This window comes from Acinetobacter psychrotolerans, from assembly GCF_048552595.1.
Classification (GTDB): Bacteria; Pseudomonadota; Gammaproteobacteria; order Pseudomonadales; family Moraxellaceae; genus Acinetobacter.
The window spans coordinates 57,672-114,677 of sequence record NZ_JBIMDK010000007.1 but is presented as its reverse complement, the minus strand read 5'-3'; the positions used below and the strand labels follow the sequence as shown (position 1 = coordinate 114,677).

At 37.8% G+C, this 57,006-nt stretch carries 59 protein-coding genes and 4 tRNA genes (2 of these 63 running past the window's edge); 40 read left to right on the top strand and 23 right to left on the bottom strand.

Translation table 11 applies throughout. The features are described from left to right. The 3 genes in view from ACG94X_RS08640 to mnmC are tightly spaced (at most 54 nt apart) and all read left to right on the top strand, a layout consistent with a single transcriptional unit that may run on beyond the window. Positions 1-294, top strand: the 3' portion of a protein-coding gene (locus ACG94X_RS08640; RefSeq protein WP_419383316.1) for a YciI family protein. It extends 9 nt beyond the left edge of the window; 294 of the gene's 303 nt are visible here — the last part of the coding sequence; the start codon falls outside the window, past its left edge; it ends in the stop codon at positions 292-294. Positions 295-298: 4 nt separating this feature from the next. Continuing rightward, positions 299-832 (top strand): SH3 domain-containing protein, encoded by a 534-nt coding sequence (locus tag ACG94X_RS08635; RefSeq protein ID WP_419383315.1) that lies wholly within the window; start codon positions 299-301, stop codon positions 830-832. Positions 833-886: 54 nt separating this feature from the next. Beyond that, the gene (mnmC, locus tag ACG94X_RS08630; RefSeq protein WP_419383314.1) at positions 887-2,782 is read left to right on the top strand and encodes a bifunctional tRNA (5-methylaminomethyl-2-thiouridine)(34)-methyltransferase MnmC2/FAD-dependent 5-carboxymethylaminomethyl-2-thiouridine(34) oxidoreductase MnmC1; all 1,896 of its coding nucleotides are present in this window, start codon (positions 887-889) and stop codon (positions 2,780-2,782) included. 229 nt (positions 2,783-3,011) lie between these two features. Here the strand turns inward: mnmC and ACG94X_RS08625 are convergent, their stop codons facing one another. Next, entirely contained in the window at positions 3,012-3,326 is a 315-nt protein-coding gene (locus ACG94X_RS08625) for a rhodanese-like domain-containing protein (protein WP_419383313.1), read from the bottom strand. A gap of 91 nt (positions 3,327-3,417) precedes the next feature. Here ACG94X_RS08625 and ACG94X_RS08620 point away from each other — a divergent pair, with 91 nt between their 5' ends. The 3 genes from ACG94X_RS08620 (at position 3,418) to ACG94X_RS08610 (ending at position 5,108) form a co-directional block, all read left to right on the top strand. Then, positions 3,418-3,906: a YajQ family cyclic di-GMP-binding protein gene (locus ACG94X_RS08620; protein ID WP_419383312.1), complete on the top strand. Its 489-nt coding sequence runs from the start codon at positions 3,418-3,420 to the stop codon at positions 3,904-3,906. Positions 3,907-3,935: 29 nt separating this feature from the next. Continuing rightward, positions 3,936-4,439, top strand: a complete 504-nt coding sequence (locus ACG94X_RS08615; protein ID WP_419383311.1) for a DUF4442 domain-containing protein — start codon at positions 3,936-3,938, stop codon at positions 4,437-4,439. A gap of 165 nt (positions 4,440-4,604) precedes the next feature. After that, on the top strand, positions 4,605-5,108 hold the full coding sequence (locus ACG94X_RS08610) for a nuclear transport factor 2 family protein (protein ID WP_419383310.1): 504 nt from the start codon (positions 4,605-4,607) through the stop codon (positions 5,106-5,108). 69 nt (positions 5,109-5,177) lie between these two features. On the opposite strand, the gene ACG94X_RS08605 is transcribed toward ACG94X_RS08610, so the two are convergent. The 3 genes from ACG94X_RS08605 to ACG94X_RS08595 all read right to left on the bottom strand — a co-directional run bounded on the left by ACG94X_RS08605 (position 5,178) and on the right by ACG94X_RS08595 (position 6,950). Continuing rightward, positions 5,178-5,546, bottom strand: coding sequence for an acyl-CoA thioesterase (locus ACG94X_RS08605; protein ID WP_419383367.1), 369 nt, complete (start codon positions 5,544-5,546; stop codon positions 5,178-5,180). Positions 5,547-5,618: 72 nt separating this feature from the next. Next, on the bottom strand, positions 5,619-6,053 hold the full coding sequence (gene trxC / locus ACG94X_RS08600) for a thioredoxin TrxC (protein WP_419383309.1): 435 nt from the start codon (positions 6,051-6,053) through the stop codon (positions 5,619-5,621). Next, the gene (locus tag ACG94X_RS08595; protein WP_419383308.1) at positions 6,054-6,950 is read right to left on the bottom strand and encodes an alpha/beta hydrolase; all 897 of its coding nucleotides are present in this window, start codon (positions 6,948-6,950) and stop codon (positions 6,054-6,056) included. A 124-nt stretch (positions 6,951-7,074) separates the two neighbouring features. On the opposite strand from ACG94X_RS08595, the gene ACG94X_RS08590 reads away from it, so the two are divergent. Then, a complete protein-coding gene (locus ACG94X_RS08590) occupies positions 7,075-7,410 on the top strand; it encodes a protein tyrosine phosphatase family protein (protein WP_419383307.1) in 336 nt (111 codons plus the stop codon). Between the two features lie 307 nt (positions 7,411-7,717). Here ACG94X_RS08590 and ACG94X_RS08585 read toward each other — a convergent pair whose 3' ends face one another. After that, a complete protein-coding gene (locus ACG94X_RS08585) occupies positions 7,718-8,368 on the bottom strand; it encodes an HAD family hydrolase (RefSeq protein WP_419383306.1) in 651 nt (216 codons plus the stop codon). A 184-nt stretch (positions 8,369-8,552) separates the two neighbouring features. Between ACG94X_RS08585 and ACG94X_RS08580 the strand changes: the two genes are divergently transcribed. Beyond that, entirely contained in the window at positions 8,553-9,029 is a 477-nt protein-coding gene (locus ACG94X_RS08580) for an RNA pyrophosphohydrolase (RefSeq protein WP_419383305.1), read from the top strand. 106 nt (positions 9,030-9,135) lie between these two features. Continuing rightward, positions 9,136-11,430, top strand: a complete 2,295-nt coding sequence (ptsP, locus tag ACG94X_RS08575) for a phosphoenolpyruvate--protein phosphotransferase (protein ID WP_419383304.1) — start codon at positions 9,136-9,138, stop codon at positions 11,428-11,430. A 47-nt stretch (positions 11,431-11,477) separates the two neighbouring features. Here the strand turns inward: ptsP and ACG94X_RS08570 are convergent, their stop codons facing one another. The 3 genes from ACG94X_RS08570 to ACG94X_RS08560 form a co-directional block, all read right to left on the bottom strand. Further along, the gene (locus tag ACG94X_RS08570) at positions 11,478-11,666 is read right to left on the bottom strand and encodes a DUF7230 family protein (protein ID WP_419383303.1); all 189 of its coding nucleotides are present in this window, start codon (positions 11,664-11,666) and stop codon (positions 11,478-11,480) included. Positions 11,667-11,836: 170 nt separating this feature from the next. Next, positions 11,837-12,406, bottom strand: a complete 570-nt coding sequence (locus ACG94X_RS08565; protein WP_419383302.1) for a carbonic anhydrase — start codon at positions 12,404-12,406, stop codon at positions 11,837-11,839. A 289-nt stretch (positions 12,407-12,695) separates the two neighbouring features. Next, complete coding sequence (locus tag ACG94X_RS08560; RefSeq protein WP_419383301.1) at positions 12,696-14,363, bottom strand: acyl-CoA dehydrogenase family protein; 1,668 nt, start codon at positions 14,361-14,363, stop codon at positions 12,696-12,698. Between the two features lie 80 nt (positions 14,364-14,443). Between ACG94X_RS08560 and ACG94X_RS08555 the strand changes: the two genes are divergently transcribed. The 4 genes from ACG94X_RS08555 to ACG94X_RS08540 all read left to right on the top strand — a co-directional run bounded on the left by ACG94X_RS08555 (position 14,444) and on the right by ACG94X_RS08540 (position 18,030). Then, positions 14,444-15,070 (top strand): TetR/AcrR family transcriptional regulator, encoded by a 627-nt coding sequence (locus tag ACG94X_RS08555; protein WP_419383300.1) that lies wholly within the window; start codon positions 14,444-14,446, stop codon positions 15,068-15,070. Positions 15,071-15,575: 505 nt separating this feature from the next. Further along, positions 15,576-17,096 carry a catalase gene (locus tag ACG94X_RS08550; protein ID WP_004718136.1) on the top strand — a complete coding sequence of 507 codons (1,521 nt, stop codon included), beginning with the start codon at positions 15,576-15,578 and terminating at the stop codon, positions 17,094-17,096. 102 nt (positions 17,097-17,198) lie between these two features. Beyond that, on the top strand, positions 17,199-17,645 hold the full coding sequence (locus tag ACG94X_RS08545; protein WP_419383299.1) for a thiol-disulfide oxidoreductase DCC family protein: 447 nt from the start codon (positions 17,199-17,201) through the stop codon (positions 17,643-17,645). After that, complete coding sequence (locus ACG94X_RS08540; RefSeq protein ID WP_419302493.1) at positions 17,632-18,030, top strand: DoxX-like family protein; 399 nt, start codon at positions 17,632-17,634, stop codon at positions 18,028-18,030. The genes ACG94X_RS08545 and ACG94X_RS08540 overlap by 14 nt, the downstream gene beginning before the upstream one ends. A gap of 2 nt (positions 18,031-18,032) precedes the next feature. On the opposite strand, the gene ACG94X_RS08535 is transcribed toward ACG94X_RS08540, so the two are convergent. The 4 genes from ACG94X_RS08535 to ACG94X_RS08520 form a co-directional block, all read right to left on the bottom strand. Next, complete coding sequence (locus ACG94X_RS08535; protein ID WP_419383298.1) at positions 18,033-18,683, bottom strand: hypothetical protein; 651 nt, start codon at positions 18,681-18,683, stop codon at positions 18,033-18,035. Positions 18,684-18,747: 64 nt separating this feature from the next. Continuing rightward, the gene (locus tag ACG94X_RS08530) at positions 18,748-19,266 is read right to left on the bottom strand and encodes a hypothetical protein (protein WP_419383297.1); all 519 of its coding nucleotides are present in this window, start codon (positions 19,264-19,266) and stop codon (positions 18,748-18,750) included. 41 nt (positions 19,267-19,307) lie between these two features. Next, a complete protein-coding gene (locus tag ACG94X_RS08525) occupies positions 19,308-20,414 on the bottom strand; it encodes an MBL fold metallo-hydrolase (protein WP_419383296.1) in 1,107 nt (368 codons plus the stop codon). A gap of 2 nt (positions 20,415-20,416) precedes the next feature. Continuing rightward, on the bottom strand, positions 20,417-21,355 hold the full coding sequence (locus ACG94X_RS08520; RefSeq protein WP_419383295.1) for a cation diffusion facilitator family transporter: 939 nt from the start codon (positions 21,353-21,355) through the stop codon (positions 20,417-20,419). A gap of 141 nt (positions 21,356-21,496) precedes the next feature. On the opposite strand from ACG94X_RS08520, the gene ACG94X_RS08515 reads away from it, so the two are divergent. The 3 genes from ACG94X_RS08515 (at position 21,497) to ACG94X_RS08505 (ending at position 24,327) form a co-directional block, all read left to right on the top strand. Beyond that, positions 21,497-22,000 carry a GNAT family N-acetyltransferase gene (locus ACG94X_RS08515; protein ID WP_419383294.1) on the top strand — a complete coding sequence of 168 codons (504 nt, stop codon included), beginning with the start codon at positions 21,497-21,499 and terminating at the stop codon, positions 21,998-22,000. Between the two features lie 480 nt (positions 22,001-22,480). Further along, positions 22,481-23,386 (top strand): DNA-binding transcriptional regulator HcaR, encoded by a 906-nt coding sequence (hcaR, locus tag ACG94X_RS08510; RefSeq protein WP_419383293.1) that lies wholly within the window; start codon positions 22,481-22,483, stop codon positions 23,384-23,386. 263 nt (positions 23,387-23,649) lie between these two features. Then, positions 23,650-24,327: a DUF1345 domain-containing protein gene (locus tag ACG94X_RS08505; protein WP_419383292.1), complete on the top strand. Its 678-nt coding sequence runs from the start codon at positions 23,650-23,652 to the stop codon at positions 24,325-24,327. Between the two features lie 40 nt (positions 24,328-24,367). Here ACG94X_RS08505 and ACG94X_RS08500 read toward each other — a convergent pair whose 3' ends face one another. Beyond that, on the bottom strand, positions 24,368-25,036 hold the full coding sequence (locus ACG94X_RS08500) for an HAD-IA family hydrolase (protein WP_419383291.1): 669 nt from the start codon (positions 25,034-25,036) through the stop codon (positions 24,368-24,370). A 126-nt stretch (positions 25,037-25,162) separates the two neighbouring features. Further along, the gene (locus ACG94X_RS08495) at positions 25,163-26,104 is read right to left on the bottom strand and encodes an RluA family pseudouridine synthase (protein ID WP_419383290.1); all 942 of its coding nucleotides are present in this window, start codon (positions 26,102-26,104) and stop codon (positions 25,163-25,165) included. Positions 26,105-26,897: 793 nt separating this feature from the next. Here ACG94X_RS08495 and ACG94X_RS08490 point away from each other — a divergent pair. The 6 genes from ACG94X_RS08490 (at position 26,898) to ACG94X_RS08465 (ending at position 33,276) form a co-directional block, all read left to right on the top strand. Continuing rightward, positions 26,898-30,398 carry an Rne/Rng family ribonuclease gene (locus ACG94X_RS08490; protein WP_419383289.1) on the top strand — a complete coding sequence of 1,167 codons (3,501 nt, stop codon included), beginning with the start codon at positions 26,898-26,900 and terminating at the stop codon, positions 30,396-30,398. Positions 30,399-30,659: 261 nt separating this feature from the next. Continuing rightward, positions 30,660-32,501: a long-chain-acyl-CoA synthetase gene (locus ACG94X_RS08485; RefSeq protein WP_419383288.1), complete on the top strand. Its 1,842-nt coding sequence runs from the start codon at positions 30,660-30,662 to the stop codon at positions 32,499-32,501. Positions 32,502-32,689: 188 nt separating this feature from the next. Further along, a tRNA-Lys gene (locus ACG94X_RS08480) sits at positions 32,690-32,765 on the top strand. 20 nt (positions 32,766-32,785) lie between these two features. Then, positions 32,786-32,861: transfer RNA gene (locus ACG94X_RS08475), tRNA-Lys, on the top strand. Between the two features lie 104 nt (positions 32,862-32,965). After that, positions 32,966-33,041, top strand: a tRNA-Lys gene (locus tag ACG94X_RS08470). Between the two features lie 159 nt (positions 33,042-33,200). Next, a tRNA-Lys gene (locus tag ACG94X_RS08465) sits at positions 33,201-33,276 on the top strand. Between the two features lie 70 nt (positions 33,277-33,346). Here ACG94X_RS08465 and ACG94X_RS08460 read toward each other — a convergent pair. Beyond that, positions 33,347-33,994: a hypothetical protein gene (locus ACG94X_RS08460; protein WP_419383287.1), complete on the bottom strand. Its 648-nt coding sequence runs from the start codon at positions 33,992-33,994 to the stop codon at positions 33,347-33,349. A gap of 315 nt (positions 33,995-34,309) precedes the next feature. Between ACG94X_RS08460 and ACG94X_RS08455 the strand changes: the two genes are divergently transcribed. Next, positions 34,310-34,570 carry a PspC domain-containing protein gene (locus ACG94X_RS08455; RefSeq protein ID WP_419383286.1) on the top strand — a complete coding sequence of 87 codons (261 nt, stop codon included), beginning with the start codon at positions 34,310-34,312 and terminating at the stop codon, positions 34,568-34,570. 146 nt (positions 34,571-34,716) lie between these two features. Here the strand turns inward: ACG94X_RS08455 and ACG94X_RS08450 are convergent, their stop codons facing one another. Beyond that, the gene (locus tag ACG94X_RS08450) at positions 34,717-35,823 is read right to left on the bottom strand and encodes an HPP family protein (protein WP_419383285.1); all 1,107 of its coding nucleotides are present in this window, start codon (positions 35,821-35,823) and stop codon (positions 34,717-34,719) included. Between the two features lie 221 nt (positions 35,824-36,044). Further along, positions 36,045-36,458 (bottom strand): lysozyme inhibitor LprI family protein, encoded by a 414-nt coding sequence (locus ACG94X_RS08445; protein WP_419383284.1) that lies wholly within the window; start codon positions 36,456-36,458, stop codon positions 36,045-36,047. A 111-nt stretch (positions 36,459-36,569) separates the two neighbouring features. On the opposite strand from ACG94X_RS08445, the gene ACG94X_RS08440 reads away from it, so the two are divergent. From ACG94X_RS08440 to ACG94X_RS08405, 8 genes are all read left to right on the top strand, one after another. Then, on the top strand, positions 36,570-36,905 hold the full coding sequence (locus ACG94X_RS08440) for a hypothetical protein (RefSeq protein WP_419383283.1): 336 nt from the start codon (positions 36,570-36,572) through the stop codon (positions 36,903-36,905). 237 nt (positions 36,906-37,142) lie between these two features. Beyond that, on the top strand, positions 37,143-38,126 hold the full coding sequence (gene glyQ / locus ACG94X_RS08435) for a glycine--tRNA ligase subunit alpha (RefSeq protein ID WP_419383282.1): 984 nt from the start codon (positions 37,143-37,145) through the stop codon (positions 38,124-38,126). Next, positions 38,126-40,195, top strand: coding sequence for a glycine--tRNA ligase subunit beta (glyS, locus tag ACG94X_RS08430; RefSeq protein ID WP_419383281.1), 2,070 nt, complete (start codon positions 38,126-38,128; stop codon positions 40,193-40,195). The genes glyQ and glyS overlap by 1 nt, the downstream gene beginning before the upstream one ends. Positions 40,196-40,262: 67 nt before the next feature. Next, positions 40,263-40,982, top strand: a complete 720-nt coding sequence (locus tag ACG94X_RS08425) for an adenylate/guanylate cyclase domain-containing protein (protein WP_419383280.1) — start codon at positions 40,263-40,265, stop codon at positions 40,980-40,982. Beyond that, complete coding sequence (locus tag ACG94X_RS08420) at positions 40,975-41,571, top strand: hypothetical protein (RefSeq protein WP_419383279.1); 597 nt, start codon at positions 40,975-40,977, stop codon at positions 41,569-41,571. The genes ACG94X_RS08425 and ACG94X_RS08420 overlap by 8 nt, the downstream gene beginning before the upstream one ends. Before the next feature lie 96 nt (positions 41,572-41,667). After that, a complete protein-coding gene (locus ACG94X_RS08415) occupies positions 41,668-42,051 on the top strand; it encodes a hypothetical protein (RefSeq protein ID WP_419383278.1) in 384 nt (127 codons plus the stop codon). A gap of 369 nt (positions 42,052-42,420) precedes the next feature. Beyond that, a complete protein-coding gene (locus ACG94X_RS08410) occupies positions 42,421-43,047 on the top strand; it encodes a hypothetical protein (RefSeq protein WP_419383277.1) in 627 nt (208 codons plus the stop codon). A 206-nt stretch (positions 43,048-43,253) separates the two neighbouring features. Next, positions 43,254-43,844, top strand: a complete 591-nt coding sequence (locus ACG94X_RS08405) for a hypothetical protein (RefSeq protein WP_419383276.1) — start codon at positions 43,254-43,256, stop codon at positions 43,842-43,844. Between the two features lie 51 nt (positions 43,845-43,895). Here the strand turns inward: ACG94X_RS08405 and ACG94X_RS08400 are convergent, their stop codons facing one another. Continuing rightward, complete coding sequence (locus ACG94X_RS08400; RefSeq protein WP_419383275.1) at positions 43,896-44,852, bottom strand: 2-hydroxyacid dehydrogenase; 957 nt, start codon at positions 44,850-44,852, stop codon at positions 43,896-43,898. Positions 44,853-45,028: 176 nt separating this feature from the next. Between ACG94X_RS08400 and ACG94X_RS08395 the strand changes: the two genes are divergently transcribed. Further along, a complete protein-coding gene (locus tag ACG94X_RS08395; protein ID WP_419383274.1) occupies positions 45,029-46,402 on the top strand; it encodes a hypothetical protein in 1,374 nt (457 codons plus the stop codon). 55 nt (positions 46,403-46,457) lie between these two features. Here the strand turns inward: ACG94X_RS08395 and ACG94X_RS08390 are convergent, their stop codons facing one another. Continuing rightward, on the bottom strand, positions 46,458-47,147 hold the full coding sequence (locus ACG94X_RS08390) for a TetR/AcrR family transcriptional regulator (RefSeq protein WP_419383273.1): 690 nt from the start codon (positions 47,145-47,147) through the stop codon (positions 46,458-46,460). An 84-nt stretch (positions 47,148-47,231) separates the two neighbouring features. Between ACG94X_RS08390 and ACG94X_RS08385 the strand changes: the two genes are divergently transcribed. Next, positions 47,232-48,335 carry a fatty acid desaturase gene (locus ACG94X_RS08385; protein ID WP_419383272.1) on the top strand — a complete coding sequence of 368 codons (1,104 nt, stop codon included), beginning with the start codon at positions 47,232-47,234 and terminating at the stop codon, positions 48,333-48,335. A 197-nt stretch (positions 48,336-48,532) separates the two neighbouring features. On the opposite strand, the gene ACG94X_RS08380 is transcribed toward ACG94X_RS08385, so the two are convergent. After that, positions 48,533-49,795, bottom strand: coding sequence for a hypothetical protein (locus ACG94X_RS08380; RefSeq protein ID WP_419383271.1), 1,263 nt, complete (start codon positions 49,793-49,795; stop codon positions 48,533-48,535). A gap of 124 nt (positions 49,796-49,919) precedes the next feature. On the opposite strand from ACG94X_RS08380, the gene ACG94X_RS08375 reads away from it, so the two are divergent. Both ACG94X_RS08375 and ACG94X_RS08370 read left to right on the top strand, forming a co-directional pair. Then, a complete protein-coding gene (locus ACG94X_RS08375) occupies positions 49,920-50,699 on the top strand; it encodes a class I SAM-dependent methyltransferase (protein WP_419383270.1) in 780 nt (259 codons plus the stop codon). Between the two features lie 33 nt (positions 50,700-50,732). After that, on the top strand, positions 50,733-51,320 hold the full coding sequence (locus ACG94X_RS08370; RefSeq protein WP_419383269.1) for a hypothetical protein: 588 nt from the start codon (positions 50,733-50,735) through the stop codon (positions 51,318-51,320). A 114-nt stretch (positions 51,321-51,434) separates the two neighbouring features. Here the strand turns inward: ACG94X_RS08370 and ACG94X_RS08365 are convergent, their stop codons facing one another. After that, positions 51,435-51,842: a protease inhibitor I42 family protein gene (locus tag ACG94X_RS08365; RefSeq protein ID WP_419383268.1), complete on the bottom strand. Its 408-nt coding sequence runs from the start codon at positions 51,840-51,842 to the stop codon at positions 51,435-51,437. 91 nt (positions 51,843-51,933) lie between these two features. After that, a complete protein-coding gene (locus ACG94X_RS08360; protein WP_419383267.1) occupies positions 51,934-52,506 on the bottom strand; it encodes a hypothetical protein in 573 nt (190 codons plus the stop codon). A 275-nt stretch (positions 52,507-52,781) separates the two neighbouring features. On the opposite strand from ACG94X_RS08360, the gene ACG94X_RS08355 reads away from it, so the two are divergent. Beyond that, the gene (locus ACG94X_RS08355) at positions 52,782-53,405 is read left to right on the top strand and encodes a class I SAM-dependent methyltransferase (protein WP_419383266.1); all 624 of its coding nucleotides are present in this window, start codon (positions 52,782-52,784) and stop codon (positions 53,403-53,405) included. A gap of 99 nt (positions 53,406-53,504) precedes the next feature. On the opposite strand, the gene ACG94X_RS08350 is transcribed toward ACG94X_RS08355, so the two are convergent. Further along, positions 53,505-53,972: a Holliday junction resolvase-like protein gene (locus ACG94X_RS08350; RefSeq protein WP_419383265.1), complete on the bottom strand. Its 468-nt coding sequence runs from the start codon at positions 53,970-53,972 to the stop codon at positions 53,505-53,507. Between the two features lie 126 nt (positions 53,973-54,098). On the opposite strand from ACG94X_RS08350, the gene ACG94X_RS08345 reads away from it, so the two are divergent. From ACG94X_RS08345 to yccS, 4 genes are all read left to right on the top strand, one after another. Further along, positions 54,099-54,743: a nucleotide-binding protein gene (locus ACG94X_RS08345; RefSeq protein ID WP_419383264.1), complete on the top strand. Its 645-nt coding sequence runs from the start codon at positions 54,099-54,101 to the stop codon at positions 54,741-54,743. A 104-nt stretch (positions 54,744-54,847) separates the two neighbouring features. After that, positions 54,848-55,957 carry an AI-2E family transporter gene (locus tag ACG94X_RS08340; RefSeq protein WP_419383263.1) on the top strand — a complete coding sequence of 370 codons (1,110 nt, stop codon included), beginning with the start codon at positions 54,848-54,850 and terminating at the stop codon, positions 55,955-55,957. 137 nt (positions 55,958-56,094) lie between these two features. Next, on the top strand, positions 56,095-56,652 hold the full coding sequence (gene sodC / locus ACG94X_RS08335) for a superoxide dismutase [Cu-Zn] SodC (protein WP_419383262.1): 558 nt from the start codon (positions 56,095-56,097) through the stop codon (positions 56,650-56,652). 171 nt (positions 56,653-56,823) lie between these two features. Further along, a protein-coding gene (gene yccS, locus ACG94X_RS08330) for a YccS family putative transporter (protein WP_419383261.1) crosses the window boundary here: on the top strand, positions 56,824-57,006 show its start. The gene runs 1,968 nt beyond the window's last position; the window shows 183 of its 2,151 coding nt (coding positions 1-183); its start codon is at positions 56,824-56,826; its stop codon lies off the right edge, out of view.

Below are 57,006 nucleotides of genomic sequence, written 5' to 3'. Positions count from 1 at the left end.
TTTTTAATTACCTGTACCGACAATGAAAGTACGGTTGAAAAACGCCTTGCAACACGTCCACAACATTTAGCACGCTTAGAAAAATTAGATGCGGAAGGACGCGTGATTCTTGCAGGTGCAATGCCTAAAGATCGTGAGAATCCTCAGGCTGGCTTCTATGGCAGCACCATGATTCTAGACTTTGAAAGTCGTGAAGCATTGGATGAATGGTTGCAAGATGAGCCTTTCTTAAAAGAAGGCATCTATGGTCAGATTGACGTTAAACCATTCAATAAAGCATTGCCAAAAGGATAACAAGATGCGTGTTGTAGTCCAAAGCTTACTTGGCTTCACTTTACTCGGTTCGTCACTACTTTTATCACATACAGTATCGGCTGAACCTACCCAGACAACTGCTGCAACTGCGCAAGCAACGACTGCAACACCGCCTTCTCCATCGAATCAAGCTATTACGCCACCGAAACCCAGTATCATCTCTGCTGGTGCAAGTGCGAATAGTAGTGTTCAAAATCAAACGCAGACTCAAGAAAACAAACCATTAACAGCTGAGCAAATTGCCAAAGAAAAAGCATCTCAAGATGCTAAAGTGAAAGCGATGGTCAAAGACCAAGCGACTCGCTTACAACAACTCGAAAAGGCCAATTTAGATGCATTAACGCAAAACCAAGAATTACAATTAAAAAATGATAACTTGGGTGTACAAGTTCAAGTGTTACAAAGTGAACAAAGTGCGCAAATGTTTTTATATGGCGCTGCAACCATTGCTGTTGGTGTCATGCTCGGTTTTTTAATCGCAAGTTATATCTATACCAAACGCCGTCGTCAGTGGTAAGCCACTGACTGCGTTCTCTCTCATATCTATTGATATTCATAAAGGTAAACCACCTTGTCGAAAGCCATTCAAACTGCCGATTTAGATTGGCAATGTATTGATGGAATTGAAGTTCCAATTTCCAAACACTTTGGTGATGTCTATTTTTCTAGGGACAATGGGCTACTCGAATCTCAACACGTTTTTTTGAATGGTAATGACCTTAAAACACGACTTGAAAATTTAAACGATTTTGAATATTTCTGCGTAGGTGAAACGGGTTTTGGTACAGGACTCAATATTCTGGCGCTATGGCAACTTTGGCAACACATCCGCCCGAATAATCAGAGTCATTTGCATGTAATCACTATAGAAAAATTTCCACTTTCAAAAGAAGATTTAACCCGTTCACTCGATGTATGGACAGAGCTTAATCCAATTGCAAAACAACTACTTGCACAATATCCGTTGCCAATAGCAGGCTGTCAGCGTCTAAATTTTCCAGAAGAACGCTTTTCTATTGATCTGTGGTTAGGCGATGCGCAAGATGTTCTTCCCAGCATTCCTAAAACCCACCCAATTAATGCTTGGTTCTTAGATGGCTTTTCACCTGCTTGTAACCCAGACATTTGGTCTGAAAATGTCTTAAATCATATTATTCGCTTGTCAGATATTGGGACAACATTTTCATCATTTAGTGTTGCAGGTGTGCTTAAAAGAGGCTTAACACAACATGGTATTTCAATTTCACGCCCACGAGGTTTTGGACATAAAAATGAAATGCTTAAAGCTGTGTGGAATGCGCCTGAGCAACTCAAAAATACTGAGTTAAAATCATCCGCTATTTTTAGACAACGTCAAATTGCGATTATCGGTGCAGGTATCGCTGGTTTAAATTGTGCATGGGTATTTGCTCAACGTGGGCATCAAGTGATGATTTACGACCAATCAGCACCATTGGCTGGCGCTTCTGGCAATCCTTTAGCATTACTCAATCCAAAACTAAGCCCAATCGAGCAAAGTTCAGAACATTTAATGACTTTGTCATGGCAGTTTGCACTGAATCATTATCAAAAATTTAAAGCCTTTCGCCCAATTTCCGTCAATCAATTGGTGCAAAAAGATCCTCAAGAATCTTTAGATTTAGCACATCAATATTCTCAGACAGTATTTGAATATCAAACAGCTGCACAACTTAAACTGACAACACAGTTTGACAACTTAAAACTCAAACATGCAGGTGCAATTTACCCACAACAACTTTGTGATCAAGTTCTTGACCATCCATTAATTCATTTTCAACAGGCAGAAATTTCAGATTGCTTGAAGCTTGAAAATAGTCAGATTCAAATTTTGAATCATATTAAAGAAGAAATCGGGACTTTTGACCACGTTGTTGTATGTTGTGCAGGTGCAAGTAAAAACTTTTTCTCATATTTTCCTCGTTTAAGACCGATTCGTGGACAAGTCAGTTGGTTGGAAAATGTGGGGCATACCTTAGACCAGCAACAAGCCTATAGTTTTGGGGGATATTGCATGCAATTGGATACTCAGCGTTTAATTATCGGTGCATCATTTTATCCTGAACGTGAGGATTCCGAGGTTTTGTTGGAAGACCATGTTCATAACTATGATCTTATCCACAGTGCCTTTCCTGAATATGCAGAATCTTTAGCACATCCAAGTGAATGGCAAGGTCGAGCTTCGGTTCGCTCACAAACTTTAGATTACTTTCCTGTGATTGGACAAGTAGATGATGACCAAGAGCTCTATACCTTTTCTGGCTTAGGTTCTAAAGGTTTTCTCTTTGCGCCACTGTGTAGTGAAATCTTAGCTGCTTTGGTTTTAAAAGAGGCATGCCCCATTCCACAAGATCTCTTGAACAAACTCCGCCCAACACGTGGTAAAAAGAAAGTTAGAATCAAAAAGCCCTATTATCAAGCGCCTATAGATAAAGCAATTTTAGATTAGGTCTAATTTGTGTGATGATAAAAATCACATTGCAAACATCAAACTATATAAATATGCATTTATATTCAGCAGCATAGAATTTGACGATGTAAATTTTTTTTGACCACAGATGAAAAAGTATAAGTGTTAAAACTTCACCTTGATTTTTGAATAAACTAGCTTTTGTTCAGACATGTTTTATTTTCTAACTTTTTATTTTTATTAAAAAAGCGCCTTACGGCGCTTTTCCTTACGAACCTTGCTCTAAGGATAGACCAGCATCACGCGCAGCGCGTGTACCTCCCATCAATACAACATAATCACGTGAGCTATCTAACTCTTCTAACATATCAGCTGCACGAGGCGCTTTACTTCCGCCACCACATAATATGTAAATGGACTGATCCGAACTCACTTGAGTCAAGCTCTCTGCACTTAAACCATCTAAAGGCTGATGAACAGCACCTTTTATATGACCTTCGGCATAGGCTTTTGCATCACGAACATCCCAGATAATCGCATTTTCTGGGAACTCAAATGTAGTAATTTCTTGTTTACGGATCATTGTGCACTCCTTTGATGTAAACAACGCTTGGCAAATGAAGAAAACACCCCTAGCATCTCAGATATTCTTTCCCTTTGTAAAGGTCTAAACCATGCCATCTTTCGATATTGTTTCAGAATTAGAGATTTTTGAAGTAAATCACTCTGTTCAGAACACTCAAAAGGAAATTGCAACACGCTTTGACTTCCGTGGTCATGACGTTTCAATTGAACTTAGTGAGAAAAATAAAGAAATTAAAATCACAGCTGAAAGTGATTTCCAATGTGAACAAGTATATAGCATGCTTGAAAACCACTTTTTTAAACGTAAAGTAGATATTCAAGCACTTGATCCACAAAAAATGACTGCTTCTGGTAAAAATGTGATTCAAGTGATTAAGCTTAAAGATGGTCTTGACTCAGATACTGCAAAAAAAATTAATAAAGCCATTAAAGAAAGTGGTATCAAAGTGCAATCTTCTATCCAAGGTGACAAAATCCGCGTAACAGATAAAAAGCGCGATACTTTACAACAGGCAATGGCTTTTCTAAAAGAACAACAATTTGGAGTGCCATTGCAGTTTAACAACTTCAAGGACTAAGGTTCATTGAACAACATATAGGATTTTATATGACTCAGATCAATCGTTTAGCAAAACTCGTTAAAGCAACATCAAAACTACCAAAAGGTGTTCGCAGCACGATATGGAGTAAAGCTTTTGGTCGAGTCGTTCCTATGGTCGGTTCAGCAAGTATTAAATATGTCGAAGTCACTCATTCACAAGTGATTGTTGAAATCAAAAACCATCGTGCAATGCAGAACCATATTGGTCAATTGCATGCCGTTGCAATGGCACTCATTGCAGAAACAGCGACAGGTTTTGTGACAGGTATGAATGTACCTGATACTTCAATTGTACTCATCAAAAGTATGCAACTCGAATATAAGCGCCCATCTAAAGGTGATATGCGAGCAGTTGCGACATTAACGGATGAGCAAATTAAAGCAATGCAAAGCACTGAAAAAGGCGAAACATTGGTTAATGTCGTGATTACGGATGAATCAGGCAAAGAACCTGTTACAGGGCAAATGCTCTGGGCTTGGGTTTCTAAAGACCGTCTAAAAAATAAATAACAGAAATTGTACCCTTAAAATTTTATAAATGTAAATAAAACTTACCTTTAGGTAAGTTTTATTATTACGATTTTCTACATAATTCGCACGTTCTCACACTATATTTTCGGTCAACTCCGCTTCAAAATAAATTCACATAAGAATTTACTTTGAGCCTCACTCATCATGAAAAAAATAGTTTTATCTTCCACATTATTACTTTCACTGATCATGACTGCATGTAGTCAAAATCCGCACCAAGTCGCTGCTGCTGTCAATCAACAAACCTTAAACGCCATTTCGGCAACGCAACAAGCTGAAAATAATAAAAAAATAGTGACCGATTTTTATGAAGGTGTATTTTTAAAGCATCAAGTTAAAGCCTATGCAGACCAATATATTGGTGAAAAATATACTCAACACAACCCTCATGTGCCAGATGGCAAAGCACCCTTTGTCAATTATTTCACAGGACATTTCAAAGAAAATCCTGATGCTAAAAGCGTGATTAAACGAGCAGTTGCCGAAGGTGATTTAGTATTTTTGCATGTTCATTCAACGCAAAATGCACAAGACCGTGGTGTAGCAGTTGTAGATATTTTTAGAGTGGAAAATGGAAAAATTGTTGAGCATTGGGATGTACAACAAGAAGTCCCTGCCAACGCAGCGAATAGCAATACTATGTTTTAGAAAAATAAACTGACAAAAAAATCCCAGCCTTTAAACTGGGATTTTTTATTTATTTCACAGACTCAAAATTTAAACACTTTGCGAAGCAAAATGCTTCTGTTTAACATCTTCTGGAATTTGACGCTTATTTCCTGCAACATCAACAGCAACAAAAGTGAATACTCCTGCCGTTACACACTTTGCAGCACGTGAACTATCATGACTATCCCAAACTTCAATCTGCATTTGAATAGACGTATTGCCCACTTTTAAAATTTTGGTATAACAACTAATGACATCCCCAACTTTCACAGGGACTAAAAAAGTCATCTGATTGATCGAAATCGTTGCGCAACGCCCTTTGCTGAAACGCTCAGCATGAATCGCACCTGCCAAATCCATTTGTGAAACAATCCAACCACCAAAAACGTCACCACTCCAGTTTGTATCTGCTGGCATAGCAATCGTTTGTAAAGACAGTGTACCTTCTGGTTTTACATGAGAATCTGACACAAGAACTCCGAACCCCAATTATTTATTCAGGGTAACTAATTGTTGATCTAACCACTCTTTTAATTGGTTAGCACGTAATGCACCACTTATTCTAGCAACTTCCGTGGTTTTATTCATTAAAACCAACGTTGGGATACTGCGAATATTGAAAGCACCGCTCAAACGAGGGTTGGCTTCTGTATCAATTTTAGCAAACACGACATTTGGATAGGCCTTTGCAACTTCGGCAAAATGTGGTGCCATCATTTTGCAGGGATTACACCATTCAGCCCATAAATCAATAAAAATAGGTAAATCACTATTACTGACAAAATTACTAAAATTTTGCTCATTCAACTCAATCGGAGCTAAAGGCGTTAAAGTTTGATGGCATTGCCCACAACTCGGTTGAGCCGTCAATTTTTCCTCTGGCACACGGTTTTTTGCGCCACAAGAAGGACATACGATAATCATCTAGCTCACTCCAATATGTTGATGTAAAAACTCTAATTGGGTCGAAATCGCTTTTTCCAACCATTTGCCATGATAAATATCAAAATGCCCCATATCCCACTCATAATATTGTACAAAAGGTGCAATATTCGTCGCTGTTTCACGACTCGATTCAATGGGAATAAAACTGTCTTTTTTCGCAGCAATGAATAACACAGGAATATTAATACTGCGTACCGTCTGAATAGGTCTAAAGCGAATCAAATTAAAGAACACTCGCGCTGGGACTTCACCACTCCAAAAATAATCTGGATTGATCATCGACATATAACCATTGTAGCTATCACGCACGGGAATAAAACTGAGATCAAAAGGATGCACCACAGGTAATGTTTTAGGTACCATACCTACTTTTGCACCCATATAATCTTGACTAGATATTTTTAACGCTTTGGGTAATTGTTGTAATGGAAATAGCTTTGCCGTTTCAGCACCATCAACAAAAGGTATTTGAACCATAATGGCTTGAATATTTTTCAACTCGTTGGCTAAATTCAAAACATAGCCACCACTGAGTGAAGTTCCCCACAGTACAATTTTACGGTTATTAATACTTTTTTTATTTGAAATATAAGCGGTTACTGTTCGCCAATCTTCCAACTGTAAATCTAATGAAACCAATTCTCGCGGAAAACCTGTACTCCCCCCCCAATAACGATAATCGAACAGCACCACGGCATAGCCTGCTTGTGCAAATTTTTGTGCAAATGGAATCAATCTAAATTGTCTTAATGCAGCAAAGCCATGTGCCATAATAATGACGGGTGGCTTTTTTATATTTTTAGGTCGATAAAAATCAGCGGCAATGACCTCTTGTCCAATTGGGACATACAGTGGTTCAACTGTATATGCGTACATACGCGCTCCATTGCGTTATTTTTTAGATATTTCTTTTATAAATCTTATGTCATTTAAGCTCATTTCTAAGCTTAATGCTATCATAGATAGCATATTCGATTTTTAATAATTTTGGAGTGACGCAATGAGTGAAGTTGTCGGTTTTGCTGGTCAAATTAGTCCTGAACAAATTGCTCAAGTGGCAGAAAAAGGTTTTAAATCTGTCATCAATAACCGCCCAGATATGGAAGGTGGCCCTGACCAGCCGACCAGCGCTCAAATTGAAGAATCTGCACGTGCAGCAGGTTTAGACTATGTATATCAACCTATTATTGCTGGACAAATTTCTGAAGTAGATGTTAGAAAATTCGCTAATCTTTTCAATGAGCTTCCAAAGCCTGTACTCATGTTTTGTCGCTCAGGCAATCGTTCAAATAATTTATATCAAATTGCAAAACAAATGGATTTACTCGACGACTAATTTGCAACCACAATAAACGAGTACTAAATATGCAAAGGCATTCATGATAATGGATGCCTTTTTCATTATATTACCGAACCTACTCATTTTGTTTACAGCTTTAATTCATTTTACCCACTAAAATAAACTCACATTTAATATCAGGGTTTACTCATGAAAATGATTGCTGTGGTTCTTTTGGCATGTGTGTTTCTTTCTGCCTGTAGTTCTATGAATGTTCGACCTACGGTTGGAGTCAGCATGGGAACAACGATAAAATAAAAAACAGCACTTATGTGCTGTCATCAATCTAGTTTTATTGAGAAAACTAGATTGACCAATCTTCAATTGTCCAACCTTGTTCTTTTGCCAATACTTCTAAGCGATCGTCAGGATTCACGGCAATCGCATGATCGGCATATTCTAATAGGAAACGATCATTAATCGAATCTGAATATGCCCAAGACTCTGTCACAATACGTCCTTCAAGCCACTGATCCAGTCGTGCCAATTTGCCTTGTTGGTAACATGGAATATTCGTTACTTTACCTGTGTATTTCCCGTCTTTTACTTCTGCATTGGTGGCAATAATTTCTGTAATGCCAAACTCGCGAAAAATAGGTCCGGTAATAAAGTCAGAGGTCGCTGTAATTCCAACCAATTCATGCCCTGCATCTTTATGCTTTTGAATGGCTGCAAAACCTTTCGGACGCATTTGCGAACGAATGACTTTTTTCATGAATAGTTGATGTAATTCGGTTAAATATTGATTGTCATGTTTGGTTAAAAAATCGAAAACAAATTCATTATAAGCAATCGGGTCAAGCTGCCCTGCTTTATAGTCTTCATAAAATTTGTCATTCATAGCACGGTGATAGACTGGATCGACCAAGCCTTCATTGACTAAAAACTCGCCCCAAGAATGGTCAGAGTCGGTATTTAATAAGGTGTGATCTAGGTCAAACAACGCCAATTTCATGAAAATACTCGTTCAAACTGAAATTTAAGAAAAAAAATGTAAATCTATCTCCGCTTGTCGATAGAAATTCGTTAAGATCATACCAATTTTACAACATTATTACTTTGACTTTGTCGAGTTGGACAAACGAGTGTATGTCCCCATATACAAAGTCAAATGGAATTAACAAAATTTAGGTAGCCAAATGATTGACTCAGAAGGTTTCCGACCCAACGTCGGGATCATTTTGGCAAATGATATTGGACAAGTCTTATGGGCAAAACGCATTGGTCACAATGCATGGCAATTTCCTCAAGGGGGGATCCAGTTTGGAGAAACTCCTGAGCAAGCACTGTATAGAGAGCTACGTGAAGAAGTTGGACTCTTGCCAGAGCACGTCCAAATAATTGCACAAACAGAAGGTTGGTTGCATTATCGTTTGCCGCTTCGATACATTCGTTCGGACTCAGATCCAGTTTGTATTGGGCAAAAACAGAAATGGTTTTTATTAAAACTTGTAGCTTCGACGAAAAATATTCAGTTGAACCTATCCGATCCGCCAGAATTTGATCAATGGCAATGGGTCAGCTATTGGTATCCGCTTGGACAAGTGGTGAATTTTAAACGCGATGTATATCGTAAAGCCATGACGGAGCTATGCATGAAGTTACCTCGGCAATGATCTGAAATTTCTTCAAAATTATGAATGATTTTTCAAAACAGTGCTGTTATAAGTAATGCTATCCAAAATACTTTAAAACATATGACAAACTAGGGAGCATACATTCATGTCGAACATGCAACTGGACACTTTGAGGCGTATTGTACAAGAGATCAATGCGTCAGTCAGTTTGCATGATTCTTTAGAAATCATGGTCAGCCAAGTTTCTGAAGCAATGCATGTGGATGTTTGCTCTATTTACCTTTTAGATGAACGTAATCAACGTTATGTCTTAATGGCAACCAAAGGTCTGAACCCTGAATCTGTAGGTAATGTTTCATTGCAATTGGGTGAGGGTCTGGTTGGTCTAGTCGGTCAACGTGAAGAAATTGTCAATTTAGACAATGCCTTTAAACATGAACGCTTTGCTTATTTCCCAGAAACAGGGGAAGAAGTCTATAACTCATTCCTTGGCGTACCTGTGATGTATCGCCGTAAAGTCATGGGCGTCATGGTGGTTCAAAATAAAGAATCACAAGATTTTAGTGAAGCTGCCGAATCATTCCTAGTGACCTTGTGCGCCCAACTTTCAGGCGTAATTGCCCATGCACATGCTGTGGGAAATATTGATGTTTTCCGTAAGCCCAGTAATGCATCTAGTTATAAAACCTTCCAAGGTTCTTCTGGTGCAGGCGGTATTGCACTGGGTCGTGCCATCATTCTCTACCCTCCTGCGGATTTATCGGCTGTACCTGACCGCGATGCAGATGATATTAGTGAAGAACTTGCGCTTTTAGATCGCGCTATTATCGATGTACGTTCAGAAATTCAGTCTCTTGACGACAAAATGCAAGATTCGCTCATGGCGGAAGAACGGGCTTTATTTAGCGTGTTTTTACGTATGCTCGATGAAAATGCCCTACCTGCCGAAATTAAAGAAATTATCCGTGATGGTAGTTGGGCTCAAGGTGCAGTTAAACATGTGATTGATCGTCATGTGGCTTTATTTGCCCAAATGGAAGATGATTATTTACGTGAACGTGTTTCTGACCTAAAAGATCTTGGACGACGCATTTTAGCTGCATTGCAAGAAGGTGACACCAGTCATAAAGAAATTACCTCTGAAAGTATTTTGATAGGTGAGGAAATTAGTACCGCTGCATTGGTCGAACTCCCTGTTGATAAAATTGCTGCCATTGTCACATCTGAGGGTGCAGCCAACTCACATATGGTGATTGTGGCGCGTGCATTGGGTATTCCAACTGTTGTTGGCGTCACTGAACTGCCTGTAAATAATCTTGATGATGTCGAAATGATTGTCGATGCGTACCAAGGTCGTGTTTTTGTTAACCCACCACGTCGTCTACGTACTCGCTATAAAGAGATTCAGAAAGAAGAAGAACAAATTGCCAAAGATTTAAAGCAATACGAAACCAAAGACTCGATTACGCCGGATGGTGTTACCGTCAAACTCTACGTCAATACAGGCTTGATGATTGATGTGGTTCGTGGTGTACAACGTGGTGCAAAAGGCGTTGGACTCTATCGTTCAGAAATTCCATTCATGTTACGTGACCGCTTCCCAGGTGAAGAAGAACAGCGAGCGATTTATCGCCAACAGCTCAGCCATTTTGCCAATAAACCCGTGATTATGCGGACATTGGACATTGGTGCAGACAAAGATTTACCTTATTTCCAAATAGAAGAAGAAAATTCTGCTTTAGGATGGCGTGGTATTCGTTTTACACTCGATCATCCTGAAATATTCTCTTCACAGATTCGTGCCATGCTCAAAGCCAGTATTGGCTTGAACAATCTGCACATTTTATTGCCGATGGTGACCAATGTCAGTGAGGTCGAAGAAGCACTTTACCTACTCGAACGTGATTGGCTTGCTGTGCAGGAAGAAGAACAAGTTAAAATCACCAAACCGAAAATTGGAATTATGGTCGAAGTACCAAGTGTGCTTTTACAAATTGGTGAATTTGCAGAGTTAGTCGATTTCTTCTCGGTCGGTTCGAATGACCTCATTCAATATTTATTGGCTGTAGACCGTAATAATCCACGTGTAGCAAGTGTTTATTCACACTTCCACCCTTCAGTTTTACGTGCATTAACTCGCTTGGTTCAAGAATGTCACAAGTATGACAAACCGATTAGTATTTGCGGAGAAATGGCGGGAGATCCACTTTCTGCGATTTTGCTCATGGCAATGGGTTTCAATACATTATCAATGAGTTCGAGCAATATTTTGCGTGTGCGTAAAGCCATTTGCCATGTGCCAATGACAGATGCACAAAAGCTATTAGAAGAAGTCGTGGCACTGAGTAATCCACTGATGGTAAAAAGCTGGATGGAATATTATTTTAAACACCATGGTTTAGGCGATATGGTGAAATCAAATCGTATGGTTAATATTTAATTCTTATTTCAAACTTATTTTTAATTTTTAGATCGTTATTGTTTAAATCAGCAATATATTACAGACATTAAAAAAGGCCGATAATCTTCAGAATATCGACCTTTTCTGTGTTTATTATAACCACGTTTGGCATCTTTTTTACGGTCTGTAAACACTTGGCTCTTGTTCACTTCATGCATATGTTTCGCTACAAAGTTGTTGATGACCATTTCTGGCACCGCTTTTTTCTTTGCCATTTTCCTCACCTTTAAGACTGTATTTCCACCACTGAGTGGAATGCTGATATTACGCTTTTTTGTACAGAATACAAGCGCATTTTTCTTTTCAAGAACACATCTATAAAATAAAAAAACAGACTGAATTTCAAACTTTATACATATTCAACCATCTTGAATATCCATGATTTTTAAAATGATTCAGTCTCTATATTTGCCCATTGAATTTCGCCTGTATCCAAATGGTACAGAGCCGCTAGAACTTTAACATTCTGAATAATTTTGTCCTGATGTTGATCCAGTGCTGTTTGAATAATACCCGCGGTTTTCCGAGTATGATTTTCTATAGAATCAATGACATTTCCTTCTACGATATGTCCATCAATAAAAGAAACAATACTTTGTAATGGTCCCTTCATAACCTGATGCCCATGCGCGGCTGTCACAGCACCACAATCTGAATGCCCAAGGATCACCACTAATGGTGTTTCTAAAAATTGAATCGCATATTGGATACTACCCATTACAGATGTATCGCAAACATTGCCGGCATTCTGAATAATAAAAATATCGCCCAAACTGCAATCAAAAATAATATCAGGAGAAACTCTTGAGTCTGAACAACAAAGAACCACAGCATATGGATGCTGCCCCTCGACCAAGTCCTGTAAATTATGGTGTAAGACATGATTCATTTTCTGCTGAATAAAGCGTTGATTACCATCTTTTAATACCTGCAATGATATTTGCCAGCTTTTCATTGATTAACACCCCATTATTTTTAATTCAGTTACTTCTCATCCCGTTCTATCTAAATTATTTATTTCCAAGTATTTAAACGTATAGCATTGCTACAATAATTTGTTCAGCTATTTTGCTGTAGTTTTACCGTCAATTCTGTATCAAATCATCAAAATGCCTAATAAAGTGCTTTATTTTCTGGCTAATAGCAAAATGCGCCCATTTCTACTAGAAAAGGGCTTTGGAGAGTTTGTTTTAAAATAAGACTCCCTATGAAAAATAGGAAGAGTCTCACCTATAAGATGAAAGTTAGAAAGTACTCGGCAACGCCCTTTCCAGTAATCTATCCACATCTACGGCTTTAGCATCGATCATACCCACCACGCGTCCATAAAACGCACTATAACGTGTTGTAATAAAAGCATCTGCAACAAAATCTGGTGCATATTGTTTCAGCAAAATAGCCTGTGCCAAGATGACCAAGCGACTGACTAAACTACGTGCCATAAATTGCAATCCATCTGCTTGTAAGCCACTAAATAATTTAAATAAAGCTTGTAATTCATCTTGTAAAATTGAGTCTTGAGATGCAACCTGTGCAAATGATTTAAATAAGACTTCAATTGATTCACGGTCACGTTGGATTGCACGTAATACATCCAAACACATTACATTACCAGAGCCTTCCCAAATGGTGTTTACAGGGGCTTCTTTAAAAATACGTGCCATGATTCCTGTATCGACATAACCATTGCCACCAAAGACTTCCATCATCTCACCCGTCAGCTCCACAGCACGCTTACACACCCAAAACTTTGCTGCCGGTGTCATGATTCGTCTCCATGCCAGTGATAATTCATCATCACTCTCATAGCAATGCGCAAGATGAAAACTCAATTGCATAGCTGCTTCTGTTTCCAAAGCTAAATCCGCCAATACCGCTTGCATCAACGGTTGTTCCGCCAAATGTTTACCAAAGGCCTTACGCTGACGGGTATAGGCAATACATTGTACCAAAGCCTGCCGTAACATCGCACTTGAACCGACTGAACAGGTCAAACGTGTATAGTTTGCCATTTCAATAATCGTGGGAATCCCGCGCCCAGCTTCACCGATCATAATGCCCCAAGCATTTTTAAATTCAACTTCTGAGCTTGAATTACTGCGATTACCTACTTTATCTTTGAGTCGCTGTACTTGAACTGGATTCTTTGTCCCATCTTCCAGCCAACGTGGTACAAAAAAGCAAGCCAATCCATCTTGTTCTGTTTTTGCCACGACTAAATGTGCATCACACATCGGCGCGGAAAAGAACCATTTATGCCCTGTCAGTAAATATGCTTGCCCACGTCCTGACTCAGCTACAGGAACAGCCCGTGTTTCATTGGCACGCACATCTGACCCGCCCTGCTTTTCCGTCATCCCCATACCTAGCCAAATTGACTTTTTCTGAGAAATCGGAATATCACGTTCATCGTATTCAGTCGATAAGAGCTTTTCACCGACTTTTTCCCACAATTCAGGTTCATTTTGAATTAAGGGAATACTGCCTAGCGTCATAGAGTTAGGACATAGATTGCCACACTCGACTTGTCCGCTCAGGAAAAATCGAGCGGCCCAATCGACCCACTTTGAACTTGATTGTGGATGATTAAATGGATATGCATGCGTATCGTATTGTCGATTTAGCCGCATCCATTTATGCCATGCAGGATGAAACTCTAGAAAATCTTTACGGCGACCACGAGCATCAAAACTATGTAATTCAGGAGTATGTCGATTGGCCAAATCGGCATATTCATAATATTCAGTAGAACCCGCAATCTGTGAGAATTCAGTTAGGCATTGCTGATCCTGACTGCCATAACGTTGCAAAATTTCTATTAAGACTTGATCTGTAGTCAATAAATTATAATTTTGCAGTTCGTCAAACTGATTGCTAATTTCATGTGTTTGCCAATTCTCTGCTGTGTTCATCCTGAATTCCTGTCTTGTTGTTTTAACCAATTGCATTCAGTATAGAAGAAAATACCTTCAAGGATGTTCGGATTATTTTTATGGCTTTACCTGCAATCAATGTGCGTCGTAAACCACGTCAGTCAAGGGCACGTATCACGCAAGAAGCGCTGATGGAAAGTTTTGTTCGGCTTTTACATGACCATCCTGCCAATAAAATTACCATTCGTGAAATTACCGATCTTGCTGGTGTGGGTTTAGGGACGTTCTATGAGTATTTTTCTAAAAAGGAAGATTTGATTGCTTTAACCATTCACCAACATGTAAAAAGCAATGCAGAAGTCTTAAAAAGTTATGCACAAAGCGTGTATGACTTATCCCAAAAATCAGATTTTCAAAGCTATTTACAGCAAATTATTCATTTTCAACTTGAGCAAATACAAGCACAACAATTTTTATGGGCTCAGTCTTTCTTGTTAGAACGACAGGTTTCCAGTATTGGAACATATCAAAAAAGTTATGCCATGATGGTAGAGATGTGGCAAAACATGCTGAAACCTTTTATTCAGGATGATGAACAACTCAAACACATGAGTCTAAATGTTCAACGAATTTGCTATGGTTTTGTCTCGCAAACATTGTTGATCGAACCTGAGTTTAATGATTGGAAAGGTTTGGAAGAAGATATGATTCAAATCATAAACAACGTTATATGTATAAAAAAATAGATTTTCTAAAATTGAATGCTATCAATTTTCGCTTAGCAAAATATTCTCAAATGGATAAAGACAAGTTGGATATTGCCAAGCCAATTTTATTAAAAATACAAACTATTTATTTTTTTATTTTAAACCATCACTGTTGTCGTAAATAAAAGCTAAATGAATATTTTTCCTTCAGTATGCAGAGTTGTATTTCATTTATCGCCAAAACAAATCAATAATAGTATTTTTATCAATTTCACAAATAGAAAAAATCACTCTACAGTAAAGTTATCGCTTCAAAACATTGCTTGCTCTTCCTTGATCAACAATATTTTTAAAGCAGATATAGGCCAGTAAGTTGTTTCTAAAAATAAATGACAAATCATTTATTTTTAGATCAATTAGATTTAACAATTGTTCACTATATTGGTTTTTCAATTACGGTTAATGTCATGTAATAGCGAATATTCTTTATCTATTCCATCTATTCAAAAATGAATACATGATTAATTAAAAATGGAGAAATAGAATGAGCCAAGACTCAAAAAAATGTCCTGTAACCCACCTGACAACGGCTTTTGGTGCACCTGTTGTAGACAACCAAAATAGTTTAACGGCAGGCGCACGTGGTCCTCTACTGGCACAAGATTTATGGTTAAACGAGAAACTGGCCAACTTTGTACGCGAGGTTATTCCTGAGCGCAGAATGCATGCAAAAGGTTCAGGTGCTTTTGGTACATTTACCGTAACTCACGATATTACTCAGTACACACGCGCTAAAATATTCTCACAAATTGGCAAACAAACAGAAATGTTTGCACGCTTCACTACTGTAGCTGGTGAACGTGGTGCAGCAGATGCAGAACGTGATATTCGTGGTTTTGCACTCAAGTTCTATACCGAAGAAGGTAACTGGGATCTCGTTGGAAACAACACTCCCGTCTTTTTCATGCGTGATCCACGTAAATTTCCAGATTTAAATAAAGCCGTAAAACGCGACCCTAAAACCAATCTACGTAGTGCAACCAACAACTGGGATTTTTGGACATTATTACCTGAAGCTTTGCATCAGGTGACAATTGTGATGTCTGATCGTGGTATTCCAAAAAGCTTCCGCCATATGCATGGTTTTGGTAGTCATACTTACAGCTTTATCAATGCAAACAATGAACGCTTTTGGGTCAAATTCCATTTTCGCACCCAACAAGGCATTGAAAATTTAACCGATGCTGAAGCGGAAGCAGTTGTTGCTAAAGATCGTGAAAGTAATCAACGTGATTTATTTGATTCGATTGAAAATGGTAACTTCCCAAAATGGAAGCTTCAAATTCAAGTGATGCCTGAAACAGATGCAGAAAAAGTCCCTTATCATCCATTTGACCTTACCAAAGTTTGGCCTCATGCAGATTATCCACTGATTGATGTGGGTGAGTTTGAGCTAAATAAAAATCCTGAAAACTTCTTCCTTGATGTAGAGCAATCGGCTTTTGCACCAAGTAACTTAGTTCCAGGTATCAGTGTTTCACCTGACCGTATGTTGCAAGCGCGATTATTTAACTATGCAGATGCTCAACGCTACCGTTTGGGTGTGAATTATCAACAAATTCCTGTCAATGCTGCACGTTGCCCTGTTCATTCTAATCACCGTGATGGTCAAGGCCGTGTCGATGCAAACTATGGCGGTTTACCACACTACGAACCGAATAGTTTTAGCCAATGGCAGGAACAAGCTCAGTTTAAAGAACCACCACTAAAAATCAGTGGCGATGCAGATTATTGGGATTTCCGCCAAGATGATTCGGATTATTTCAGCCAACCACGCGCTTTATTCAATTTAATGAATGATACGCAAAAACAAGCACTGTTTGATAATACGGCGGGGGCGATGGGTGATGCACTTGATTTTATTAAGTATCGTCATATCCGTAACTGTTATGCATGTGACCCAGCGTATGGCGAAGGCGTGGCAAAAGCCTTGGGCTTAACTGTTGCAGATGCACAAGCTGCACGCGATAGCGATCCTGGTAAAGGTCATCCTGGTTTTCAATAAGCCTAGCTCAATAAAAGTCATTCAATAGAAACCGCCTTCGGGCGGTTTTTTATTTTGTGTAAATGCACTATATTGAAGAAACTCCCAATCGCGAGTAAAGCCATGCAACAGAAAATTGAAGCGATAATTCAACAACATGACATCATTTTATTTGATGAAATCTGTGTGTTATGTAATGGCTGGGCAAAGTTTTTAATCAAATATGATACACAGGCACAATTTAAATTAACTTCGGTGCAATCACCTTTAGGGCAAGACATCTTAAGACATTACCAAATGCCCACTGAGCAATTTGATAGCATGTTGGTGATCAAAAATGGGCAAGCCTATAGTGAATCCACTGCTTTTTTAAAAGTGATTGAAAGCTTAGGACTGCCCTTTTCGTGTTTAAAAATGGGTTATGGGATACCCAAATTTATCCGAGATTTTCTATACCGCCGAATCGCTTTAAATCGCTATCGTTTATTTGGTACAACTGAGCAGTGTTTACTGCTTTCATCTGAAAATAAAAAACATTTCTTGGAACATAGCATTGATGCAAAATTCTAAAGCACTTCAAAATGCCCTATTGACCATTCATATTTCACTGGCTGTATTATGGTTTTATCAAGGACTCATCCCTAAAATCATATATAAAGTCGTCGAAGAGCAGCAATTTTGGCAATTTACAGGGATTCAATTGTTGCCCATTCCTAGACTTATTGAACTCTCAGGATTTGGAGAAATAATATTTGGTGGATTATTTCTTATTTTTAGACAATCAAAGCTTCTGCATTATTTCAATATCATCGCGATGCTGTTGTTTTTACTGGTTGTAGCGATCGTTTATCCACACTATTTTGCGCAGGGTTTTAATCCTTTCATCATGAATACCGCAATGGCTGCACTGTCTATTGTCGCAATTCAACTTCTCAATACTCAAAAAGCCGAATAAACTTACATTCGCACATTTGTACCAAACTGCTCTTTCCATCCTTTGGTTTCAATGGCAATTTGCTTGGCGAGTTTGCTTTTCACATCTTGAATTAAGCGCGCCCGTTCCTGTCCATGCACAAAACGACCTTTATAATCACTTTGCATGGTTTGAATATATTCATTCAGTGCACGCTGTTGTTGTTTGGTTTTGGGAGCGGTATGCAAAAATTGAAGGTATTCCTCATCTGGGTTTGTGCTAAGTGGATCACCCAAAATATCTTCAACATACAGTACGGCACTGACTAATTTCACCTTACCCTTTGCATCTACAGTATAGGTTTGTTTGCGCACACCATAAGGATAAGTCCAGAGCCCCTGCCGATCACCTGAGGCCCAATAACTATAAAAAATAATATTGTTATCTTTGACCTCATAATCGCCCAATTCAATTTGGCTAATACTACAGTCACCACTGGTTGAATAAATTGTATGCGTGAGCAACTTTTGATTATTTCGATATAATTCAATATCTTTACGTAATAAAGCAACGTCATCTTGATTCAATACAGTTTTCAACTCAGAATTATTCTGATTAATTTGTATATTTTGAGTCTCAGCAAAAGCTGTACTAGATAATGCCAGTAACATCAATAAAGTTTGGATTATTTTCATTATTCATCTCCCTTGATTTTTCAATCAGGAATCAACACTATTTTTTAGTTTGGGTAAATACCCCCTAATCTTGACACAGCTTTTCCAAAACTGGAAGTATTTCACCTGCCTGACTAAAGGGTTGTGTCTGACGATAATGCTCTACCTTTTTAACCAGTTTATAGTTTTTATCGTCCTGACTTTTAAACTGCTCAAGTCGTGTAAATGTCCGATCCTTACACAATACTTGATAATAATTAATCGTGTATTGTCTTTTTTGATTTACACTTTTAACCCAAGCTTGAGCAAGCTGAATAGTATCGGCCAATCGCAGATCATTTTCAAAGAATTGAGTATCTGAATTTTGGTATATCAGCTCCCATTTATCCCCCATTTCCAAATCATATTTTTCATTTGAAGGCTTAATACTTTTCGTATAATCCTCAGGTTCAAAATCTTCGACTGCTGCAGATTGGTCTACAACAGCACATGGCTCGTCTGAAACACAATCATTCTTAGCCGCTTGAGTTACTTCTATAGATTTTGCAGCGGCTGAAGTCATTACCAAACAAAAGAACAAAGTACTGGATAAGATTTTTATCATTTTTAGCGCTCTCAATTTTTTATCTGGCTCAATAAGACCCTCTACACCACCAATTTACGACCTTCACGAATACAGTAAAATGGATTAACCATTTTTGATGAATTCTTCATGGCTTTTTGTAAATCATGCTCAGGCTGTTCTCGCGCTTCATCCGTCAATTGGAAAGTACGGTAATGAATTGCCAAAGAACGCTTGGCTTGTAAATCTAAATGCGCCTGAAAAGCATCCTGTGGATTCATATGCATATATTTCATCAATGCTCTAGGTTCATAAGCCCCTATTGGCAATAAGGCTATTCGTGGCGTTCCTAAACGTTTTTGGATTTCTTTAAAATGTGGTGAATAACCAGTATCCCCTGCAAAGAAAAAATGTCCATACGGTGAAAGTACAGAGAAACCACCCCACAATGCAATGTTCTGATCACGTAAACCGCGTCCAGAACCATGCTGTGCAGGGGTATAAACAATTTTTAAATCTTTAAATAATGCAGATTGCCACCAATCCATTTCAATCACATGGAATTCTTTAGATAAATATTGTGAATTGCCTAACCCTGTATAAATAGGCATCGCAAATTTATTGTGCAACCACCTTAAAGAAGCCAAGTCCATATGGTCATAATGGTTATGACTCAACAAAACAGCATGAATTTGTGGCAATTGTTCCAAAGCAATTCCCGCAGGAATGACACGTTTAGGACCTCGCCCATGTTTCGGACTGACATGATCTGCCCAAACTGGATCTGTTAAAAAATTATAAGGACCGATTTGTACCAATACAGTTGCATGACTAACAAACCAAACCTGCCAATCACTGGCATCTGCATTCGGTCTATCTTGCGGTAAGGCTCTTTTAGTCGCATAAAATTCTGCGGATTCTTTTTGTTTATCAACATTCCATGTATAGGATTTCCGCGTTCCTAGCCATTTCACTAAATCCCAACGACTACGCCCATCTGGTTTTCGCACTTCATTGAAAAACCGTTCACCATTATGATGCTCAGAACCAATGACATTGAAAAAAGGCTTATGCCACGTGTGCGACATACAATTTTCAGTATCTATTCGATAATGTAATTGTTGAGATTGCTTTGTATTGCTTTGTATTGTTTTATCTTCAATACCAACAATTTCCTCTTGCTTTGACATGGTTACTCTAAACGCCCTTTCATTCTTTCGAGCCAAATTTGCTTGGTTTGTGGTTTAACAAATAATGCCACGATTTCAGGATGAATACTTTTAATCTTGGCTTCAATTCGGTTTACACATGCTTCAATTTCATCAGTTGTCAGATGATCTTTAAATTCTAAACTCAAAGAAGCAATCACCTGATGTGCGCCTATTTGTTCAGTTAAAACGCCATTTGCAGAATACACTGCAAAATCTTCTTGAGCGACATTTAAAACATTTTGACGCAATTGAGGATCTGCAGTTTCTCCCAATAACAATCCTTTCGTTTCTCTGGCTAAAAGTAAAGCTGAAATGGCTAAAACTACACCAATTAAAACAGAAGCTACACCATCTAAAACTGGCACATTCAATTCATGCGCTAAAAAAATACCCATTAAAGCAATGAACAAGCCAATTAACGCAGCAGAATCTTCAAATAAAACCGTAAATGTCGTCGGATCTTTACTGTGTCGGAAAGCTTCGAAATAGCCCATTTTACCTTTGGTTTTCTTAAATGATTTCAATGCAACAAACCAAGATGTCCCTTCACAAAGAATTGCAAAAATGAGCACAACGTAATTAACTAATGGCGACACCATTTCCTCTGGATGCCGAATGTGTTGAACCCCTTGATAAATTGAAACCACAGAACCCAAAGCAAAAACCAATAATGCGACAATAAATGCCCAAAAATACAACTCACGACCATAGCCAAAAGGATGCAAATAATTGGCAGGTTGCTGCGATTTTTTTAAACCATATAACAATAATATTTCATTTAAAGTATCTACAACCGAATGTACAGCTTCACTCAACATTGCCGAACTATTTGTAATATACGCGGCAACAAATTTCGCACAAGCGATCGCCAGATTACCAAAAAGTGCTGCATATACGACATTTTTGTTAGAATCTGACATTTATTGTCCTATTTTTACAATCAAATACATAGATTTGATTTTTATAACCATATTCATTCATATTAGCCAAATAATATATGATTTTTCTTTGTTTTTTGTTGCTTTTCACACTCGAGCGTAGCGTTTATGGATCCCGTTCAAATGCGTATTAAAAACTCAAGTTTTGAACATCATGCACAAATATTAGAGGTTTGGGAAAAATCAGTTCGTGCCTCTCATCACTTTTTAAATATTCAACAAATTGATCAAATAAAAATTCTCATTACCCAACATGATTATTTCAGCCATGTTCAATTGTTTCATATCGAATTGAATCAGCAAATTATTGCATTTACTGGTTTGGCTTATGAAAAAATTGAAATGTTATTTGTAGATCCCCAATATTTTGGACAAGGTCTTGGCACAAAACTGATTCAACATGCATTTTCACTGGGAGTGAATGCCGTTGATGTGAATCAACGAAACCCTCAAGCGCTCAGTTTCTATCAAAAGCATGGTTTTCAACAAATTGCCCGCTCCGAACTCGATGCCGAAGGCCGTCCATTTCCAATTCTGCATTTAAAACGTAAAAATGATGAAATTTATAATTTAGAGAATCAAGTCTTACAGCAAAAATTACAACCTTGTTATTCGATAGATCATTAACGATTCAATCACATATAAATCATTTAAAAATAATAACTAATGTTCAATGTTTTCTTAAAAACCAGTTTGGTTTGAATAACCAATTTATCTACTTTTCGAAAACCATCTTAATACCTAGATTTGTATAGACAGATAACGAAATACGTCCACTCTTTGCATCGATGAATGCATCAATTCACCACAACCCATTTTCTCCAATCATGAAGGCTTTTCTACGACTAATATGGGATACAAATAAATCACTCAACTGAGTCAAAGTCATCGCTGTTCAAAGCGGTTTGAGGAATTTTGGCTTTGTTTTAATTAATACATTTTTTGAATGAGTAGCCTTACAAATTTTTATATTATATTGATTATACTTTTTAATTTTCCATTTACTTTCTAAATAGCACAATCATATTTATGTCCGAGTTGTTTATAGATTATACTCTAACCACATTACAGTAATACATTTTTTGGATTACTCTTCGGACGAATTATATGGAATTACGACACCTGAGATACTTCATTACTGTTGCTGAGGAACTCAACTTCAGTAAAGCAGCACTGAAGCTTTACACAGCGCAACCCTCACTAAGTCAACAAATTAAGGATTTGGAAGAAGATGTCGGCGTTAGACTACTCAATCGAACTAAACGTAAGGTTGAATTGACGGAGGAAGGTGCTGTTTTTCTTGAACAAGCACGTCTAACCCTTGCCCAAGCAGATAAAGCAATCGCAATGGCACGTCAGGTTTCTAAAGCCAAGCAACAACTGTTACGCATTGGTTTTGTTCCTGTAGCAGAAATGAAGGTGTTCCCTTATGTTTTGCCCAATTTACGGGTGCAAAATGCTGAATTAAAAATTGAACTACTCAGCTTAAATAACCTTGAGCAAATGCGTTTAATCAAAAAAGGCGAGCTAGATATTACTTTTACGCGTAATAATTTCAGCAATGACGAAATTGAAAGCAAATTTGTACTACGTGAGCCACTCATTTTTATCCTTCCAAAAGATCATCCTCTCGCTAAATATGACCAAATTCCAATCAAAGCCTTAAACGGAATTGACTTCATTATTCCTGCAGAAGAACAATCTGGAATCTTACACAATGTCATTTTAGATTTTGCTAAAGCACAAGGCATTGCATTCAATATTGTGCAAAAAGCAGATAACATCTTATTTAACATTAACTCTATTGGTATGGGTTTAGGCTGTACAATTCTGCCAGGTTATATTGCACCACTCACCATGAACAACACTTTAATTCGACCTTTAGATGTCGAGCTGCCCTATTTGGATTTGTATGTGAGTTACAGAAAAAATAGTACTTCAGCCGCTGTACATAAATTTATCGAACTTCTCACTCAAGTATTTTACTTAGACATCACCCGTTCAGATCACTAGATTTGTATTGCCGCACTATGATTAATTTAAAATAGAAATAACTAACTTATTCACACTTTATAAGCATAAAAATAATTGAATAAGTCTTTCAGTATTGAGAGCCCTAATTCCTAGGATTGTTTTATTTTTATACAATATCACCATTGTAAAATGATGCTTTTATTCAAATAATTTTCATACAACATAAATCTAATCATATTGGACATATTCCTTTAAAATAATGATCAATAAACATAACAACTGTTTTTTAAGCTGAGTCAAATATGGTGATACGTACATTTCATAAAATTAAATTTGGTATCCAATCCCATCCTTACTTTTTTATTACTTTTTTATTGACTGCTATTTTGTATCTGATCATTAATTTTACCCTTCATTGGAGTTGGTCGACACAACTTCTAATCAGTTGGAATATATCTGTTTTTGTTTATTTGATACTGACAATGAAAGCCCTTTGGTATACCAATCGGGCACATATTTTAAAACGAGCCCAGCAACAAGATGCAAGTAAATGGTTTATTTTATTACTCGTTGTGATGGCACTGATTATGTGTTTTATTGCCATAATTATTGAACTCAGCCATCTTCCCCATGTTTCTACCATTAAATCTGGACACTTAGCTTTAGCGATTTGTACGATCATTTTTGCATGGTTGTTTATGCATACTGTCTTCGCGATTCACTACGCACATGACTTTTACTTGGCAATTGCAAATAAAAAAGATGGCGGCTTAGATTTCCCCAAAACACCAGAACCGACTTATCCAGATTTTTTATATTTTAGTTATATTTGTGGTACATCTGCGCAAACTGCGGATGTCTCTATTACATCTCGTTCGATGCGCGTTTTAAATATTCTCCATATCCTTTTGGCGTATGGATTTAACACGACGATTTTGGCGATCTGTATTAATGTAGCAGCGAATTTTATTATGGCTTAAATAAGTGGTGGAATAAAACGCCCCCTGTGTTCTATATCAATCAAACGGCTTGTTTTAATTTCACCTGTACATTTAAAAACCGATGTAAAGCAGCAACATCATTGGCAATGGTTAGTGGATTAAATTGCTGTAACACCGCAGCTGTATGCACGCCATAACTGACACCGACACGCGGCATAGCAATATTTTGCGCCATTTCCAAGTCATAAGAGGTATCACCAACCATAATCGTCTGCTCAGGCTTTAACCCCGTATGCTGCAATATTTCAGCAAGCATTAGCGGGTCAGGTTTAGACTTAGTCTCACTCGCTGCACGAGTAATTTCAAATAAATCATGGCTATTGGTCTGACTCAATACACGATCCAACCCTCGACGGCTTTTCCCTGTCGCTACAGCCAATTTTATATTCTGATTTTTTAATTCATACAGCATGTCCGAAATACCTTCGAACCACTTATCTCCTGCTGAATGTGCAACATAATGATCGCCATAACATTTTAAAATTTCAGTATGCAGTTCAGGCACATTCGGAAATAAAACCTGTGCAACTTCGGGTAAACCCAAACCGATAATACTTTTTGCAGCATCAGCAGTTAAAGGCTGTTCAAATTGCTCAGCTGCATATAGCAAACTTGCAACAATCTGACCGACAGAATCAAATAAAGTGCCATCCCAATCAAAGACAATCAGTTCTACAGGTTTTTGCATGAATTTTTCCAATCGTTGATTTATTTACTAATCCTCCCACAACCCTTCTTTTTTAAAAGAATAAGGAACAACATTCCGCAAGAGGGAAATGAAATTCCCTTCCTTATAAAGTAGGGCTAGGGTGGATTATGAATCTTTCTTCTGTGCTCTTAACTGCGCCACCAAACTCTGCATATCTTCTGGTAATGGTGCTTCAATAGTCGGATAGCCTGGAATCTCCAGACGCAGCGCATGTAGACTCAAACGACGTGCTTTTGGCCCTTTATATTCAGTTTCATGCCCATACTTATCATCACCTATCAAAGGATGACCAATACTTAAACCATGCACACGAATCTGATGGGTACGACCTGACAAAGGTGATGCGTACACTAATGTTGCATGCATAAATCGCTCAGCAACGTTCCATTGTGTCTTACTTTCTTTACCTTCTTTTGACACACACACACGACGTTCACCATTCGCCAGTTCATAACGATGCAAAGGCGCATCAATCAACTGTCTATCTAGGCTGACTTGCCCTTTTACAATCGCAGCATAAGTCTTTTTAATTTTATGTTCACGCAATAAATCTTGCAGCGTTTTCAGCGTACTGCGTTTTTTACTGATCATCACCAGACCTGACGTATCACGGTCAATACGGTGAATTAATTCTAAATATTTTTTACCCGTCGCAGCACGTAAACCTTCAATCAATCCATATGCCACACCACTACCGCCATGCACAGCAATACCCGATGGTTTATTCACCACCATCAAGCCTTCATCTTCATAAACCACACGCGTCAGCAAGCTTTGTGCAACTTTGTCTGAAACAGGTGCAGCCGTTTCATCTTTTGGTTCAAATCGAATCGGTGCAACGCGGATCATATCGCCAATCGCAAGTTTAGTTTCAGCTTTAACGCGCTTTTTATTGATACGTACTTGCCCTTCGCGAATCAAGCGATAGATACGACTTTTCGGCACACCTTTTAAGCGCGTAAATAAAAAATTATCAATGCGTTGAGCTTCCTGATATTCGTCAACTTCAAACCAGGTGACACTTTGCCAATCTTGCGTAGAATTCATACAGTTACGATGACCCAATAAAAAACGAAATTTGATTAAAAACTGATCACTTAGACTATACTTTTCATACAAAATAGCAGTATAGCCCATAGGCAGATGATGCAAGGTTTGCTATAGTCAGCGCACGGATACCACCGTAAGTGAACTTTATGACCGTTATTCCAGAAACTTTTCAAACAAAAATTTTTTGAAATAGCAGGCTAAATAAAGCATTCATCTAAAACTCGGAATGGTCCCAAAAGAATATGCCGACGCCGAAGGCTTTTATTATATCGGCAAAAAGACAAACTGTTGCGTTTAATTGTACATAAAGTACAGAATCAGTTTGTTTAAAAATATATGTCGCCAACCCAAATGTTGGTTTTTAAACATAAACTGATACACACCAGACAAGTCGCTTTAGAGTGTTATTCAGGACATAAGTGTTTGAGGCATTGGAACTGCATAGTTTGTAAAGGTACGATGATAATTCCGTATCAAGATACTCTCCCTATGAGTAGAGTTAATCTTCGAGCAATATGACAGTGAAAGACGAATCAAATCAGTCATCCAATGCACCACTTTCAGTGCCAGTGAAAAACTCAAGACTTTAATTGTGCAAAGATTAAAGAAAGTATTGCAACATCAATATAGGCATCAACATTCAACGCTGCCATAAGCAAGTTGATAAATCGTTTGAATCGTAAGAGATGTTTCCATGATTTAAATATTGAGCCAAAATTTTAGATGTTCGCTTCACTTAACCGTTAGCGAGTTGTTGGTGTGGATCACTATTATATTAGGTGTTACACCCATGAAACGTATGTTGATCAATGCAACACATGCCGAAGAAGTTCGCGTTGCACTCACAACTGGTCACCGTCTTTACGATTTCGACTTAGAAAATCGTACGCGTGAGCAAAAGAAAGCCAATATCTATAAAGGTCATGTCACTCGAGTAGAGCCTTCTTTAGAAGCTGTATTTGTAGAATATGGTGCAGGTCGTCAAGGTTTCTTGTCGATGCGCGAAATTGCCAATACGTATTACAAAGCTGACCCTCGTCAGACTTCAAATATTCGTGAACTCATCACCGAAGGTACTGAACTTCTTGTTCAAGTTGAAAAAGAAGAACGTGGTAATAAAGGTGCTGCTCTCTCTACTTATATTTCACTTGCAGGTCGTTATTTGGTACTTATGCCGAATAATCCAAAAGGTGGTGGTATCAGCCGTCAAATTTCAGGTTCAGTTCGTGAAGAACTGAAAGAAATGTTGTCGTCGCTTAATACTCCACGTGGTATGAGCGTGATCGTTCGTACAGCAGGTATTGGTCGTTCTCAAGAAGAATTACAACTTGATCTACAGCATTTATTAGACCTTTGGGCGCAAATCCAAGGGACTGCAAAAACTGGCCCATCACCAATGTTAGTACACCAAGAAGCAGGTGTGGTAACACGTGCAATTCGTGACTATCTACGTGATGATGTTGCAGAAATTTTGATTGATTCTGAGCAAGCCTATAACGAAGCTTATAACTTCGTTAAAGCAGTCATGCCGAACCAATTAGACAAGTTAAAAACCTATACATTAAATGAACCATTATTTGCTCATTTTGGCATCGAAAGTCAAATTCAAACTGCTTATGAACGTGAAGTAAAACTTCCTTCTGGCGGCTCGATTGTTATTGACCAAACTGAAGCATTGGTTTCTATTGATATCAACTCTGCAAAATCGACTCGTGGTCATGATGTAGAAGAAACAGCGCTCAGTACAAACCTTGAAGCTGCTGAAGAAATTTCTCGCCAACTCCGTTTACGTGATATTGGTGGTTTGGTTGTTATCGACTTCATCGATATGACCAAAGAACGCAACCAGCGTATGGTTGAAGCGAAACTTCGTGAATCAACGCAAAGTGACCGTGCACGAATTCAATTCGGTCAATTGTCACGTTTTGGTTTAATGGAAATGAGCCGACAACGCTTACGCCCATCGTTAGAAGAAGCAACGGGTTATGTATGCCCTCGCTGTCATGGCACAGGTATGGTTCGTGACTTACGTTCTCTTTCGCTTTCAATCATGCGTAAAGTTGAAGAGATTGCACTTCGTGAACGTCAAGGTGAAGTACAAGTAGAAGTACCTGTAGAAATTGCAGCATTCTTATTGAATGAAAAACGCCATAGCCTTGTTTATTTAGAACAAACGTCGAATGTCCGTGTAACCGTACTGCCTCATCCGCATTTAGAAACACCTCATTATGAAATTTCGTTTAACCCTGAAGGCTTTGCGCCAACGAGCTACGAACGTACCGAAGCAACACGTTTAAGTGAAAAAGAATTGGGTTATGCATCTTCTGAATGGCATTTAGAAGAAGATCAAACTCAACACGCTGCTGCACCTGTTCAAACTCAAAACAATAAGCAAGCTAACAGAAAGCCACAGCCTGCTGTCCAACAACAAAAAGTACAACAAGCCGTACAAGCTCAAGTTGCTCAACCATCGACAAGCCCATGTGCTTGGTTAGAAAACTTGTTTGTACAAAAACAAGCTGCAACTGTAGATCAATCACGCTCTGCAAATAATGCTGCGGCTTCAATTGAACAAATGGTCAATGCTGGCGCTGTAAGCCGTGGTCAATTTGGTCAAGTGAGCCAAGCACCGCAAGCCGTTGAAGCACCTGTTATTGCTGAAACCAATGCTTATCTATCTCACTCAGCTGTTCAAAAACCAGAACCGCGTGAGCACGAAAAGCCAGTTGAGAGAGAAGAGAAAACTCAACGCAACAATAACAACAAGAATAAAAATCGCAATAAGCACAAAGAACTACGTGAACAATCAAATGAACCAAATCAATTGATTGAAGAAGTTGTTCAAGTGTCTCGTCAAGAGCAGCGCTATGAACAGCGTCAAGAACAACGTTCTGATCAACGTCAAGAGCAACGCTATGAACAACGTCAGGAACAACGTCCTGATCAACGTCAAGAGCAACGCTATGAACAGCGTCAAGAGCAACGCCCTGATCCGCGTCAAGAGCAACGTGAGCGACGTCAACAAAAGCAACCACGTCCGCAGCAAGATCAGCAGCATGAAGTAAATAATGTTGAACAAGCTGTACCACGTCGTGACCGCAACAATCAGCAACGTCCAAACCGCCCAAATCGTCATCGCGATCAAAGCGTGTTTAATGACGAACAACAAACGCCAGTGAATGCACCTGTAGAGCTTCAACATGCTCCTCAAAGCAACCAACTGAAGGTTGATGTCATTGATGCACCGAAAAATGAACAAATTACAACTGCACTGGTTGTAAATGTTGATCAAGCACAAAGTGAAATTGTGGCATTAAACTCACAACAAGCAGCTACACCAGTGAAAGCTAAAAAGCATTCACCAGTAGTAGAGGAAAAAGTTGTTGCACAAGTAGAGCCAATTGGAGAAGTTAAAGCTGAAGAAGCTCCAGTTCAACAAAAAGCTGAGACTATGCAACCAGTACAACGCGCAAGCAATGATCCACGCAAAAAGCGTCGTGAACAACGTGCTGCAACTCAGGCTAAACCTGAAGCGCCAAAAATCACGCCATCACAAGTACCGACTTTAGGCCAGTACACGATGGGTGGTTTGATTCGTGAAGTGTATGGCGATGACTGTGCTGTTCTCATTGAACAATTTGGTTTAATTCCAACATTCAACCGTGCATTACTTAAATTCACTGAAGAATATGCTGCAACATTAACTGTTGATACAGCTGTCAAAGTGGAAGAGAAAAAACCAGTCACACGTGATGTTGTTATTAACAAAGCAGAACCTGAAGCAGAACCTGCTCAAGTTCTAGATCTAACACCACCAAAAGCGGTGAATGATCTACGTGTTGCAAATGACCCACGTGAACGCCGTCGTCTCGCAAAACAAGCCGTAGAACAAGCGAAGCAAGCTCAACATGCTGAACCTGAACAAGTTCAGGCAGAAGTAAAAACTGAAGCTCAAAATAGCCCCGTTGAAGAGGTCGCTCAGCCTGTTGTTGAAACTGTAGCTATTGCAGCGACTCCAGCAGAAGCTCCTGCTACAGTAGAAACTGTTGTTGAAGCTCAAGTTGCAGAGGATGCACCTGTCGTTGTAGCGCAAGAAGTTGCTGCTGTATCTAAAGAAGTTGAAGTGAAAGTGAAAAAAGCTCAACAACCTTTAGCTTTAGACGCAGAAACGACCGCGCTTGATACAGACAGTGAGCTTGCTGAACTTACATCGACTGATGATAAACCAGCACGCCCTCGTCGCCCACGCGGTCGCCCTCCGAAGAAAGCAACACCACCTGTTGCTGAGTAATTTTCTTCAATTTACATAAAATGCAGCCGTAAAAGAAAACCTAGCCATTCCGATGACTAGGTTTTTTTGTTATTTTCGAATGGATTTTAAAGACATTTGTCAGATTAGGTTGATTGCACTAGACCAAAACCATTAAAAAGACATCTGTAAATTTGGATATTTATATTTTATATTTTGTATAATCTCAAAATATGAAATAAAGATACTAATGAATGCCACTCTAAAAATTGTATCGGATTACGAAAAATAAATAGGATTGATATGAGCCAAACAACACAGACCGATCTCATCGGATTTGCTGATGTAGCAGAACGCTTACCAAAGCTAATCAACAAACTTCCAAACATACTAACTGGCCTTAGACAAGCATATATCAGAACACCCAATACACCTTCTGGTTTGGGCTTAGCTTTTGAACGTGCTGTCAAACAGAATCCACATGGCGATGCACTATTATTTGAAGATCAACACTATTCTTATAAAGAATTGAATAATTGGGCAAACCAAATTGCTCATTTCTACCTGTCAAAAGGCATAAAAAAAGGTGATGTGATCACCGTTATCATCGAGAATCGCCCAGAACTAATTGCTACCGTCATTGCACTTGCAAAAATTGGAGTAACCACTGCATTAGTCAATACTTCGCAAACAGGTAAGGTACTGACTCACAGCGTAAATTTGGTCAAACCTGTAGCAGTTATAGTCGGTGAAGAATGCCGTGCTGCCATCGATGAAGTTCGTGCAGATTTAAATATCGCTGCAGATCGCTTTCATTGGTTTGCCGACCAAGAAACACAAAAAGAACATGGCACGGCACCGCAAAGCTATATCAACATCGCAGAACAAGCGGTTCAATTTCCAAAATTTAATCCATCAACAACGCATACTGTAAAAGGTAAAGATGGTTTATTTTATATATACACCTCTGGAACGACGGGCTTACCCAAAGCGGTGATCTTTACCAATAGTCGTTGGACACTTGCATACGGAACATATGGGCATATCTTAAACCTGAATGAAAATGATGTGATGTATTGCACCCTGCCACTTTATCATGCCACAGGCATGGTAGTGTGTTGGTGTGGTGCGATTGCAGGCGGTTCAGCTTTAGCAATTCGTCGTAAATTCTCTACATCTTGCTTTTGGAGTGATGTTCGAAAGTTCAATGCCTCTGCAATTGGCTATGTCGGTGAGCTATGTCGTTATTTGATTGATGCACCGCCATCGGATCAAGATCGCGCACATCGTGTAACCAAAATGATTGGCAATGGTATGCGCCCGAATATTTGGGGCAAATTCAAACAACGCTTTGGCATAGAGGAAATTTTAGAGCTTTATGCTTCAAGCGAAGGCAATGTTGGCTTTAGCAACATCTTCAATTTTGACAATACTGTCGGTTTTTCACCAACACCGTATGCAATCGTTCAATTCGACAAAGAAAAGAATGAAGCCATCCGCGATAGAAAAGGCAACTGTTGTAAAGTTAAAAAAGGAGAAGTGGGTTTGTTAATTGGTAAAATTACCAGTCGCTCACCTTTCGATGGTTATACCGACCCTGAAAAAAATAAATCAGTCATTATGCAAAATGTCTTCAAAAAAGATGACTCATATTTTATTACAGGTGATTTAGTCCGTGATATTGGTTTCCGACACGCTCAATTTGTCGATCGTTTAGGTGACACTTTCCGTTGGAAAGGTGAAAATGTATCCACAACGGAAGTTGAGAATATTGTCAGTGAATATCCAAAAATTACCGAGGCTGTGGTGTATGGTGTGGAAATTCCAAATACCAACGGTCGTGCAGGTATGGCAGCAATCACATTACATGAAGGCGAAGAACTCACCACCGACGATTTAGCAAAATTAGTTGCTGAGTTTAAAAAACACCTACCTGCTTATGCAATTCCTGTCTTCTTACGCATACAAGAAACTGTTGAAACGACTGGAACATTTAAATATCAGAAAAACAAATTGAAAGAGCAATCTTTCGATCCAAATAAAACCTCTGATCGTTTATTGGTTTTACTTCCGAATGAACAGGCTTATTGCGATATAAATGCTGAAATTTATGCAAATATTGAAGCGTACAAGTATCGTTTCTGATTAAAAACAAGCCATTTCCATATGGAAATGGCTTGTTTTGTGTTATTTATAACCGAACGCTGCAAAGTTTATTAATTTTTACTTGCGCTCTATCAATATCTTGTTAAAATACGCTCCATCAAACAAAGTGGTGTTTAGAAAACTATTTCTTACACTGCGTATTCAAGTGAAAGCCTGAATATACTTGTGGGTCGTTAGCTCAGCTGGTAGAGCAGCGGACTTTTAATCCGTTGGTCCCGCGTTCGAATCGCGGACGACCCACCACTTAATTTGATATCCTTGATGGGTCGTTAGCTCAGCTGGTAGAGCAGCGGACTTTTAATCCGTTGGTCCCGCGTTCGAATCGCGGACGACCCACCATCAATTTGTAAAATCTAGTTTTACAAAACCTGCATAGGTTTGAATGTTTTAGAAATTTCGTTTTTTCTACATTCGCGAAACAAAGTTTCGTTACACCTCGCTCAGGGTCGTTAGCTCAGCTGGTAGAGCAGCGGACTTTTAATCCGTTGGTCCCGCGTTCGAATCGCGGACGACCCACCATTTCTTCTTAATGCTTCTTTCTATACTACATCAGTACTATAATAGAAATGCAAGCAGCAAAAACTCTGACCAAGACAGACCATCATTTTATCGATGATTCGCCATTCTCGAAAATTTGCTACATCTTTACGCATGCTTGATTTAATTTAGACATGTTCAGGGTTGTTAGCTCAGTTGGTAGAGCAGTAGACTCTTAATCTATTGGTCGTGGGTTCGACCCCCACACAACCCACCAAATTTATTCTTCTATTTTAACGTCTTATATCAATGATATTTTGAATCAACTCAATCCTATCAATAAAAATTTATTCATGATCAAATTTTGTCAGTACATAAGCCTTTTCAGGTGTCAGACTATTTTGGGCTTTACTTGAGATCTGCTCTAAATCCATCACTAAGTTTCCATCAGTATCAATCCGATAAAAAAATTGTCCTCCTTCAATACGATTGACAATAATTTCATGATTTGTCTCATCATAATGCCACGTATTTTTTTGGTAGGAACGATTGGATTTTATTTCACTATTTTCATACGTCATTTTTCCCATATAAACAATAGTTCGATGTGCCGTTCCGTCTGGGAGAAGGTTGATAATAAATTCTGCTTTACCACGGTCACACATCACAAATCGGTCTTCACAACTAATTTCGGCATAATATCGCCCGACAAACTTTTCCGCTTGCTCTGAAACTTTAGCTGTGTGAGCTGCGTCTGTTGGATGTATAGATGCAGGTAATGTAGCCTGCCCTGCAACCTCAGTCAGTTTCTTTCCTTGGTTAGTACTGGTAGGTTCTGATGCGGACGGAGATGCATTTTCCCTTGGAGCTTGCTGTGCATCAGCAACTTTGCTTTGCTGATCGATTGGCTTTGATGAATCACAAGCAGTTAAAAGTAAACAAATACTTAGACACAACAGACTCAAACTATTTATTTTACTGAGAACAGAATACATAAAGCTAAAAACCAAATTATACAGAGTAATTACACATCAATGAGTGATGGTGAATAGCGCTATCATATTGGGTTGTATAGTTTCACGATATCTTCTTAGATCAAATTTTACAAAAGTATAAAATAAATGCATGTTTAATTCATAATTCAAACTAACAATCATCTTATTGAAGATTAAAAGTCTTAAAGTTACAGAGTACTTACAAAATCACAATACCCGATACTTGAAGTTTTTTTTCCAGTTACCATATAAATAAGTGTAGGTAGTTATTCTCAATTAAAGAATAAAGTTTTGAATTTGATTAAGGAGTTTTTGATGGCCAATTCTGGTTTATATCGTTCGAGCCGACACAATATGATCGCCGGTGTTATGGGCGGTATTGCTGAACGTTTTGGTTGGAATGTGACACTATTACGCATTCTCTTCGTCGCAATTTCATGTATGAGTGCCGCATTCCCTGGTCTTATTGTGTACTTGGCACTTTGGTTACTTATTCCAAAACAAAAGCTAAGACTGGATGAACCAATGAATTATCAGCACACTATAAAGACTATACATGAAGAGAAAACCTATTAATTGACAATGAAAATGTTTGGCACTTTTTAGTTTTAGTCGAGCCTGTAAATTATTTTGTGTAAGTTTCCTTTTTCAGCTACGACAGTTCCCCAACTGACGTAGCTTTTTTTTTTGCATTATTTTTAGGGTCTTCAATCCTCTCATTATTATAAATGTGCAACATGATTCAGTTGTTGCTGCATAACTGCAATCATATCTGCTCGGCTAATAATACCCACCAATTTTTGCTGTTCTACCACAGGAATATAATTAAAAGAACGCTCCACAAAATATGGCACAAGATCTTGAATCGGTTGAGTCGGCTGTACTGTCACCACTTTGCGATCCATAATTTGTTTGACTAAATGCTCCCATGAAGCACGTGGATCAGCAGCACGTTTAAACCATTCTACAACATCATAAAGCGCTAAAGTTCCAACCAACTCATGTTCAGTATTGACCACGGGTAAACTCATTAAATTAATATGTTTAAACTTGTCTAAAGCTTGGTGAATATCATCTTGTTCATAGAGACTAATTACATCTTTACTCATAATATCCTGACACAGAAATTCACTGACAATACGTGCATTGGCTTTCGCTTGGGCTTCTAGAATAATTTTTTGTAAGTCATATTCACTAATATCTAAAAGCTCAGTTTGCTCTTCTAAAACATCTTGAATATCTTGCGGTTGGATGGTGACTTTTTGGGTCGGTGTAGGGTCTTTGGTTCGTGTATTGATTTGTGCAACTTGTGGGTATTGCTTGCCTAATAGACGGTTAAAAATAATCGCAATGACCAAAAGCAGTACTGAATTTAACAGCACTGGATAGAAAATAAAGTAATAACCCAATTGATGGATGGACTCTCCACCCAATACCGCAGTAATCGCCACGGCTCCACTGGGTGGATGCAACGAATCTGTTGTCATCATTAGGAAAATTGCCAATGCCACAGCAACACTAAATGCTTCTGTCGAGTTGGAAATAAACATAGCGCAAGTCACACCAATAACACCTGCAATGGTATTCCCCACCACCATATTCCACGGCTGTGCCAAAGGACTGGCCGGTACTGCAAAAAGCAATACCGAAGACGCACCCATAGGTGCGATATACCACGCATTGAAATCACCCAGTACATACCAACTGATTAATGACGATATTGCCAAACCCAATAAAGCACCAATGCCACAAAGTAACCGATCTTTTAACGGTAAGACTTTAAAATTAGGTTTTAAAATATTTAACCATTCAAGCTTTGAGTGAAACACAGCTATCCTTTTTTCAATGTTTTGATGTTGCAATTATACGTATCGATGATTGGACTGATTTCATCAGCCCTTTTATTTTCCACAATGCAAGAAAATAAAGAAAGATTCAACATGATGAATGAAGCCTACCACTAAGCTATATTCATTTTATACTTTATAGATACCGACAGTCGACATCAATAAAGTTAAGCATAATTTCATATCAAGCTGACGAAAAAACACTAATCATCTGCATATTGTGATAATTGCTTAACCCTTAAACTATATTCTTCCATTGGACAAAACCCATACATAGGCGAACCAATAAAGTCACCTGCATTACTACATTCCTGATCGACATAAGCCTTCCACAGCTGTTGCGATTTCATAATTTTTTGATAACGCTCAGGTTGAGCAAATGTTTGACTTTGCTGTTTAATTCGGTCGAGCAACTTCACAATTTGTTTTTGATAAATGCTAACCGCTTCATTACTGCATGCATCAACCACCATATTATTTATTCCAGGTAGTTTTTGCTGCTGAATGACCTTATCCACGCATTGACTATAAATATCGCTTTCTTCTTCGTGCGCCCAAGCAGATTGAATGCAAAATACACTCGCAAATAGACCAATAATCAAAGATGATTGCATCATTCATTCCATTATGATTTTTGTTCAATGCAGTATAACAATAAAATAATTTTACAAGCCTTATTTTCATGCCCACTCATCACTCAAATTCTACTTGCAGTGATATTTATAACAATGAATAAGAACTATGACATTCAATCATTAGCGACTGTCTTGGGCATTACTGGGATAATTTACATTATCTATTGCATCATTGTTATTCCCATTGCATATGCAATTTCAATTTGGCTTGCTGCTAGACATTGGCTCAATTTTTTTAGTATCGTAACTGGTTCGTTATTCATGTGGCTGATAGTCACCATCATTGGTTATTTAGTTTTTACTGGATCATTTCCAGAACCACTATGGGAACTATTTTCCAACTGGTATTTCTATATCATTGCTGTATTTACAGGATACTGTTACTGGATGTTTTTAAATATTTTTTCAAAAAAAATCACAACTAATTAACAAGATTACAGATAAAGCTAATGATTAAAAATTTCCTTAATACCAATCACAATTCAAATTATGCTTGGTATAAGTACTACACAAAATTCAAATCATTAGAACTCTGGAAAATATTCAAAATACAAGAAAGCAATTGCTCTATGAAAAACAACATAACCTGATCTATAACCTTTGCCACTCCCCACCAAAATCCTTATACTGAGAACCAATTTTTCTCATATTTATAATGGATGCTGCATGAGTCGCGCCATATCGCATATTGATACATTTCAAGGCTTAATTCTTGCCTTACAAAATTACTGGGCTGAACAGGGTTGTGTCATATTACAACCTTACGATATGGAAATGGGTGCTGGGACATTCCACACTGCAACATTCTTACGCGCGCTTGGCCCTGAAACATGGAACGCGGCATACGTTCAGCCATCACGCCGTCCAAAAGACGGACGTTACGGCGAAAATCCAAACCGTTTACAGCACTATTACCAATTCCAAGTCGTGCTTAAACCAAACCCAGACAATATCCAACAGCTTTATTTAGATTCGTTAAAAGCCATTGGAATTGATACCTTAGTACACGATATTCGTTTCGTAGAAGACAACTGGGAATCTCCAACATTAGGCGCATGGGGCTTAGGTTGGGAAGTTTGGTTAAACGGTATGGAAGTGACTCAGTTCACCTACTTCCAGCAAGTTGGCGGTATTGAGTGCTACCCAGTTACAGGTGAAATCACTTACGGTTTAGAACGTTTAGCAATGTACCTACAAGGCGTAGATTCCGTTTACGACTTGGTTTGGACAAAAGGTCAATTCGGTACTGTGACTTATGGTGACGTGTTCCATCAAAATGAAGTTGAACAATCAACTTATAACTTTGAATATGCAAACGTTGAAAAAATGTTTGAATTGTTCGATTTCTATGAAGCTGAAGCAACACGTTTAATTGAAGCTGAACTACCACTTCCTGCATATGAGCAAGTGATTAAAGCATCTCATTGCTTTAACTTGTTAGACGCACGTGGCGCAATTTCAGTGACAGAACGTCAGCGTTATATTTTACGTGTACGTACTTTGGCACGTTCAATTGCACAAAGTTATGTCGCTGCACGTGCGAAGCTTGGCTTCCCTATGGCAGAACCTGCTTTACGTGATGAAGTCTTAGCGCAGTTAAAAGCACAAGTTGAAGCAGAAGCGAAAGAAGCCAACAAGGAGAGCAAATAATGTCTAAACATACCGTTTTGTTCGAATTGGGCTGTGAAGAATTACCACCAAAAAACTTAAAAACCTTACGTGATGCTCTACAAGCAGAAACAGTTAAAGGTTTAAAAGAAGCAGGCTTGGCTTTTGATTCTATCGAAGCTTATGCAGCACCACGTCGTTTGGCTTTAAAAATTGTCAATGTCGATGCTGCTCAAGCAGATACGCAAAAACGTTTTGATGGCCCTGCAAAACAAGCCGCTTTTGATGCAGAAGGAAACCCAACTAAAGCACTTGAAGGCTTTATGCGCGGTCAAGGCATCACAGCAGACCAAGTAACGACTTTCCAAGCAGGTAAAGTTGAAAAAGTGTGCTACTTGAAAGATGTGAAAGGTCAAAGCCTTGACGTATTACTTCCACAAATTTTACAAACTGCTTTAGACAATCTGCCAATTGCAAAACGTATGCGTTCAGCGGCTAGCCGTACTGAATTCGTACGCCCAGTAAAATGGGTTGTATTGTTAAAAGACAATGATGTTGTTGATGCAACCATTCAGGATCATAAAGCAGGCAATGTGACTTTTGGTCATCGTTTCCATGCACCTGAAGCCATTACTTTAACGCATGCAGATGAATACCTAGCGAAGTTAAAAGCAGCGTATGTGATTGCAAACTTTGAAGAACGTCAATCTATTATTGATGGTCAAGTAAAAGCACTTGCAGATGAAGTAAATGCTATTGCGATTGTACCAAGCGATCTTCGTGATGAAGTGACGGCATTGGTTGAATGGCCTGTTGCGCTTCGTGCAAGTTTTGAAGAGCGTTTCCTTGCCGTACCGCAAGAAGCTTTAATTACCACGATGCAAGACAACCAAAAATATTTCTGTCTGGTGAATGCAGAGAATAAATTACAACCTTACTTCATTACCGTTTCTAATATTGAGTCTAAAGATCCTGCTCAAATTATTGAAGGAAATGAGAAAGTTGTACGTCCTCGTTTGTCTGATGCAGAATTCTTCTTCTTACAAGATCAAAAGCAACCGCTTGCATCTCGTAAAGAAAAACTTGCGAACATGGTATTCCAAGCACAATTGGGTACGCTTTGGAACAAGTCTGAACGTATTGCCAAATTGGCTGTCGCATTATCTGCAATTACAGGTGCAACTCCTGCTGATGCTGAAAAAGCAGCGCTACTTGCAAAATGTGACTTAACCTCTGAATTGGTGGGTGAATTCCCAGAACTTCAAGGCATTGCGGGTACTTATTACGCACGTATTGAAGGTGAAAATAACGAAGTTGCAGAAGCTTTAGGCGAGCAATATTTACCTAAGTTTGCTGGTGATGTTCTACCAAAAACGAAAACAGGTACAACCATTGCCCTTGCAGATCGTTTAGACACGCTCACAGGTATTTTCGGTATTGGTCAAGCGCCTACAGGTTCGAAAGACCCGTTTGCTTTACGTCGTTCTGCAATTGGTATTTTACGTCTAGTGACTGAAAATAATCTTGATGTTTCAATTGAAGATTTAATCAAGCTTGCACTGAATGCCTATGGTGATGTCATTACTGACCATGCGAAAACTTTAGCAGATGCTGTGAACTTCCTTGAAGGTCGTTACCGTGCCAAGTATGAAGACCAAGGCGTTGCTGTTGATGTAATTCAAGCCGTTCAAGCACTTTCTCCAAAATCTCCTTTAGATTTTGATAAGCGTGTCACTGCGGTGAATCATTTCCGTAACTTGCCTGAAGCTGCTGCACTTGCTGCTGCCAATAAGCGTGTTGCAAATATCTTGGCGAAAGAAGCTGCACCGACAGGTGAAATTGTTGAATCTAAATTGGTTGAAGATGCTGAAAAAGCACTTTATACCGAGATTCAAAACGTACTTCCTGTGGTTCAACCGCTTTTAGCTACGAAAGACTATACAGAAGCGTTGTCTAAACTTGCAGCCTTACGTGCACCAATTGATGCTTTCTTTGAAGGTGTAATGGTCATGGCGGAAGATGCAGATTTGAAAGCCAATCGTTTACGTATTCTTGCGCAGTTGCGTGATTTGTTTACAAGTGTTGCGGATATTTCGGTGTTACAACACTAAGTTAAATATTTGAAATAAAATGAAAACCCCGCTATAAAGTAGTGGGGTTTTTTATTGATGAAAAATAATGCAAGCAAATTACAAAACTTATGATTTCCAAAAGAGTCGTGATCGCATAGATGAAATTTTAGATTCTTCAGATAATAATTACGAAGATAAAAAAGAGATCCCTAGTCGAGATAATTTAACTTTTACTAATGGGTATTACGTATATGGATCTGCTATTTTCGTAGATATGCGAGGCTCTAAAGATTATGCAAATAATCATACAAGACCTGTTTTAGCAAAAGTTTACAGAAGTTATATCTCTGAATTAGTAGCTCTTCTCAATAGTTTAGATACCGTCAAAGAATTATATATTGAAGGTGATTGTGTTTGGGCTATTTATAATACACCTCTTAAAACTGATGTTAATAATGTGTTTTCTATTTCTGCAAAAATAAACTCTTTAATCGATACATTAAATATAAAACTTAGAAAGAAAAAATATACTGCGATTAAAGCAGGTACAGGTGTGCATTATAGTGAAACTTTAATGATTAAAGCAGGTTACAGCGGAAGTGGAATCAATGAAGTGACATGGATAGGTAAGCTTGTTAGTGAGACTGCTGACTTATGTTCAAAAGCAAATAAAGATGGAAGGTCACGTACACTTATTTCTAATATTTTTTATGATAATTTAAATAATGATAATAAATCCTTAGTATCAAAATGTTATCTTCCTGATTGTTATCAAGGAAATTATGTGAATATCACAATGAATAATTGGGTAGAAGAAAATGGATAGACTTGAATTCCTACATTCTGCTATACAAGATACCCAGCAAAATATACGAGCAATCGATTTTAAGATTGGTGCTTTATTAGCAGGTTGTATTGTCCCTTTCCCACAGATCAGAACAATTTATGAATTTTTAAACTCAAATGGTCTATGGTGGCAACAAGGATTAGCCTGGCTGATCTTTGCGATTTGGCTAATTGCTGTTTTAATCCTATTAGCAGCACTTTCGGCAATTGATAATCCAAGTAAACATATTAATGATGGCTATGCTCAGAAAGGTCATTACTATGGTGGGGGGACTTTTAAATTTAATTTAATCAATGGTTTCTTCCGTACAGATATTCGAGCCAATCAGACAGTACAAAATTATTCAGATGAATTAGATAATGCCAATTTTCCATTTGTCAAAGAGCTAGCTTTTGAACATTTGAAATTGATTTATGTCAGAGATTTAAAGCTATTTAGACTTAAATTTGCTGTTGTATTAATAGCATGCTTAATAATTATTGGATCAGTTTCATTCTTATTTACACCTGAAGCAAAAAAAGTTGAAGTCCAAAAAGCAACTCCTAAATTATCTAATACATCTCAATAATAAAAACCATACATTTAAGAGCCTAATTTTCATAGGCTTTTAAATACGGCTTATCTATACTAAAAAGTATCATTTTGACAATCAGACAGTATTCTAATGAATTCAAAAATTATCATCTCTACACTTTTTACAACCGCCGTAATCACCGCTTGCTCAACGATACCTACAAGCCCTAACGCCCCTATTGTCATCGAACAACATAAAAATATCTCTGCTGAACCCACAACCAAACACAACTTAGCTCGACTCATTAAGCAAAAAGACAACTGCGTGATCGAATTTACAGGTAACTTTGAAACAGGCAAAGCCACAGAACATTGGATTTTTAAAGGTGATCAACTTATTTCAGCATTTTCAAATGTGGATTCAGAAGTAGAAAAAAAACAGACGGTTTTTAATCCGGAAGATACAGAAAAACTCAAAAATTTTGACTCACTCAAAAAGAATTTCAAAGCGTCTCATTTAGAAAAATGTCATTGATCCACTCATTACCCTGCCATATCCATCTATTTGCTGTCAGGGTAAAAATGTAATATTTTCATTACGATTATATAAAAAATTAAACTTATTCAGATTGATTAAGATTTACAAAAAATCCGCCATAAATCTTTGTTAAATCTATATTTTAATATGTATAAATATTAAAAAGATAAAATACTATGAGTTGATAAAAATCAATCATTTAAAAATTTAGCTTATGTAAAGCATATTCACAATTCTGTCATTTTTGTTTCACCTTTGTAGCTAAGCTGTTGATGTTTGATCACAAAGTCTATTTTCATACATTTTTAACATTATGATATAGGTGACTCAAAATTTGATTGAATCACTTATAGGAAAAAACTAATTATGAAAATGCTTAAAACAACAGTGATCGCAACAGCACTTCTTGCAAGCTCCCCTCTTTTTGCCAATACAGATGTAAGTGCAAATGCTTCGGCTGAAGTAGGAAGCAATGGAGGAGTTCTAAGCAACATTGGTCAAGGTATCCATCACACAGCAGAAAAAGTGGGTGCAGGTATCGAAAAAGGTGTAGTTAAAACCAGAGATGTTTCTAAAGATGCGTGGGATGACACTAAACATGTTGCAGATAAAGTCGGTACTGGTGTTGAAAAGGGTGTCGATAAAACCCGTGATGTCTCTAAAGATGTATGGCATGACACCAAACATGTTGCTGACAAAGTCGATACAGATGTTAAAACAGGTATAGACAAAGGTAAAGTAGCAACTAAAGGTGCATGGGAAAATACCAAAAAACTAAGTTCTAAAGCAGGTCATAACACCAAAGAAGCAGCGGTTAAAGTGAAGGATCAAACTAAATCTGTAACCAGTAAAACTTGGCAGAAAACTAAAAAAATAGTCAAACCAAAACCAACCAATACAACTGCAAAAGTAGCTTCACAAACTCAGGTTTTATCGCCAGTAGGTAGCGCTAAAGTCGCAGTATCTACTGATGCCAAAGTTGCTACAAAATAATTTAAATTTATCGCCAATCAAGAAAAGCTCACTTTGGTGAGCTTTTCTTATACATCAGCCAGTAACATGGCATGCAATGTATACATATGTTTTCTTGCTGTAGGATTTTTCTTTCCATTTTACTTTTTATCTAAATAAAACAGTATGATAATCCCAATAAGCACTGAGCGAATCGCTACAATCATCATAAAGGGATGAAAAACATCATGAAGATGGTCAAAAGCCTATGTCTGGTCACTGCAATACTTACAGCACCAACAATCTATGCGCAAACAGATACTCAGAACCAACCCTATGGTGATAATCCAAATATTTTTAAAGTATTGGCACATAAAACCGGTTCAGCAATCCAAAATACTGCTGAAAAAGTAGGGACTGCAACTGAAAAAGGTATTCAAAAGATAAAGCCTCAATTTGACGAAACTATCGAAAATACAAAAAACTATACGACTGAACAAGCCACCATTGCCCGAGACAATACTCGCCAAGGGATTGATACAGCAGTTAAAAAAGTAGAGCAAACTAAAGACAGCGTTTTGGGCAGAACCACTTCAAATGTCCCTATTCAACAAGGTAGTTTAAGTCAATCTTCAACACCACCAAAAAGTACCATGAATAATACTAATGTTGCGACAGCAACAATAACTGTCCCTGAAGCACCTATCGTGATGCAAGCGCAACAACAGCCACAAAATACAATACTAGAAGAACCTGAAATAAAGAAACAATCATTACCGATTGAAAATACTGAAAATAAACCAATGATATCCGACGATGATGTGGGCGTACCTCGTTAACTTTTGAATCGTTTATAAATGATTATTGATGAATAGTCATGCTCGATGGCTTTAGCCATTCACTTGTCGAATGGGTTGCCCATGTTTAAATGCTTGTGCATTTTCAAATAATTGGTTCACCATACGTTGTCTTGCTTCCCTACTGCCCCATGCACTGTGTGGGGTAATGATTAAATTGGGAATATCATCTGCAAGTAAAATATTACCCGCTTTCGGTGGCTCTACAAAAAGTACATCGGTTGCTGCACCTGCAATTTTTCCTTGCCTTAAAGCATCTGCCAGCGCTTGTTCATTAACAATGCCACCACGTGCACAATTAATTAAAAATGCTGATTTTTTCATGAGATCAAATTGTTGATCTCCCATTAAATCTCGTGTTTCATCGGTTAATGGACAATGAAAACTTAAAAAATCCACCTGCGCGAGTAAATCTGTAAAAGGCACACGACTTTGGTCACTTGGGCGATTTGGCAATGAACCAATAATAACGTTCATGCTAAAAGCTTCGGCAAGTCTTGCAACTGCTTGCCCTAATTCGCCATAGCCAATAATGCCTAAAGTTTTGCCTGAAAGTTCGATAATCGGAAAATCAAGTAAACAAAAAATTGGTGATTTGTTCCATTCACCTTGCTGAACAGCTTGATTATATTTAAGTAGTGAAGTCGACAATGCCAACATTAACGATATTGTATGTTGTGCAACTGCTGCCGTTCCATAGCCTTGGCAATTACAAACCATAATTCCTTTGGATTTTGCCTTATTCAAATCGACGTTATTGGTTCCAGTCGCAGAAATTAAAATCAGTTTCAATTTATGACACTGTTCCATCATATTTGCATCGATCACAACTTTATTACTAATGACCACATCTACATTTTGAATACGCTCTAAAATTTGTTCGGCTGTTGTAGATGGATAAAGAATGAGCTCATCAAATGCTGATTTTAATTGAGAAAAATCCAAATCTTTTTTATCTAAAGATTCATAATCTAAAAATACAGCTTTCATTTTTACGCTCTCAATTCCGTTGCAGGGTTTTTATAACAACAAAGTTATAGCATTTAAATTCAGTAACTTAATACAAATAATACTAAAGATTTTCTATACAAACTTAATCATTATTTCTTATTTATAGATCTAGAACCAAGTCGATATTATCTTTAAAAACCATGAGCATAAGTGATATGAACAATAAAATTTTACCGAGTTTAATCTTCAGTGCAGGTCTAAGCTTACTCGCCGCTTGTAATGACAGTGACAATGAAACGAAAACTGCAAGTTTCGCCACCTCGCCTAGCCCTTCGACCAGTTCAAACGGTTTGGCCAGCCAAGATCAGGTAGATGCAGAACGTAATGCACTGGATTTTATCTCTCGTACAGAAGCTAAAACAGCACTACAAAATAAGGCGCAAGATTTACTCGCAATTGCAAAAAAATACAATACACCCATCGATGACTATAACCTAAAATTACTTGAATCTTCTGTGCAAGAAAGTGCATTTGCCAGTTTGCTCACGATTTTTAACATTGATGTGAATAATGAAAAAATCGTTTCGACACTTGCAGCTCCACACTCTTGGTTTGGGCTGAACGTTCTAGGTTCTAGAACGGTTTTTGATAATCCAGATACAACCTATCGCACTATTCCCATTGATCCTAATATTAGTTACATCATCAAAGGTGAAGCGACAACGCATATTCCGCTTGATGTTAATTTCTCGCAGTGGGATAGCAACAACCAGACATTAGCCAACTTAGCCACTAAAGATTTAGTCCGTAATGCCGATGGCTCATTTGAAATTTATGTAAGTAAATCTACCGCACCATCTACTTATAAAAACTCGATCGTATTGCAAGATAAAGTTGTAAAGTTATTTATTCGCAATACGATCAATGATTGGAAAAATCAGTATTTTGATAAATTGAGCATCGAACGTACTGACGGTTCGAAACGTGTAGCAAGTATTAGCACAGATCAGCAATATCAATATTTTTTAAGCACAGCAACCACAGCTGGCTCTGCCTACAATTATTATTATCAATTGGCTAATGCACCTTTAGTCAATACGCTACCTGAAATTAGCTTAGGAGGTTCAGCAGGTCGCCTTTCCACACAAGCGGCAACTTATAGCTCATTTGATATTGCTGATGATGAGGCTTTGGTCTACACCACGACTTTAGGTGGTGCAAATTACTTTATTTTACCTGTTTATAATCAATGGTTTATTACAACAGATTACATCAATACCACTCAGACTTTAAATAATGCACAGTCCATAGCCAATGCTGATGGTAGTTATACTTATGTTATCGCTAAGCAAGATCCTGGTGTGTATAACTGGATCAATACCGATGGTTTAAATCGTGGCTATTTAAATCCTCGTTGGCAAGGATTGTCGGGTAATGCAATTCAAGTACCGACTGCAAGCATCCAAAAAGTCAAAATTGCAGCGCTAAAATCTGTATTGCCTAGCGGCACCAAATACGTGACAACCACAGAGCGTAAGCAACAACTAACAGAACGTAAAGCAAGTTATCAAACACGCTATACGCCTTGAATTTGAATGAAAACGGTCTATTCATCATCCGGATAGATCGCTTAGATCACCAATTTTAAACTTGAGAAATATGAAATGAGTTATTTTTTAACGCCAATAGATAGGCAATTGCCATACGATATGCTTCCTGAATAATCGCTTCCGAAATATAGTTATCGTTGTAATAGCCATGTTTCATACAAGTAAAAACTAATTCCATCAAAATCATTAAAGTATCTGGTGTTTGCGGTACGTAATTATCAACTTTAATCATTTCCAATGCTTTACGTACACCGACACTGACCTTCTTCAGTTCAACTTGGTACTCTAAATAAGCTTGGCGGGTAAATGGTCCACTTAAAATAATTAAGCTCGCCACTTCAGACTCGTTAAAAAATTGAGCAGTTGTACGAATCATATTTGCCGTGAGTAATTGACCATATTCATCAATCGACACTTTTGGGTGTTCGGTCAGGACTTTGACCGCAGATTGACCTAACTTTTTAATCAAATCATTTAAATGCAATAAAGCAATATGCCGCAAAATATCGTATTTCGTCGGAAAAAATTGATAGATACTTGTACGTGGAACGCCAGAAGCATTGGCAATTTCTGGAATAGAAATCTTTTCAATTCCAACACTTAAAACCAATTCTCGTGTTGTTTCTATGACCCGTTCCATTCTTTTTTGGGTGCGTTCTTGTTTTGGTTGGTTCACTTTTTTAGTCATTTTTTTAAGTACGGATGTTGACGGAATTTTAATCATCAGTTAATCTCTCAAAACCAAACAAATGTTGGATTTAAAACTCTTCCTTTGTGGTCATACAAAAAATAATAGAGGAAAACGGAAATGAATTTACCACTTTCCGATGTGAAAATGTCCAAACACAGCAAAGTTGAACTTTTTGCTGACCCTGAAGATGTGCAGCGTAGCCTCAGAATTCGTAAAGGAATTATGGAAGCTGGTGACCAACTACGTGCTCATTATCCTTGGCTGGTTAAACGCCAAGACCACATTGGTTTAGGTATATTGGTAACAGCCGTTACAGGTATTGTTTTCAATATAACACAGTACTCTCGTGGTAAAATGCCGTGGTATGTGGCAATTCCACTATCTGCATTTTGGATGTCGATTTTACATGAATTAGAGCATGATTTAATTCACCAAATGTATTATAGAAAAGACAAGAAAATGAATAATGGCATGCTTGCAGCAGTCTATGCATTCCGTCCAAGTACGATCAATCCATGGACACGTCGTGATATTCATTTACATCATCATAAATCTTCTGGGACAAAGTCTGACCTAGAAGAACGAGGCATTAACAATGGTGATAAGTGGAGGCTGAAACGCCTACTTATGACAGGTGACAATATGCTTGCAGTATATTTACGCCCGATGTTGATGATGAAAACCACAAATCGCTTTATACAAGCGCAGAAAAATCTCGATCACACAGAAAAACTAAAATTAAGAGCAAAAGTGACTGCAAGTTATGCACCTTTGGGACATATTCATTATGCCTTATGGCATGGTTTCTTATTAATGAATGTTGCCAAACTAGCAATGAAAGCTTTGGGTATGAAGCAACCCAGTAATGCACTGTGGAAACTGGCAGATAAAACCACAAAGTTCTATGCGGTAACCATTGCTGCACCGAATTTCCTCCGTACATTCAGCCTGCATTTCACCAGTTCCAATATGCATTATTATGGCGATGTGGAAGATGGCAATATCGTTCAGCAATGTCAGGTTTGGACAGATTGGCGCATGAAACCCTTACAAGCTTTTTGCTTTAACTTTGCAGGAACACATGCAATTCATCACTTTGTGGTTCGTGACCCTTTTTATATTCGTCAAGCGATTGCCCAAAATTGTTATCCTGTGATGCGAGAAAATGGCGTTCGTTTTAATGATTTTGGCACATTTAAAAGAGCAAATAGAAGATTTTAAGCATAAATAAACACTAAAAGTTTCTCAGTTTATGGGGGGTGTGCATGTACCCCTCTTTTTTATTCCAAAAATTTATAAAAATAAAATACTTGTAAATACAACTCAAAAGCACATACAGTTAAAAAAAAGAAACAATGTTGAAAGAGATCTAATAATGATGAAAATCCTTTTTATCATTATTAACTTAGCCGACGACTTTAAGAAATTTTAAAGTGACAAAACTCATTTAAACTTTCATCATCAAAACTGACTTGCCCTTGAATATCGCAACTCATATATAAATTTTTATATGAAAGTACATAAAAATCTGGGCATTTGCGAATCACAATAGGGTTCATGTCTAAAGACAAGGTATCGTCTTGTTTAAACAACTTGGTGACACGGCGATCATTCATACAAATTAAATAGGTCTGTTTTTTAATTTCAACTTGTGCCAAGCCGCTGTCTTCCACATGCAATGGAATAATATATTTCCCATTTACATCAATCACTTGTTGGTCATAACTTTCAAGTTTTTGGGTGATGACGTTAAATACCACGATATTGCCAAAGTTATCTTGCAATTGATTTTTATTTTCAAAAGCAAAATTAACTTGGATACCTAACTTTTGTAGATCTTGTTCATCTACACGTTTATTGGTCAGTAAAATTCGAGTAATCGTTTGCTTTAAACTGGCATCAAAAAATGTATTATCCAGTTGAATATTAGAAGCTTTTAAAATTTTTCCTAAAGCTTCATTATGTGTACCCAGCAAATGCGCAATCACGCTACGGTAATAGAATTTACTGTTCTTTTTTACCTCACGAATTTGCTTATAAAAATAAGTCGGATCAAATGGATGTTCAATAAAATCATGTAGTAATGCTGAATTTGCTAAAACGGCAATCGCATCGTGTCCCGTGTAGGGCAAATGCAAAGTGTGCAACTGCGGAATCAATGGTTTTATTTTTAAATAATGCTCTTTGTCATGTTCAAAATAGGGGTCATAAACAATAATATATTCACAATTTTCGACAATATCTTGTGCTTGAATACGCATATTTGCATTCAGTTCAGGATCATAAAAATCGGTATAACGCTTATCATCAACTTCTGTAGGATCAATCGAATACTGCGGAACCATAGCCACTACACGATTCATTTTAAAAGTTCGTGCATATTTAATCGCAGCATAACCGCCCATCGATCCGCCATAACCCACGATGTTTTTATATTGGTTCAGAATCGGGCTTAAATGTTCTATCAGCGCAGCCATACTGGATGCAGGAAACCAAGACTTTTGCTTTGGCATAATCCCAACCACTGCATAGTCATACTTCATCAATGACTTTTCTGCGTTGATAGAAAGCCCTTTTGCACGTGTGATTAAATCACCAAAAGAGAGGACTAATGTGTCCGAATTGCCGGCTAAATAGATCGCTCTAATATGATCATCTTCAAAAATTATTTGCTTATCCATTTGCAACACCAAGCCGAAGCTCTCTCATTTAGGTAGGCTGAAATTAAATAAATAGACCTCTTGCCTATTCATTGCATCAAGTGTCATATTTTATAGAGTCTAGTCAGATTAAAAAGTGCAAAATATGACACATTCCTTGCATCCCGCTGCTCAAAAAGGCTTCAGTTCTGCTGCTGAGCTTTATCAACAAGTCCGTCCCAATTATCCACAAGAGGTCGTGGAATGGTTACAAAATGACTTAGAACTTCGCCCAGATTCAAAAGCAGTCGATTTAGGCGCAGGTACAGGAAAGTTTATTCCTTATTTAAAACAAGCGACAGCGAATATTATTGCTGTCGAACCTGTCACAGAAATGCTAGAACAGTTGAAAATAGTACATCCTGACGTACAAATACTTCAAGCCAAGAGTGAACAAATTCCTTTAAAAAGTGAAAGTATTGATGCTGTTGTATGTGCTCAATCATTTCACTGGTTTGCCAATATCGAAACACTCAACGAAATTCACTACATTCTAAAGCCAAATGGACATTTAGGGCTGATTTGGAATCAACGTGATGAGAATATCGACTGGGTCAAAGCATTGGCAGATCTGCTCGTAACCCTCGAAGGTGATACACCACGTTTCCACAGTGGACTATGGAAATCTGTCTTCGAGCATCAATTTTTATTTCAATTAGAAAGTGTCAAAGTCTTTTCACAAATACAAACTGGCACGGTAGAAAATGTCGTAAGTAAACGATTGTTATCGACTAGTTTTATTGCTGCTATGTCTGAAAATGAACAATTAAAATTAAAGCAACAGTTTGAACAGATTGTTTGGGCGCATACTGGTCAACGTCCTCAAGATGAAATTGGCTTTCCTTATGTGACCTATGCCTATAATTTTCGAAAGTTAGCCATTTAACTCATGTTAAACAATACATTGGGAAATAATTTTATGAATAAAAGCCGTGTGAATGAAAAGCTTATGAATAAGCGCTTGAACCCTTTGCTTGCATCAGGATTATTAATATCTGTTATGTTAATGACAGCATGTGCGCCCAAAGATAATAGTCAGCAAAATAATGGTTCTGAACCTAAAGATGCTTCACAAGAAGTCATAGAACAACTCAAAACCAAACCGATTAAAACCTTTCCAAGTACACCTGATGATGCCCACGATATTCAATTATTCGATGAATATCAGCAAAAATTTACTGAAAATAGTCGTGCCCTTGAAATCGATTTAAAAAAACGAGCGTCTGAGGGTAACCTGACCGCTGAAATTGACCATCAATTAAAACGAGATAGTATTGAGTCTGCACTCAATATGTTGAAAGAATTAGATTTAAAAACTGAACAAGGTCGCTATATTCAAGGCTTGTATTATCAATACTGGGAAAACCAAGCCAAAATATATGATGAGAAAAAACAATCTACGAATGGAGAAGTTAAAAACTCAAGTGATTCTGAACAAGACATGAGCGATATCTTCAGCGCAGATGCACAATTAGAACACTGGAAATCCACAACTGCTAAGAGTTAATTTGAATCTGTGATTCACTGTTAGAAATTTTAAGAATAAAAAAAGTGTCTTCTTTGAGTGGAAGACACTTTTTTAACACTACATTTTCAAAAAAATTATAAATAACAATATAAATCAAGAAACTCGAATACGACATTGCCACTGCTGATCTGGCTGTTTTGTCGATTCCCAAGGGCGAATATGGACTAAGCGAATAAAATCTTGCCCAGGTTTTTCCGCAGTAAAACGGAAAGTTTTCGTTCCACCTACACCAACCGCACCATCACCTGCCCCATTTTGCAAATAGGTTTCTTCAGTCTTGAAAATTTTTAAAGGTTGCAACAATTGCCACTGATAACCTGTACTCGGATTTTCTGGCACACTAAATAACAGCACTTCACCAACTTTCATATTCATCAAAGTCGGGCACTTTTGTTTAAGCGTATATTCATGTGTTTTAGCTTGAATGGCGGAGTTTGGACTCTGACAAGCAAGTAATCCTAAACTACACATCAACATTGTAAAACACGCTAATCCTTTCATGTATCAGACTCTTTTTTAATATTTTGAATATTGTTTAATGTGTATTGCGAAAATACCATAACATTTTCTGGAATTACGCTCAAATGCACAATTAGATATTTTGCTTTTCAATCCACTGAATAGATTCAACACGTATTAATTTACATGCTCCATCGCCCACGCCATTCCAATCTAAAGCAGATTTCCAAACTAAATTTTTATCATTCACCTGAACCAAATCACCTTGTAAGCGAACCAAATCACCACGTTTCACTTTTTTAATTGCTTTGGCAATTTCAGGATTTGCAGGAATAATATGCATATTACTCACAAGTTGAGTTGCATATTGTGCAGGAATAGGGGGTCGAGCCATTTTCCAATTTAAAAAACGATCATATTGATTAATCGAAATTTGGCTGGCAATTTCAGGTTCGGTAAATAATCCGCGAGTGACCGCATAATCAATAGGAGAAAACTTTGCTTGTTCATCATCACTGTATTCTTTTGAACCTAAAATGCGAAACTCTCCGTTAAACGGCTCTAATACAGAAATTTTTTGATGCTGATCAATCGGCGCTAAACCATGAGCAATATTAAATTCGGGAGAAGGTGCTTTAATTTGCAATGCATTAACCTGAAAAGCACTCAATGCTAATGTGACTGCACAGATTAACTTCTTAGCCATGGTATTCCCCTTGCTTAATTTATACATTCAATCACTCATCTCTCGAATAATTCGCGCATCACAATGAAGTTTCCATCAATAGAAATCGTCATCAATCACGTATTATCGTTATTCTGCTATACACAATCTTTGCTCGCTTTAGTATTAACATTCAAACTTAAATTAAAAATAGAGTTTCAGTAACAAAATATAGAAATTTAGTCATCTTTTTGTCTTATATTTAGAACAGCCATTGGTTAGAATCCAAGCAAGATCACTATAATTGTTTAAAAAATATGATTTATAAATTTTATCAACAACGAATTTTCCCACACTTACTCAATCAAATTATGCAAACACCAAGTATGATGGAAGGTCGTGCTGAACTGCTTCGAAAAGTCAGTGGTGATATTCTAGAAATTGGCTTTGGAACTGGGTTAAATTTACCGTTTTATCAGCAAGTGGATCAGGTTTATGCTCTTGAACCAAATGCAGATGTTTATCAATTGGCAAAAAAACGTGTTCTCGAAGCACCTTTTCATGTCCAGCACATTCAAGCCAGTGCCGAAAAATTGCCTTTCGCAGACCATTCTGTCGATAGTATTGTTAGCACTTGGACAATGTGTAGCATTGCAAATTTAGAAAAAGCCATTCAAGAAATTTATCGTGTATTAAAGCCGCAAGGAACATTACATTTAATTGAACATGTGCAATACCATGACAACAACACTTTAAAAAAATTACAAGATCTGCTCACCCCAGTTCAAAAAGTTATTGCAGATGGTTGTCACCTCAATCGTAATATTGAACTTGAGCTTTTAAATGCCAATTTTAAATTTTCAGAAAAGCATTATTTTGATGCAGATGACTTGCCTAAAATTGGGCGACGTATGTTTATGGCAAGAGCACAAAAAGTCTAATTTAACATTTTAATACTGATCAATTAAAATTTTTAAATACTCTCCTTACGGAATATATTCCTTACATCTTCTTAAGGAGAGTTCGATTATGACTTAAACTCACCCATCAAAATCGATCCGAATCGTTTCAAAGCGTACTCGCCCCTCTCGAACCGCTTGAGCAATTGCCTGCTGCCCTTTGGTTAAACGTGCTCCGCCACTTTTAATATCAATCAACACCACTTCGATATCCTCAGCTAATCCATCACCATCACGGAAGTCGGTATAGCCGTCAAATACAACATAATCTATCGGATCGCCCATAAATTTAGCATCGCTCGGTAAGTATTGAAATTCAGGCATAATCGGTGCAAGTTGCTCAGCCATTTTGCCTTTTAAAACTGCACGACTGGTATTTACACTACGCTTTTGTGCACTGAGCAAAGCCTGTTGATGCTCTAATTCTAACTCTGCAATATATTGTTCATATTCCGCTTTAATTTTGCCATTACGTGTACTAGACAAAACAATTGTGGTTACAACAATGCCAAGACATGCACCAATTAACATTGCCATCCAAATCGACATGCTTAAACCCTAAAAACCAGACCGATACAATGTAAACAACTACTAGACTTTTGTCATGTGTAACCTACACACGATAAATTAATGCTAAGCTAGATCAAACGATAACTTGCTTAAAATTGCCCAATCATGAAAACAATCCTTATTGCAAATTTAAAAGGTGGCTGCGGTAAAACAATTACAGCAATAACATTGGCTTCTGCATTGGGTCAAAAAGGCTATAAAGTCGCATTGGCAGATGCAGATACACAAAAATCTGCTTTGCAATGGTTAAAACAACGCCCTGACGATGCTGCTGAAATTCAAAGTTTGGATTGGCGACATGAAAAATCTATTGGTGATGCACCTAAAACACTCGACTACTTAATTATTGATGCTCCAGGTGCTTTGGCAGGCGAACATGCAGAGCAATTGATTAGTGAATGTCATGCGATTGTGACACCTTTACAACCTTCATTTTTCGATATAGACAGTACCAAACGCTTTCTAAAAGATATTCAAGATATTAAGCGTATTCGCAAAGGTAAAGTTGCTGTTCATCTTGTTGCGAATCGTATAAAAGCAAACAGTTCAAGTTCAAAGGATATTCAGCAATTTTTTGATAAGATTGAACACAAACCTGTGGCTTGGATTTCAGAACGCAGTGCTTATGGTCAATTGGCAATGCAGGGTTTAAGTATTTTTGATAAATCACAGAAAAATTTTTTAGTGATTCAACAACAATGGCAACCTCTTTTAGACGCTTTAATTGAAGATTCTAGCGACTGGTTTTAAGTCCTTTGTTTTGAAAAAATAATGTGAATCTGGCTTTAAATTTGCCAGAGTTGTTTTTTAAGTTAATATTGAGTCAATCACTCAGCAACTTTTCAGAGTCATTTGTGCAAGATTTCACTTCGAATTTACAGCGTATCTTATTGTTTGGTTTATTGTTTATCCTAATTTTCTTAGGTTACGATATTCTCAAATACTTCATTGTACCTGTGCTATGGGCATGTATTATTGCCTATATGACTTGGCCATTGTACAAACGCATTCTACATCGTTTTGGCAATCGCCCTACGTTAAGTGCGTCCATCATGATCAGTTTAGCTGTGCTGGTGATTGGTATTCCACTGACCTTTGCCATTTTTATTTTGCAACATGAAGGTCGCAATCTCTATTTTGATATTCAACGTCAATTGTCTTCTGGGCATTTGACTGTTCCTGATTTCATTCGAGAATTACCCATTATTGGCAAAGAAATCAGTCGTACCGTCCGAGAAATTAATGCAGATCCAAGTACGCTCTCGCAGAATATTGGTGTTTGGATTCAAGGACATTTGAACTATGGTAAATTCGTACTCAACGAAATTACCAAAAATATTGTGAAACTCTGTTTTGCCGTAATGTCTTTGTTCTTTTTCTACCGAGATGGACAAACTATTTTAGAACAAGTCCGCAAAGCTTTAGAAATGTTGATTGGCCCACGTATTCATCATTATGTAGACACCATTTCTGAAACCACACGTGCCGTTGTTTATGGTGTTGGTTTAACTGCTGTCGCACAGGCAATTCTTGCAGGTCTGAGCTATTTTGTTGCAGATGTACCTAATCCAATGGTACTGACCCTAATCACATTCCTCATGGCACTCATTCCTTTTGGCCCTCCTCTTGCCTATGGTGCTGTATCACTATGGTTGTTTTCACAAGGTCAAACTGTGGAAGCGATTGGGGTCATGGTATGGGGTGTCTGTGTCGTCAGCACTGCCGACAATGTTATCCGTCCATTGGTTATTTCAGGTGCAACCAAAATTCCATTCTTATTGATTATGTTTGGTGTTTTAGGTGGATTAGCCAGCTTTGGACTGGTCGGATTATTTATCGGCCCTGTTATTTTAGCTATTCTTTTAGCCATTTGGCGTGAATGGTTACATGAAAACATTGATCCTGAACCGCTACCTGAAGCGACTTTGGCATACGATATAGATGACGATGAAAAAAAGATCTAAGCAAAGTGTCTGCTAGATCTTATCCTAAATAGAAAAGCCGGTTAATAAAGTCATACAATCAGTTATTTAAATCACATTGTTTCGCATCCTAAGTTTTGTTTGAATAGTTGAAATAACTTCATGACTAGGATGCTCAAATGTCATCTACAATTCTTAAGACTTCACTTCTTTGTTCTTTTCTGGCTTTAACTTCAGTCGGCTGTACAACAACTCAAAAGCACTTCAAAGCATCCAACACCCCACAACAAACGGTTGATATTAATCTGGTCTCCGCACAAGGTATTGGTAAAAAAATTGGGACAATTACTTTACAAGACACCATGAAGGGCTTAAGTGTAAGTTCACATTTAACTGAACTACCTTCAGGTTTTCATGGCTTCCACATTCACGAAAAAGGGTCTTGTCAGCCTGCCGAAAAAGACGGAAAAATGGGTGCTGCTATAGCAGCAGGCAGTCATTTTAATCCGCATAAAACGGGTCATGGCACACCAAATGAAGGGCATATGGGTGATTTACCTGTACTGAACGTAGACTCCAATGGTAATGCCAATACCACAGTCATTGCGCCGCGTTTAAAACTTGCCGATGTTCAAGGCTTAGCGATCATGATTCATGCAGGTGGCGACAACTATTCCGATCACCCAAAACCATTGGGCGGTGGCGGTGATCGTATTGCTTGTGGTGTAATTCACTAAAACTTATAAATAACCTATTGTCTTTGATCTCGATTTTTAATTTCCCTCGCCTCTCCTTTTTGAAGGAGAGTGCTTCAAAATATTTTAAATAATAAAAAAGGATCTAAAATTGACTCTAATTCAAAAAAAGATCACGCTATAGCCTACTTATCTCAATCAGAATGTAATCCTGTGAATAACCTAAAAGATCTTCTTTTTAACTTCAAATCAAACTCAATTTTGATTTATTGTTTACAGATTTTTATTGTTTTAACAGGTACAACGCTTGGGCTGTATTTTCTAAACTTACAGGCGCTTATCGTTCCGATCACCTTGGGTGCAATTGCAACAGCACTAACCGATTTTGATGATCGT

Excerpts from the sequence above, each read along its gene's own strand:
- ACG94X_RS08570 (WP_419383303.1), bottom strand. The coding sequence starts at position 11,666 with ATGGCAAAGAAAAAAGCGGTGCCAGAAATGGTCATCAACAACTTTGTA.
- ACG94X_RS08445 (WP_419383284.1), bottom strand. The coding sequence starts at position 36,458 with ATGATGCAATCATCTTTGATTATTGGTCTATTTGCGAGTGTATTTTGC.
- ACG94X_RS08505 (WP_419383292.1), top strand. The coding sequence starts at position 23,650 with ATGGTGATACGTACATTTCATAAAATTAAATTTGGTATCCAATCCCAT.
- ACG94X_RS08635 (WP_419383315.1), top strand. The coding sequence starts at position 299 with ATGCGTGTTGTAGTCCAAAGCTTACTTGGCTTCACTTTACTCGGTTCG.
- ACG94X_RS08345 (WP_419383264.1), top strand. The coding sequence starts at position 54,099 with ATGAAAACAATCCTTATTGCAAATTTAAAAGGTGGCTGCGGTAAAACA.
- ACG94X_RS08515 (WP_419383294.1), top strand. The coding sequence starts at position 21,497 with ATGCGTATTAAAAACTCAAGTTTTGAACATCATGCACAAATATTAGAG.
- ACG94X_RS08555 (WP_419383300.1), top strand. The coding sequence starts at position 14,444 with ATGGCTTTACCTGCAATCAATGTGCGTCGTAAACCACGTCAGTCAAGG.
- ACG94X_RS08620 (WP_419383312.1), top strand. The coding sequence starts at position 3,418 with ATGCCATCTTTCGATATTGTTTCAGAATTAGAGATTTTTGAAGTAAAT.
- ACG94X_RS08405 (WP_419383276.1), top strand. The coding sequence starts at position 43,254 with ATGAAGATGGTCAAAAGCCTATGTCTGGTCACTGCAATACTTACAGCA.
- ACG94X_RS08460 (WP_419383287.1), bottom strand. The coding sequence starts at position 33,994 with ATGTATTCTGTTCTCAGTAAAATAAATAGTTTGAGTCTGTTGTGTCTA.
- ACG94X_RS08560 (WP_419383301.1), bottom strand. The coding sequence starts at position 14,363 with ATGAACACAGCAGAGAATTGGCAAACACATGAAATTAGCAATCAGTTT.
- glyS (WP_419383281.1), top strand. The coding sequence starts at position 38,126 with ATGTCTAAACATACCGTTTTGTTCGAATTGGGCTGTGAAGAATTACCA.
- ACG94X_RS08380 (WP_419383271.1), bottom strand. The coding sequence starts at position 49,795 with ATGGATAAGCAAATAATTTTTGAAGATGATCATATTAGAGCGATCTAT.
- ACG94X_RS08540 (WP_419302493.1), top strand. The coding sequence starts at position 17,632 with ATGCAAAATTCTAAAGCACTTCAAAATGCCCTATTGACCATTCATATT.
- ACG94X_RS08360 (WP_419383267.1), bottom strand. The coding sequence starts at position 52,506 with ATGGCTAAGAAGTTAATCTGTGCAGTCACATTAGCATTGAGTGCTTTT.
- ACG94X_RS08365 (WP_419383268.1), bottom strand. The coding sequence starts at position 51,842 with ATGAAAGGATTAGCGTGTTTTACAATGTTGATGTGTAGTTTAGGATTA.
- ACG94X_RS08455 (WP_419383286.1), top strand. The coding sequence starts at position 34,310 with ATGGCCAATTCTGGTTTATATCGTTCGAGCCGACACAATATGATCGCC.
- ACG94X_RS08520 (WP_419383295.1), bottom strand. The coding sequence starts at position 21,355 with ATGTCAGATTCTAACAAAAATGTCGTATATGCAGCACTTTTTGGTAAT.
- ACG94X_RS08375 (WP_419383270.1), top strand. The coding sequence starts at position 49,920 with ATGACACATTCCTTGCATCCCGCTGCTCAAAAAGGCTTCAGTTCTGCT.
- ACG94X_RS08550 (WP_004718136.1), top strand. The coding sequence starts at position 15,576 with ATGAGCCAAGACTCAAAAAAATGTCCTGTAACCCACCTGACAACGGCT.
- ACG94X_RS08350 (WP_419383265.1), bottom strand. The coding sequence starts at position 53,972 with ATGTCGATTTGGATGGCAATGTTAATTGGTGCATGTCTTGGCATTGTT.
- ACG94X_RS08420 (WP_419383279.1), top strand. The coding sequence starts at position 40,975 with ATGGATAGACTTGAATTCCTACATTCTGCTATACAAGATACCCAGCAA.
- ACG94X_RS08425 (WP_419383280.1), top strand. The coding sequence starts at position 40,263 with ATGCAAGCAAATTACAAAACTTATGATTTCCAAAAGAGTCGTGATCGC.
- ACG94X_RS08385 (WP_419383272.1), top strand. The coding sequence starts at position 47,232 with ATGAATTTACCACTTTCCGATGTGAAAATGTCCAAACACAGCAAAGTT.
- hcaR (WP_419383293.1), top strand. The coding sequence starts at position 22,481 with ATGGAATTACGACACCTGAGATACTTCATTACTGTTGCTGAGGAACTC.
- ACG94X_RS08615 (WP_419383311.1), top strand. The coding sequence starts at position 3,936 with ATGACTCAGATCAATCGTTTAGCAAAACTCGTTAAAGCAACATCAAAA.
- ACG94X_RS08595 (WP_419383308.1), bottom strand. The coding sequence starts at position 6,950 with ATGTACGCATATACAGTTGAACCACTGTATGTCCCAATTGGACAAGAG.
- ACG94X_RS08525 (WP_419383296.1), bottom strand. The coding sequence starts at position 20,414 with ATGTCAAAGCAAGAGGAAATTGTTGGTATTGAAGATAAAACAATACAA.
- ACG94X_RS08495 (WP_419383290.1), bottom strand. The coding sequence starts at position 26,104 with ATGAATTCTACGCAAGATTGGCAAAGTGTCACCTGGTTTGAAGTTGAC.
- ACG94X_RS08410 (WP_419383277.1), top strand. The coding sequence starts at position 42,421 with ATGAAAATGCTTAAAACAACAGTGATCGCAACAGCACTTCTTGCAAGC.
- ACG94X_RS08530 (WP_419383297.1), bottom strand. The coding sequence starts at position 19,266 with ATGATAAAAATCTTATCCAGTACTTTGTTCTTTTGTTTGGTAATGACT.
- ACG94X_RS08485 (WP_419383288.1), top strand. The coding sequence starts at position 30,660 with ATGAGCCAAACAACACAGACCGATCTCATCGGATTTGCTGATGTAGCA.
- ACG94X_RS08610 (WP_419383310.1), top strand. The coding sequence starts at position 4,605 with ATGAAAAAAATAGTTTTATCTTCCACATTATTACTTTCACTGATCATG.
- ptsP (WP_419383304.1), top strand. The coding sequence starts at position 9,136 with ATGTCGAACATGCAACTGGACACTTTGAGGCGTATTGTACAAGAGATC.
- ACG94X_RS08390 (WP_419383273.1), bottom strand. The coding sequence starts at position 47,147 with ATGATTAAAATTCCGTCAACATCCGTACTTAAAAAAATGACTAAAAAA.
- ACG94X_RS08545 (WP_419383299.1), top strand. The coding sequence starts at position 17,199 with ATGCAACAGAAAATTGAAGCGATAATTCAACAACATGACATCATTTTA.
- ACG94X_RS08400 (WP_419383275.1), bottom strand. The coding sequence starts at position 44,852 with ATGAAAGCTGTATTTTTAGATTATGAATCTTTAGATAAAAAAGATTTG.
- ACG94X_RS08415 (WP_419383278.1), top strand. The coding sequence starts at position 41,668 with ATGAATTCAAAAATTATCATCTCTACACTTTTTACAACCGCCGTAATC.
- ACG94X_RS08395 (WP_419383274.1), top strand. The coding sequence starts at position 45,029 with ATGAACAATAAAATTTTACCGAGTTTAATCTTCAGTGCAGGTCTAAGC.
- ACG94X_RS08565 (WP_419383302.1), bottom strand. The coding sequence starts at position 12,406 with ATGAAAAGCTGGCAAATATCATTGCAGGTATTAAAAGATGGTAATCAA.
- ACG94X_RS08590 (WP_419383307.1), top strand. The coding sequence starts at position 7,075 with ATGAGTGAAGTTGTCGGTTTTGCTGGTCAAATTAGTCCTGAACAAATT.
- glyQ (WP_419383282.1), top strand. The coding sequence starts at position 37,143 with ATGAGTCGCGCCATATCGCATATTGATACATTTCAAGGCTTAATTCTT.
- ACG94X_RS08585 (WP_419383306.1), bottom strand. The coding sequence starts at position 8,368 with ATGAAATTGGCGTTGTTTGACCTAGATCACACCTTATTAAATACCGAC.
- ACG94X_RS08625 (WP_419383313.1), bottom strand. The coding sequence starts at position 3,326 with ATGATCCGTAAACAAGAAATTACTACATTTGAGTTCCCAGAAAATGCG.
- ACG94X_RS08580 (WP_419383305.1), top strand. The coding sequence starts at position 8,553 with ATGATTGACTCAGAAGGTTTCCGACCCAACGTCGGGATCATTTTGGCA.
- sodC (WP_419383262.1), top strand. The coding sequence starts at position 56,095 with ATGTCATCTACAATTCTTAAGACTTCACTTCTTTGTTCTTTTCTGGCT.
- ACG94X_RS08490 (WP_419383289.1), top strand. The coding sequence starts at position 26,898 with ATGAAACGTATGTTGATCAATGCAACACATGCCGAAGAAGTTCGCGTT.
- ACG94X_RS08500 (WP_419383291.1), bottom strand. The coding sequence starts at position 25,036 with ATGCAAAAACCTGTAGAACTGATTGTCTTTGATTGGGATGGCACTTTA.
- trxC (WP_419383309.1), bottom strand. The coding sequence starts at position 6,053 with ATGATTATCGTATGTCCTTCTTGTGGCGCAAAAAACCGTGTGCCAGAG.
- ACG94X_RS08535 (WP_419383298.1), bottom strand. The coding sequence starts at position 18,683 with ATGAAAATAATCCAAACTTTATTGATGTTACTGGCATTATCTAGTACA.
- ACG94X_RS08355 (WP_419383266.1), top strand. The coding sequence starts at position 52,782 with ATGATTTATAAATTTTATCAACAACGAATTTTCCCACACTTACTCAAT.
- ACG94X_RS08370 (WP_419383269.1), top strand. The coding sequence starts at position 50,733 with ATGAATAAAAGCCGTGTGAATGAAAAGCTTATGAATAAGCGCTTGAAC.
- ACG94X_RS08605 (WP_419383367.1), bottom strand. The coding sequence starts at position 5,546 with ATGCCAGCAGATACAAACTGGAGTGGTGACGTTTTTGGTGGTTGGATT.
- ACG94X_RS08440 (WP_419383283.1), top strand. The coding sequence starts at position 36,570 with ATGAATAAGAACTATGACATTCAATCATTAGCGACTGTCTTGGGCATT.